The organism is Helicobacter sp. MIT 21-1697, from assembly GCF_026241255.1.
In the GTDB taxonomy this organism is placed as follows: Bacteria; Campylobacterota; Campylobacteria; order Campylobacterales; family Helicobacteraceae; genus Helicobacter_C.
This window is the reverse complement of sequence record NZ_JAPHNC010000002.1, coordinates 56,224-113,894: the sequence shown is the minus strand read 5'-3', so window position 1 is coordinate 113,894 and position 57,671 is coordinate 56,224. Positions and strand designations below refer to the sequence as shown.

Annotated in this window: 51 protein-coding genes (2 of these 51 only partly in view); 23 read left to right on the top strand and 28 right to left on the bottom strand. The window is 37.8% G+C overall.

The features are described 5' to 3' along the window. The 4 genes in view from OQH61_RS02490 to OQH61_RS02475 are tightly spaced (at most 2 nt apart) and all read left to right on the top strand, a layout consistent with a single transcriptional unit that may run on beyond the window. A protein-coding gene (locus OQH61_RS02490) for a glycosyltransferase (RefSeq protein ID WP_266025676.1) crosses the window boundary here: on the top strand, nucleotides 1-670 show its 3' portion. It extends 29 nt beyond the left edge of the window; 670 of the gene's 699 nt are visible here — the last part of the coding sequence; its start codon lies off the left edge, out of view; the stop codon is at nucleotides 668-670. Continuing rightward, nucleotides 667-981, top strand: a complete 315-nt coding sequence (locus OQH61_RS02485) for a hypothetical protein (RefSeq protein WP_266025675.1) — start codon at nucleotides 667-669, stop codon at nucleotides 979-981. The genes OQH61_RS02490 and OQH61_RS02485 overlap by 4 nt, the downstream gene beginning before the upstream one ends. Nucleotide 982: 1 nt before the next feature. Next, nucleotides 983-2,176 (top strand): succinyl-diaminopimelate desuccinylase, encoded by a 1,194-nt coding sequence (dapE, locus tag OQH61_RS02480; protein ID WP_266025674.1) that lies wholly within the window; start codon nucleotides 983-985, stop codon nucleotides 2,174-2,176. Between the two features lie 2 nt (nucleotides 2,177-2,178). After that, entirely contained in the window at nucleotides 2,179-2,787 is a 609-nt protein-coding gene (locus tag OQH61_RS02475) for a YhcH/YjgK/YiaL family protein (RefSeq protein WP_266025673.1), read from the top strand. Here OQH61_RS02475 and ligA read toward each other — a convergent pair. After that, complete coding sequence (gene ligA, locus OQH61_RS02470; protein ID WP_266025895.1) at nucleotides 2,733-4,745, bottom strand: NAD-dependent DNA ligase LigA; 2,013 nt, start codon at nucleotides 4,743-4,745, stop codon at nucleotides 2,733-2,735. The genes OQH61_RS02475 and ligA overlap by 55 nt on opposite strands. A 108-nt stretch (nucleotides 4,746-4,853) precedes the next feature. Between ligA and OQH61_RS02465 the strand changes: the two genes are divergently transcribed. The 3 genes from OQH61_RS02465 to OQH61_RS02455 are packed head-to-tail and all read left to right on the top strand — an operon-like array spanning nucleotide 4,854 to nucleotide 8,231. Then, entirely contained in the window at nucleotides 4,854-5,822 is a 969-nt protein-coding gene (locus tag OQH61_RS02465) for a chemotaxis protein (protein ID WP_266025672.1), read from the top strand. A gap of 44 nt (nucleotides 5,823-5,866) precedes the next feature. Beyond that, the gene (gene aspS, locus OQH61_RS02460) at nucleotides 5,867-7,612 is read left to right on the top strand and encodes an aspartate--tRNA ligase (RefSeq protein WP_266025671.1); all 1,746 of its coding nucleotides are present in this window, start codon (nucleotides 5,867-5,869) and stop codon (nucleotides 7,610-7,612) included. Further along, entirely contained in the window at nucleotides 7,599-8,231 is a 633-nt protein-coding gene (locus OQH61_RS02455) for a hypothetical protein (RefSeq protein WP_266025670.1), read from the top strand. Before aspS ends, OQH61_RS02455 begins: the two co-directional genes overlap by 14 nt. A gap of 118 nt (nucleotides 8,232-8,349) precedes the next feature. On the opposite strand, the gene OQH61_RS02450 is transcribed toward OQH61_RS02455, so the two are convergent. Both OQH61_RS02450 and topA read right to left on the bottom strand, forming a co-directional pair. Next, nucleotides 8,350-8,997: an outer membrane protein gene (locus OQH61_RS02450; RefSeq protein ID WP_266025669.1), complete on the bottom strand. Its 648-nt coding sequence runs from the start codon at nucleotides 8,995-8,997 to the stop codon at nucleotides 8,350-8,352. Between the two features lie 227 nt (nucleotides 8,998-9,224). Continuing rightward, the gene (gene topA / locus OQH61_RS02445; RefSeq protein ID WP_266025668.1) at nucleotides 9,225-11,465 is read right to left on the bottom strand and encodes a type I DNA topoisomerase; all 2,241 of its coding nucleotides are present in this window, start codon (nucleotides 11,463-11,465) and stop codon (nucleotides 9,225-9,227) included. Between the two features lie 162 nt (nucleotides 11,466-11,627). On the opposite strand from topA, the gene OQH61_RS02440 reads away from it, so the two are divergent. Both OQH61_RS02440 and OQH61_RS02435 read left to right on the top strand, forming a co-directional pair. Then, nucleotides 11,628-13,172, top strand: coding sequence for a flagellin B (locus OQH61_RS02440; protein WP_266025667.1), 1,545 nt, complete (start codon nucleotides 11,628-11,630; stop codon nucleotides 13,170-13,172). Nucleotides 13,173-13,201: 29 nt separating this feature from the next. Then, nucleotides 13,202-15,103 carry a motility associated factor glycosyltransferase family protein gene (locus OQH61_RS02435; protein ID WP_266025666.1) on the top strand — a complete coding sequence of 634 codons (1,902 nt, stop codon included), beginning with the start codon at nucleotides 13,202-13,204 and terminating at the stop codon, nucleotides 15,101-15,103. Here OQH61_RS02435 and OQH61_RS02430 read toward each other — a convergent pair whose 3' ends face one another. The 13 genes from OQH61_RS02430 to OQH61_RS02370 all read right to left on the bottom strand — a co-directional run bounded on the left by OQH61_RS02430 (nucleotide 15,104) and on the right by OQH61_RS02370 (nucleotide 27,040). Beyond that, nucleotides 15,104-16,192: a polysaccharide pyruvyl transferase family protein gene (locus OQH61_RS02430; protein WP_266025665.1), complete on the bottom strand. Its 1,089-nt coding sequence runs from the start codon at nucleotides 16,190-16,192 to the stop codon at nucleotides 15,104-15,106. It lies immediately after the preceding gene. Between the two features lie 64 nt (nucleotides 16,193-16,256). Further along, complete coding sequence (locus OQH61_RS02425; protein ID WP_266025664.1) at nucleotides 16,257-16,814, bottom strand: Fe-S-containing hydro-lyase; 558 nt, start codon at nucleotides 16,812-16,814, stop codon at nucleotides 16,257-16,259. A gap of 10 nt (nucleotides 16,815-16,824) precedes the next feature. Next, nucleotides 16,825-17,670 carry a fumarate hydratase gene (locus OQH61_RS02420; RefSeq protein ID WP_266025663.1) on the bottom strand — a complete coding sequence of 282 codons (846 nt, stop codon included), beginning with the start codon at nucleotides 17,668-17,670 and terminating at the stop codon, nucleotides 16,825-16,827. Nucleotides 17,671-17,748: 78 nt separating this feature from the next. Then, nucleotides 17,749-17,937, bottom strand: a complete 189-nt coding sequence (locus OQH61_RS02415; protein WP_266025662.1) for a hypothetical protein — start codon at nucleotides 17,935-17,937, stop codon at nucleotides 17,749-17,751. Between the two features lie 47 nt (nucleotides 17,938-17,984). After that, nucleotides 17,985-18,119, bottom strand: coding sequence for a hypothetical protein (locus tag OQH61_RS02410; protein WP_266025661.1), 135 nt, complete (start codon nucleotides 18,117-18,119; stop codon nucleotides 17,985-17,987). A gap of 39 nt (nucleotides 18,120-18,158) precedes the next feature. Beyond that, nucleotides 18,159-18,857, bottom strand: a complete 699-nt coding sequence (locus OQH61_RS02405; RefSeq protein WP_266025660.1) for a 3-methyladenine DNA glycosylase — start codon at nucleotides 18,855-18,857, stop codon at nucleotides 18,159-18,161. Beyond that, entirely contained in the window at nucleotides 18,854-20,440 is a 1,587-nt protein-coding gene (locus OQH61_RS02400) for an ATP-binding cassette domain-containing protein (protein WP_266025659.1), read from the bottom strand. The genes OQH61_RS02405 and OQH61_RS02400 overlap by 4 nt, the downstream gene beginning before the upstream one ends. Next, nucleotides 20,437-21,495 carry an ABC transporter permease gene (locus OQH61_RS02395; RefSeq protein ID WP_266025658.1) on the bottom strand — a complete coding sequence of 353 codons (1,059 nt, stop codon included), beginning with the start codon at nucleotides 21,493-21,495 and terminating at the stop codon, nucleotides 20,437-20,439. Before OQH61_RS02395 ends, OQH61_RS02400 begins: the two co-directional genes overlap by 4 nt. After that, nucleotides 21,488-22,540: a microcin C ABC transporter permease YejB gene (locus tag OQH61_RS02390; RefSeq protein WP_266025657.1), complete on the bottom strand. Its 1,053-nt coding sequence runs from the start codon at nucleotides 22,538-22,540 to the stop codon at nucleotides 21,488-21,490. The genes OQH61_RS02395 and OQH61_RS02390 overlap by 8 nt, the downstream gene beginning before the upstream one ends. A gap of 79 nt (nucleotides 22,541-22,619) precedes the next feature. Next, entirely contained in the window at nucleotides 22,620-22,856 is a 237-nt protein-coding gene (gene kcuS / locus OQH61_RS02385; protein ID WP_266025656.1) for a KCU-star family selenoprotein, read from the bottom strand. Between the two features lie 55 nt (nucleotides 22,857-22,911). Next, nucleotides 22,912-23,805: a hypothetical protein gene (locus tag OQH61_RS02380; protein WP_266025655.1), complete on the bottom strand. Its 894-nt coding sequence runs from the start codon at nucleotides 23,803-23,805 to the stop codon at nucleotides 22,912-22,914. A gap of 11 nt (nucleotides 23,806-23,816) precedes the next feature. Beyond that, on the bottom strand, nucleotides 23,817-24,656 hold the full coding sequence (locus tag OQH61_RS02375) for a hypothetical protein (protein ID WP_266025654.1): 840 nt from the start codon (nucleotides 24,654-24,656) through the stop codon (nucleotides 23,817-23,819). 215 nt (nucleotides 24,657-24,871) lie between these two features. After that, on the bottom strand, nucleotides 24,872-27,040 hold the full coding sequence (locus tag OQH61_RS02370; protein ID WP_266025653.1) for a carbon starvation CstA family protein: 2,169 nt from the start codon (nucleotides 27,038-27,040) through the stop codon (nucleotides 24,872-24,874). 204 nt (nucleotides 27,041-27,244) lie between these two features. On the opposite strand from OQH61_RS02370, the gene OQH61_RS02365 reads away from it, so the two are divergent. The 3 genes from OQH61_RS02365 to OQH61_RS02355 are packed head-to-tail and all read left to right on the top strand — an operon-like array spanning nucleotide 27,245 to nucleotide 31,917. Next, on the top strand, nucleotides 27,245-29,311 hold the full coding sequence (locus OQH61_RS02365) for a hypothetical protein (protein ID WP_266025652.1): 2,067 nt from the start codon (nucleotides 27,245-27,247) through the stop codon (nucleotides 29,309-29,311). 57 nt (nucleotides 29,312-29,368) lie between these two features. Beyond that, nucleotides 29,369-30,868: a bifunctional indole-3-glycerol phosphate synthase/phosphoribosylanthranilate isomerase gene (locus OQH61_RS02360; protein WP_266025651.1), complete on the top strand. Its 1,500-nt coding sequence runs from the start codon at nucleotides 29,369-29,371 to the stop codon at nucleotides 30,866-30,868. A gap of 2 nt (nucleotides 30,869-30,870) precedes the next feature. Next, nucleotides 30,871-31,917 (top strand): CapA family protein, encoded by a 1,047-nt coding sequence (locus tag OQH61_RS02355; protein WP_266025650.1) that lies wholly within the window; start codon nucleotides 30,871-30,873, stop codon nucleotides 31,915-31,917. 22 nt (nucleotides 31,918-31,939) lie between these two features. Here OQH61_RS02355 and OQH61_RS02350 read toward each other — a convergent pair whose 3' ends face one another. The 6 genes from OQH61_RS02350 to rplU all read right to left on the bottom strand — a co-directional run bounded on the left by OQH61_RS02350 (nucleotide 31,940) and on the right by rplU (nucleotide 35,592). Beyond that, nucleotides 31,940-32,494 (bottom strand): hemerythrin family protein, encoded by a 555-nt coding sequence (locus OQH61_RS02350; RefSeq protein WP_266025649.1) that lies wholly within the window; start codon nucleotides 32,492-32,494, stop codon nucleotides 31,940-31,942. A 28-nt stretch (nucleotides 32,495-32,522) separates the two neighbouring features. Further along, complete coding sequence (locus tag OQH61_RS02345; protein ID WP_266025648.1) at nucleotides 32,523-33,086, bottom strand: hemerythrin family protein; 564 nt, start codon at nucleotides 33,084-33,086, stop codon at nucleotides 32,523-32,525. An 82-nt stretch (nucleotides 33,087-33,168) separates the two neighbouring features. Further along, nucleotides 33,169-33,792: a ribonuclease HII gene (locus OQH61_RS02340; protein ID WP_266025647.1), complete on the bottom strand. Its 624-nt coding sequence runs from the start codon at nucleotides 33,790-33,792 to the stop codon at nucleotides 33,169-33,171. Nucleotides 33,793-33,803: 11 nt separating this feature from the next. Then, a complete protein-coding gene (gene obgE, locus OQH61_RS02335) occupies nucleotides 33,804-34,874 on the bottom strand; it encodes a GTPase ObgE (RefSeq protein ID WP_266025646.1) in 1,071 nt (356 codons plus the stop codon). A gap of 129 nt (nucleotides 34,875-35,003) precedes the next feature. Beyond that, entirely contained in the window at nucleotides 35,004-35,261 is a 258-nt protein-coding gene (rpmA, locus tag OQH61_RS02330) for a 50S ribosomal protein L27 (RefSeq protein WP_266025645.1), read from the bottom strand. A gap of 16 nt (nucleotides 35,262-35,277) precedes the next feature. Continuing rightward, nucleotides 35,278-35,592, bottom strand: a complete 315-nt coding sequence (gene rplU / locus OQH61_RS02325; RefSeq protein ID WP_266025644.1) for a 50S ribosomal protein L21 — start codon at nucleotides 35,590-35,592, stop codon at nucleotides 35,278-35,280. 159 nt (nucleotides 35,593-35,751) lie between these two features. On the opposite strand from rplU, the gene OQH61_RS02320 reads away from it, so the two are divergent. Next, nucleotides 35,752-36,582: a M23 family metallopeptidase gene (locus OQH61_RS02320; RefSeq protein ID WP_266025643.1), complete on the top strand. Its 831-nt coding sequence runs from the start codon at nucleotides 35,752-35,754 to the stop codon at nucleotides 36,580-36,582. On the opposite strand, the gene OQH61_RS02315 is transcribed toward OQH61_RS02320, so the two are convergent. Continuing rightward, nucleotides 36,568-37,251 carry a Crp/Fnr family transcriptional regulator gene (locus tag OQH61_RS02315; RefSeq protein WP_266025642.1) on the bottom strand — a complete coding sequence of 228 codons (684 nt, stop codon included), beginning with the start codon at nucleotides 37,249-37,251 and terminating at the stop codon, nucleotides 36,568-36,570. The genes OQH61_RS02320 and OQH61_RS02315 overlap by 15 nt on opposite strands. Before the next feature lie 122 nt (nucleotides 37,252-37,373). On the opposite strand from OQH61_RS02315, the gene mnmG reads away from it, so the two are divergent. The 3 genes from mnmG to OQH61_RS02300 all read left to right on the top strand — a co-directional run bounded on the left by mnmG (nucleotide 37,374) and on the right by OQH61_RS02300 (nucleotide 41,190). Further along, nucleotides 37,374-39,278: a tRNA uridine-5-carboxymethylaminomethyl(34) synthesis enzyme MnmG gene (gene mnmG / locus OQH61_RS02310; RefSeq protein WP_266025641.1), complete on the top strand. Its 1,905-nt coding sequence runs from the start codon at nucleotides 37,374-37,376 to the stop codon at nucleotides 39,276-39,278. Between the two features lie 25 nt (nucleotides 39,279-39,303). Beyond that, on the top strand, nucleotides 39,304-39,927 hold the full coding sequence (locus OQH61_RS02305; protein ID WP_266025640.1) for a UPF0323 family lipoprotein: 624 nt from the start codon (nucleotides 39,304-39,306) through the stop codon (nucleotides 39,925-39,927). A gap of 90 nt (nucleotides 39,928-40,017) precedes the next feature. Continuing rightward, nucleotides 40,018-41,190 carry a glutathionylspermidine synthase family protein gene (locus OQH61_RS02300; protein WP_266025639.1) on the top strand — a complete coding sequence of 391 codons (1,173 nt, stop codon included), beginning with the start codon at nucleotides 40,018-40,020 and terminating at the stop codon, nucleotides 41,188-41,190. Between the two features lie 28 nt (nucleotides 41,191-41,218). On the opposite strand, the gene nadB is transcribed toward OQH61_RS02300, so the two are convergent. Next, a complete protein-coding gene (gene nadB, locus OQH61_RS02295; RefSeq protein ID WP_266025638.1) occupies nucleotides 41,219-42,661 on the bottom strand; it encodes an L-aspartate oxidase in 1,443 nt (480 codons plus the stop codon). Then, nucleotides 42,661-42,885 carry a hypothetical protein gene (locus OQH61_RS02290; protein ID WP_266025636.1) on the bottom strand — a complete coding sequence of 75 codons (225 nt, stop codon included), beginning with the start codon at nucleotides 42,883-42,885 and terminating at the stop codon, nucleotides 42,661-42,663. Before OQH61_RS02290 ends, nadB begins: the two co-directional genes overlap by 1 nt. On the opposite strand from OQH61_RS02290, the gene OQH61_RS02285 reads away from it, so the two are divergent. The 7 genes from OQH61_RS02285 to murI all read left to right on the top strand — a co-directional run bounded on the left by OQH61_RS02285 (nucleotide 42,868) and on the right by murI (nucleotide 51,030). Beyond that, nucleotides 42,868-43,335, top strand: a complete 468-nt coding sequence (locus OQH61_RS02285) for a hypothetical protein (RefSeq protein WP_266025635.1) — start codon at nucleotides 42,868-42,870, stop codon at nucleotides 43,333-43,335. The two genes, OQH61_RS02290 and OQH61_RS02285, sit on opposite strands and share 18 nt — an antisense overlap. Then, nucleotides 43,325-45,199: an excinuclease ABC subunit UvrC gene (uvrC, locus tag OQH61_RS02280; RefSeq protein ID WP_266025634.1), complete on the top strand. Its 1,875-nt coding sequence runs from the start codon at nucleotides 43,325-43,327 to the stop codon at nucleotides 45,197-45,199. Before OQH61_RS02285 ends, uvrC begins: the two co-directional genes overlap by 11 nt. Before the next feature lie 12 nt (nucleotides 45,200-45,211). Then, nucleotides 45,212-46,684 (top strand): hypothetical protein, encoded by a 1,473-nt coding sequence (locus OQH61_RS02275; protein WP_266025633.1) that lies wholly within the window; start codon nucleotides 45,212-45,214, stop codon nucleotides 46,682-46,684. Further along, complete coding sequence (locus OQH61_RS02270) at nucleotides 46,681-48,156, top strand: sensor histidine kinase (protein ID WP_266025632.1); 1,476 nt, start codon at nucleotides 46,681-46,683, stop codon at nucleotides 48,154-48,156. Before OQH61_RS02275 ends, OQH61_RS02270 begins: the two co-directional genes overlap by 4 nt. Next, nucleotides 48,146-48,820: a response regulator gene (locus tag OQH61_RS02265; RefSeq protein ID WP_266025631.1), complete on the top strand. Its 675-nt coding sequence runs from the start codon at nucleotides 48,146-48,148 to the stop codon at nucleotides 48,818-48,820. The genes OQH61_RS02270 and OQH61_RS02265 overlap by 11 nt, the downstream gene beginning before the upstream one ends. 165 nt (nucleotides 48,821-48,985) lie before the next feature. Further along, nucleotides 48,986-50,278: a transcription termination factor Rho gene (gene rho / locus OQH61_RS02260; RefSeq protein ID WP_266025630.1), complete on the top strand. Its 1,293-nt coding sequence runs from the start codon at nucleotides 48,986-48,988 to the stop codon at nucleotides 50,276-50,278. An 8-nt stretch (nucleotides 50,279-50,286) separates the two neighbouring features. Continuing rightward, nucleotides 50,287-51,030 carry a glutamate racemase gene (gene murI / locus OQH61_RS02255; protein WP_266025629.1) on the top strand — a complete coding sequence of 248 codons (744 nt, stop codon included), beginning with the start codon at nucleotides 50,287-50,289 and terminating at the stop codon, nucleotides 51,028-51,030. 6 nt (nucleotides 51,031-51,036) lie between these two features. Here the strand turns inward: murI and OQH61_RS02250 are convergent, their stop codons facing one another. The 3 genes in view from OQH61_RS02250 to pheT are tightly spaced (at most 34 nt apart) and all read right to left on the bottom strand, a layout consistent with a single transcriptional unit that may run on beyond the window. After that, a complete protein-coding gene (locus OQH61_RS02250; protein ID WP_266025627.1) occupies nucleotides 51,037-53,334 on the bottom strand; it encodes a PD-(D/E)XK nuclease family protein in 2,298 nt (765 codons plus the stop codon). Nucleotides 53,335-53,353: 19 nt separating this feature from the next. Beyond that, nucleotides 53,354-55,312, bottom strand: a complete 1,959-nt coding sequence (gene tkt / locus OQH61_RS02245; RefSeq protein ID WP_266025626.1) for a transketolase — start codon at nucleotides 55,310-55,312, stop codon at nucleotides 53,354-53,356. A gap of 34 nt (nucleotides 55,313-55,346) precedes the next feature. Continuing rightward, a protein-coding gene (gene pheT, locus OQH61_RS02240) for a phenylalanine--tRNA ligase subunit beta (protein ID WP_266025625.1) crosses the window boundary here: on the bottom strand, nucleotides 55,347-57,671 show its 3' portion. Its footprint extends 78 nt past the window's final position; only the last 2,325 of its 2,403 coding nucleotides appear in the window; the start codon falls outside the window, past its right edge — the gene reads right to left on this strand; it ends in the stop codon at nucleotides 55,347-55,349.

Below are 57,671 nucleotides of genomic sequence, written 5' to 3'. Positions count from 1 at the left end.
CGTGCCAATTTTTAATGTGCAATCCTATCTCAAAGAATGTCTAGATTCACTTTTGGGGCAAACTTATGCGCATTTTGAGCTTATACTCATTAATGATGGCAGCACAGATACAAGCGGAGAGATAGCTCAAACCTACACAGATTCTTATCCTTGTATCACTCTTCTTACCCAAGAAAATGCAGGGCAAAGCATAGCGCGAAATAAAGGTTTGGAATCTGCTAGAGGACAATACATTGTTTTTGTGGATTCTGATGATAGATTAGATTCTAAAGCTTTAGAATATTATGCAAAATGTTTTACAAATGATCCTACACTAGATATTATCTACACAGAGTTTAATCTTATTAGTGATGAGGGAGAGGCACTTGGACATCAAAAATTTTGGTTTGATATGGTGGCTTTAGCAGGACAAACAAAAAGCGGCGATGAGCTTCTAGCAACGCTTTATAAACAAAAGGCTGTGCTTTTTACTTATACTTGGCAAGGAGCGATTGCAAGAGAGTTTTTAGAGCAGCATAATATAAGGTTTTGCGAGGGTATTTATTTTGAGGATATTCTTTTTGGATTGGAATGCTTTAGCCACGCCAAAAAGGTATTTTTAAGCCCAAAACGATTCTATGACTACCGACAATCTTTGCTTTCAACTACAAGGGGGGGGGGGATAATATGAAAAAAGCTCTTAAAAGTGCAAAAAGTTATACCATTACTGCTCATCGCATTATTCCCTTGAGTGCAAAACTTAAAAATGATGTAAGTAGCGACACTTATGCCTTTTATTATCGCTGTATTCGCACCTTACTTAAACGCACAATGAGGATTTTAAATACTCTCCCTTGGAGTGAGCAAAAAGCTGTCATTGTGCAAAGCTGCAAGTCGCTTTATCCTTATGCACCCTATCGCACAAAATTTTCAATGAATTTCCCTCATTTGAGTGCTTCTCTTACAAAAGCACTCTCTTATTTTAAACACAAAAAGGAATAATATGCCTCTTTCTTTGCTGCAAGAACTCATCAAGCGCCCAAGTATCACCCCACAAGAATGCGGTATTTATGAGCTTATCCTTGATAAACTCAAACCCATTACCCAAAAAGAGCATATTGATACACTCATCATTGAGCAAGAAAAAGAGGGAGTAAAGAATCTCTTTTATCTCATTGCGCCCAAAAATACAGATAAAGCGACATTGCAGCATTTATGTTTTGCTGGGCATATTGATGTTGTGCCAACCGGTGAAGGTTGGGACTTTGAGCCCTTTTGTGGCACACAAGATGAACATTATATCTATGGACGAGGCACACAAGATATGAAAGGAGGTGTGAGTGCTTTTATATGCGCCATTTGTAATGTTTTTGATTCTATAAACACTGCTGCACTGCCTCTTATGATTTCAATTCTCCTTACAAGTGATGAAGAAGGTGAGGGAACTTATGGCACACAATTTATGCTTGAAGAGCTTAAAAAGCGTGATTTGCTCCCTCATAGCTGCATTGTTGCAGAGCCTACAAGCATACATCGCACAGGTGATATGCTTAAAATTGGCAGACGCGGCTCAATCAACGGCACACTCATTATTGAAGGCAAACAAGGACACGTTGCCTACCCACAAAAATGTATCAATCCCATAGAATTATTAGGAAGTAAGCTTGGCGATTTAGCAGGTATAGAGCTAGATAGTGGAGATTCTCATTTTGCACCAAGCAAACTCGTAATAACTGATATTCGCAGTGGTATGGAAGTAGTCAATGTAACACCACAGAATCTTAAAATAATGTTTAATGTGCGCAACTCTCCCTTAAGCAATGCAGATTCTATCCGCTCCTATATCGCTTCAATTCTTGGCTCACTGCCCTATAAGCTCACGCTTAAAACTAATTCGCTCCCTTTCATCACATCGCAAAAAAGTGAGATTGTCAAATCACTTTGTGTCATAATTGAACGCACTCTTAGTATCACGCCAGAGTTAAGCACAAGTGGAGGGACAAGTGATGCGAGATTCTTTGCACAATATGGCATAGATGTTGTAGAAATAGGTGTGCCTAATGATAGAATCCACGCCATAAATGAACGCGTATCAATAAATGATATTCTTGCACTGCACGATACTTTTGTAGAATTTTTGCAACTCTTTATAAACAATGCTACAATTAAGGAATCTCAAACAAACTTGAAAGGGTAAATATGGCAATTATTGGCAAACTCACACAATTAGATTGGTTTTTTAAAGCCTATCCTGCACTTAAAGACGCACAAGAATATATGCTTAATGCCCTCAATCCCGCACACGATATACATAAAAGAATATCCTCTCTTATGATTCCCACACTTAAAGAGCGTTGTGAGATAAGCTACTCACTTACACAAGGAGTGCGTGCTATTGAGCAAACTTATCATCTTAAATCAGCGCATAATGCGTTTTTTGAAACTCATCGTGCGTTTATTGATTTTCAACTCGTAGTAGAGGGGTATGAATATATGCTCATTGGCGATAAAAGCACATTTGATGTGCAAATACCTTATGATGAAAGCAAGGATTTAATCGTCTATGACAACATCTTAAAAGATTCCCATAGAGAATCTAGCACTTTAAAATATACTTTGCCCATTAATGAATCTCTCAATACACCCTATCGCACGAGTTTGCTTTTAAGTAGCGGGGATTTGGCGATTTTTTTTCCTGATGATACTCACGCCGGAGGCTTAGAACTCACACCTAATGCACCTATTCCCTCTACTCATAGTGTTAAAAAAAGCGTATTAAAAGTGCCTGTGGCATTGCTAGATTTATAGTTTTCGTTGATTTGTGCAAAGAATTCTTCTTCATTTAATGTAGCAACATTTAAAGATTGTGCCTTCTCTAGTTTGCTCCCTGCATTTTCGCCATAAATAACAAAATCTGTTTTTTTGCTCACACTTGAACTTATTTTCGCACCCTTAGATTCTAAAAGTGCAATGATTTTATCTCTTGGTTGGCTTAGAGTGCCTGTAAGCACGATAGTTTTATTAAAAAAAACATTATTACTATCAATTTCCAATAACTCTACTTTAGGTTTAATAATAGAGAGTAGCTCGGCGATAAGCATTTTATTAGCGTGATTAAATTCTACAAGCGAATATGCCATTTCTTCGCCAAATCCATCAATACTCAATATTTCAGAAAGTTCAAGTCTAAACACATCTAATCCAAATTTTTGAGCAAGTTTTTTACTTGCACCCTCGCCAATATGCTCAATACCAAGCGCATTAATAAAGCGCCATAATTCTACACCTATGGTATTTTGTATAGCACAGATAAGATTATTTGCCCTCTTTTCTTGCCACCCCTCAAGTGTGAGCAATTGTTCTGCGCTCAAAGCATAAATATCCTTAATATTCCTTACAAACGCATTTTCATAAAGTTGTATCACTATCTTTTCGCCCAAACCATCAATATTAAGAGCCTTTTTTGAGGCAAAGTGGATAATGGATTCTATCACGCGTGCCTCACAGCTTAGATTCTGACATTTGATAAAAATATCTTCAAGCAAGAGTTCTTCTCCACATACAGGACAATGCGTAGGTTTAGAAATAACTTTTTGTGTGCCATCACGCAAAGCCACAAGTGGTTTGATGATTTTAGGAATCACATCTCCGCTGCGAATAATAATCACTTCATCGCCCAAACGAATGTCTTTACGCTCAATTTCGCTAAAGTTGTGCAAAGTCGCGCGTGAAATCATCGCCCCCTCTATCTCCACAGGCTTAAGCTCTGCCACAGGTGTGATAATACCTGTACGCCCTACTTGTAAGCTCACAGATAGAATCTTAGAACTTTTCTCCACTGCTGGAAACTTATACGCACAAGCAAAACGAGGTGATTTAATCGTCCAGCCAAGCTGCTCTTGGAAAACAATTTTATCAAGCATAATCACCATACCATCAAGCATTATGGGATAATTATTGCGTTGAGAAAAAATTATCCCATAGGCATTTTGTATAGATTCTATATTCTGACAATAGCTTAAAAAAGGCACAGGAGCAAAACCAAGCTGTGTGATTGTCTGAAAAGCCTCATAAAAACTCTCAAACTTACTTAACCCTGCCCCAATGCCCCAAGGCATAAAGCGAAGTTTGCGCTTAGCAGTGATTTTTGCATCAAGCTGTCTCAAACTCCCTGCTGCTGCATTACGAGGATTCGCAAAAAGGCTTAGATTTTCGCTCAAACGCTCTTGATTGATATGTTCAAAATCCTCTTTGGCGATAACTACTTCGCCTCGTATTTCAATTTCCTCTTTATAATCAATTTCAAGAGGAATGCTCTGAATCGTCCTTGCATTATGCGTTACAAGCTCTCCTACAATGCCATCTCCTCGTGTCGTAGCACTTACTAACTTGCCTTGTTGATAAAGGAGATTGAGACTTGCGCCATCAAATTTAGGCGAGCAGGTAAAGGTAGCTTGAGGGTGGCTCTTATAGATTCTTTGCACCCATTCTACTAATTCATCATAATTAAAAACATCTTCTAAGCTCCACATACGCTCCAAATGCGTATTTTTACTAAAAGATTCTAAAGGCACATCACCTACGCGTTGTGTTGGCGAACTTGTATCAATAAGATGAGGATTTGCTTCTTCAAAACGCACTATCTGATGATAAAGAGTATCATACTGCTCATCAGTTGCAATAGGCTCATCAAGCACATAATAGTGATATGCCATCTTTTTAAGAATCTGCACTTGGGTATGATATTCCTGACTTGTCATAGCGATTTACCTTTAAAATTTGAGGTTTGAGTGCTTATATTATGTATTTTATGATAAAATCATACCATTATTTAAACGATATTTCTGTATTTCTTCTTATTTTGGAGGCAGACTTTGACACAAAAACAATCTTTGATTGATAAAACAACTTCTTTACATCTTAACAATGAAGTGCAATTTTTATGCTTTACACTTGAAGAGCAAAGCGATGGTTCAAATCAACTTTATGCAATGAATGTATTTAAAATACGTGAAATTATATACTATAATGATGACCTTACCGAAACTGCAGGGGATAATAGTGGTATTGTATTAGGGTATCTCACAGTGCGCAATGAGACAATTCCTCTCGTAGATATGCGGCGTTGGCTTTATTATAGTAAAGAATATCCTAATCGGGATTTACGCGAATATTCACTCAATACAGATAAGAATCTTGTGATTATATGTAGCTTTTCTAACAACACGGTTGGACTTAAAATTATGGGTGTAAAGCGCATTATCCATAAAAATTGGAATGATGTAAGCGTTGGACCAGAATATGGTGTAGATGGCGAGTCAAAAATTACTGCTACGACAAAATATGATGATGGTTCAGTCATTCAGATTCTTGATGTAGAGCGTATGCTTACAGAGGCTTTTCCTAGTGGAAATGCTGCAAACGAGCTTGAACTCAATGATTTAAAAAATATTCAAAGCGATAAAATTGTGCTTTTGGCTGAAGATTCTAAACCAGCAGCTAAATCATTGCAACAAATCATAGAAAAACTCGGACTAAACTATTTTACTTTTCCTAATGGCAAGGCTTTACTTGATTATCTCCACAATCCGGGTGTAGCTGCAAATATCGGTGTGATTATTACAGATTTAGAAATGCCTATTATTTCAGGCTTTGAAGTGCTTAAGCGCATTAAAGAAACGCCTGCGACTTGTCATATTCCTGTTATTATCAACTCATCAATGAGTAGCGATAGTAATCATCAAATGGCAGAACGACTTAAGGCTGATGGTTTTATTAGCAAATCAAATCCTGTTGAAATTGAACAATCTTTGCGCCAGATTCTTGAAGGAATGAATCTCTAATCCTCTAATGGATATATTTTTTACTTTACTCTAAAAGGTTAGCAATGTTAAGAACTCATTTATGCGCAGAATTAGGAGAGGAACATATTGGCACAGAAGTACAAGTTTGCGGTTGGTGCAATACTTATCGCGACCACGGAGGTGTGGTTTTTATTGATTTACGTGATAAAAGCGGTATTGTACAACTTGTATGCGACCCAAGTACTCAAGCCCATACAATAGCATCAAGTGTACGTGATGAATATGTATTAATTGCGCGTGGAAAAGTACGCGCTCGTGGTGCGGGATTAGAGAATCCAAAACTTAAAACAGGTATGATAGAAATTGTGCTTAGCTCACTTGTCATTGAAAATAAATCGCCCACGCCTCCCATTGCCATTGGCGATGAAAGTGTGAATGAAGAGTTGCGACTTAAATATCGTTATTTGGATTTGCGCTCTCCTAAAGCATATAATATCTTTAAAATCCGCTCTGATGTAGCCATTGCTACGCGCAATAGTTTGCAAAAAATGGGCTTTTTAGAAGTGGAAACGCCAATCCTCACTAAAGCCACGCCAGAGGGAGCAAGAGATTATCTTGTGCCCTCACGCGTTCATCAAGGTGAGTTTTATGCCCTGCCTCAAAGCCCACAGCTTTTTAAACAGCTTCTTATGATAAGTGGATTTGATAAATATTTTCAAATCGCAAAATGCTTTCGTGATGAAGATTTGCGTGCTGATAGGCAGCCAGAATTTACGCAAATTGACATTGAAATGAGCTTTTGTGAGCAAGAGGATATTATTAGTGTGGCGGAGAATTTGCTTAAAGATATTTTTAATGCGTGTGGCACAGAGATTCAAATACCTTTTATGCGTCTGCCTTACGCGGAGGCAATGGAATCTTATGGGAGTGATAAGCCCGATTTACGCTTTGGTATGCCGCTTGTGGAAGTGGGGGATTTGTTTGTGGATTCAAGCAATGAGATTTTTAAAAACATCGCACAAGATTCTAAAAACAATCGTATCAAAGCACTATGTGTCAGAGGTGGTGATACATTTTTTTCACGCAAAAGCTTAGGTGAAGCAGAGGATTTTGTGCGTAAATTTGGTGCAAAAGGACTTGCATACATTCAGGTAAAAGAAAACGAGCTCAAAGGTCCTTTAGTGAAATTCATCTCACAATCTGCACTCAACGAGCTCATATCGCGTGTAAATGCACAAATAGGTGATATTATTTTCTTTGGCGCAGGTGCAAAAAAGATAGTATGGGATTATATGGGGAGATTGCGCCTTAAAGTCGCCGAGGATATGGGACTTATAAATGAAAATGAATACAAATTCCTATGGGTAGTTGATTTTCCTATGTTTGAAAAAGATGAGGGCAAGACAAAGGCTCTACACCATCCTTTCACAATGCCCAATGATTTAGACAAAGAAGATATTGAGGAGATTACCTCTGTGGCGTATGATGTGGTGCTTAATGGCATTGAGCTTGGCGGTGGAAGCATTAGAATCCATAAAGATTCTATTCAAAAGCGCGTATTTGAGCTACTTGGCATTAGCACAGAAGAAGCGGTGGATAAATTTGGCTTTTTGCTTGAGGCATTAAGCTATGGTGCGCCTCCACACGGAGGGATTGCTATTGGATTTGATAGATTGATTATGCTTTTGAGTAAATCTCAAAGTATTCGTGATGTCATCGCCTTTCCCAAAACGCAAAAAGCCACTTGTCCGCTCACTCTTGCTCCAAGTCAAGTGAATGATGAGCAGCTTAAAGAACTTCATATCCGCATAAAAAATGAACCAAAATAAGGGGTTAAGTGAAGCAGAACCAAGCTCCAATGATACAAAGAGCGAGAACATCGGGCGCAAATTCTTCTTTGCTCTTTTTATCTTTATTTTCTATATTGGGGCGTGTATCCTCTTCGTGCTTGTCTATCGCCGCTTTATAGCCCACATACCTATTGACCATCATAGCTTTATTAAGTTAGTAGGCAGAGCGATAGTGCTAAGCAAGTATCTTATAGCTGTCAATCTGCCTGTGCTGTTTCTTTTTATTCCCAAAATGCAAAGAGAGCATATCGTATTTGGAGCGTGTCTTGCTATCGTTATAGCCTTTGTCCTTACAGGATTACCCGCCACACTTGCATTGAGTATGCAGATTGTTATGATTCCGTGGTTTGTAATATGGCAAAGTTTTGCTATTGTTAGTAGCACACTTGCAGAGTTTTTTAAGCACACGCCTCATCTTAAGGCTACACTTGTGTTTTTTACCACAATAAAAATTATCATAGGTTTTTGCCTTGGGACACTCTTTTTTGTCCTATGTATCATCTTGCAAATCTATAATTTTGAAAAATATGATTTTAGCGGAAAAAATTGGAATATTCCTTTTGAAAAAAGAGCTTTATTTTCAGATATTGGCTTTTAGAATCTTTGGTGCAGATTCTAATTTTGATTTTTGTAAATCTTATTCTTTTATTCTTGTTTTTGCAGGCAATGCGCTTTTTAAAAAAGCACAAAGCCTATGCCTCTTTAAAGATTCTATCTTAGAAGTTATAAATATAGCGCGCACCGACATTATATTTATATGCTACTATCAATTGCTCTAGGTAAAAATTATAAATATATTGCTCCTCAAAAGGCACACGAGCAGCGATTTCTACGCCGTGATGTTTAGCAAATACGCCTCTTAACCCCACATTGAGAGCAAAATCAAAACTTGTTTTGGTTGTTTTTATATTATCAGGAATATCATCAAATGCCTTTCCACCCCAAGTATTCGCACCTACCCCTATACCTACAAATATGCCAAGATTCGTAGGCTCACTTGTGATAAGGTTATAGAGTGCATCAAAATTTGCACTATAAGTCATCACATTAGCTTTTGTGCTTATTCCATCGGCTTTATGCTTCGCATCAGTATAGATAAAGCTCCCAAATAAGCGAAAACCTAAACTAGGTGTAAAGAAATGCTTATATCCAGCAATGACTTCATAGGCTATCCCTTTATCTTTAAAATCAATGCTCACATCAGTACCACTACTACCAGAATGAGAATGTATATTAGCCATACCATACCCCGCACCTACACCTGCAAACAACCCACTCTCTTCGGTTAAAGCTGTAGAACTTGTCGCACTTACTAAAGCCACAGCGAGAGCCGAACTTACAATTACTTTTTTGATTATTTTCATTGAAACCACCTTTATTGTATATTTGCGTTAAACGCAATTTCAATTTTAGCCCCCCCCCCCCCCCCGATTTTTGCTTAAAAGCAAAAGATTGGGTTATATTCTTTTTTTGAATGATACAAAAAGCAACATTTTGTGGAATTATATTTTACTAAAATCAAACTCCCCAAAGGGAATCTTAATTTTATAGGGTTATAGAAAGAATAACAAAGTTTCTAAATGTAGTAACCTTACAATTCAATCCTATGCTTACATTTGAGGCATTCGCGCACTTGTTTTTTACGATATTCTCGCTCTACGCTTATCCCTCCACATTGCGGACATTTTTCTTTGATAGGTTGAAACTTTGAGATAAAAGTGCATTTTGGATAATTCTTGCAGCCAAAAAATGCTCCCCTGCGACTAAATCTTTTCACAATCTCTCCTCCGCATTCCGGACAAGCCACACCTTCAACGCTATGAGCCTGCGCTTTATCAGTAAGAGATTTTGTATTTTTGCATTTTGGATAACCACTACACGCGATAAATTCGCCATTGCGACCAATTTTTTTCACCATAGGCTCACCACATTTTTCGCACACGCCATATTCTTGGGGTTGTGATTGCATATCTTGCTGTGTGGGCTTGATATATTTGCATTTTGGATAACCACTACACGCGATAAATTCGCCATATTTGCTCTTGCGTTGCACAAGTTCCTTACCACATTTGGGACACATTTCTCCTGTGGGAATGGTAACCTTTTGTGAGATTATTACTTTTTTGCCAGATTCTATCTTTTGCATAAATGGCTGATAAAACTCCCACAACACAGATTCCCAATTCATTTTTGCTTGCGCAATTTCATCAAGCTTATCCTCTAATCCAGCGCTAAATTGAGAATCTACAATCTCATCAAAATACGATTCCAACATTTCTATGACTTTAAATGCGCTTTCTTGCGGCACAAGCTGCTTTTTTTCTACATTCACATATTCTCGCGCCACAAGCAATGCAATGGTAGGGGCATAAGTAGAGGGACGACCTATACCAAGCGATTCCATACTTTTGATAATACTTGCTTCAGAATAACGCGATGGCGCTTCGGTGGATTTTTGCACAGATTCTATATTATGAAGTAACACATCTTCCCCCTCTTTACATTCGGGCAAAAGCTTATCTTTATCATCATTTCCGATAATTTTATAGAATCCATCATATACAAGTTTGCGCCCACTTGCTCTAAACTCAATCAAATGTGCTTGATTATGAGTTGTAAAAATAATATTTTGTATCTCAAAGAGCGCATCTTGACTTTGCGAAGCCAAAAAACGATAATAAATAAGCGCATAAAGCCTATGTTCTTCAGGTTTAAGATAAGATTTTGCAATTTGAGGTGTAAAATCAAGATTGGTTGGACGTATCGCTTCGTGGGCTTCTTGCGCAGCTTTGGATTTGGTAGCATAGTTTTTAGATTTGGCAGGGACATATTCTTTTCCATAAGTTTTGATAATCATCTCTCGCGCAGCTTTTTGAGCTTCTTTAGCAATATTGAGACTATCTGTCCTCATATAGGTAATCACCCCCATACTCCCAAAATTTGTTTCCACACCCTCATAAAGCCGTTGAGCAATACTCATCGTGCGAGAGGGCGAAAATCCTAGTAAGCTTGAAGCACTTTGTTGTAATGTGGAAGTCATAAATGGTGGAGGCGTTGGTGTTTTTTTACTTTTTGTGATAATTTCTTTAATAAAAAATTGCTGTTTTTGGATATGCTCCACCATTGCTCCTACCGCCTTAGAATCTTGCAAAGAAAGCTTTTCAAGCTTCTTATCATAAGTGATAAGTTCAGCTTCTATACTATTATTTTGTGTTTGTTGCTTATTTTTGGATTTTGTATTAAAAACCGCATTAATCAAAAAATAAATTGTTGGCTTAAAAGCGCGTATCTCTCGCTCCCTATCTACGATAATCTTAAGTGCAGAGCTTTGCACACGCCCTGCTGATAATCCACGTTGAATCTTAGAGGAAATAAGTTCAGAGAGCTTAAAACCAACAATCCTATCAAGCAATCGCCGCGCTTGTTGAGCATTTACCTTTGCCATATCAATTTGACGCGGATTCTGCAATGAATGTGTAATGGCATTTTTTGTAATCTCGTGAAATACTATACGCGGGATTTTTTCATAAGGCAGATTCAAGGCTTGGGTAATATGAAAGCCAATAGCCTCTCCTTCCCTATCTTCATCGGTTGCGATATAGGTTATCTTTGCTTTTTGGCTTGCAGCTTTGATTTTCTCAACAATCTCTGTATGATCCTTGCTGATAGTGTATTGCGGGTGAAATGATTTATCCTTTATCTCAATGCCAAAAGTATATTTTGGCAAGTCTCGGATATGACCTTTAGAGGCTATAACCTCATATTTACTCCCTAAAAAATTTTTAATCGTCCTTGCTTTAGCGGGCGATTCCACAATAATTAAATCTTTCATAACTTTAAATTCCCTAATGCCTAATTTCTATGAAAAATAGAAATGGATTTTAGCATAGATTCTGATTGGAATCTCACATTATTATTTTATTTGGCACAAAAAATATGGAACATCTTTTGCTTAATCGGCACAAACGAAAAAAAGTTTAGCAAAGGATGCAAAATGAGTTTTAGGATAAACACAAACATCTCCGCCCTTACTGCTCACACTATTGGTGTGCAAAATAATAGAAGTCTGCATAACTCACTTGAAAAGTTAAGCTCTGGTTTGCGCTTAAATAAAGCAGCTGATGATGCTTCAGGTATGGCGATTGCCGATAGCTTAAGAAGTCAAAGTGAAAGCTTAGGGCAGGCAGTCCGAAATGCAAATGATGCTATTGGTATGATACAAGTTGCAGATAAAGCAATGGACGAGCAGCTTAAAATCTTAGATACAATTAAAACCAAAGCCATTCAAGCGGCACAAGATGGACAAAGTAATGAGACAAGAAAGGCACTTCAAAGCGATATTATTCGTCTCTTAGAGGAGTTAGATAATATTGCTAACACTACAAGTTATAATGGGCAACAAATGCTCTCTGGTGCATTTTCAAACAAAGAGTTTCAAATTGGTGCATATTCAAATACAACGGTGAAAGCCTCTATTGGTCCTACAAGCTCGGATAAAATTGGACACGTGCGCTTAGAAAGTGGTTCATTTGGAGGAATTGGTATGCTTGCTTCTGGCGCAGCATCAAATCTCACCGAAGTAATGCTAAAATTTCGCCAAGTTGATGGAAAGCACGATTTTGAAACTGAAACCGTTAAAATTTCTACATCTGCAGGAACAGGTATAGGGGTTTTGACTGAAGTTATCAACAAATACTCTGATACACTAGGTGTGCGTGCTGCGTGGAATGTAATGGCAACAGGCGATGTGCCTGTCCTCTCTGGCACTATTCGTGAGTTAGTCATTAATGGCGTAACAATCGGAAATATTCACGATATTCGCAAAAATGATTCTGATGGACGTTTGCTTAACGCGATTAACTCTATCAAAGAACGCACAGGCTGCGAAGCTTTTACTGATATTACAGGGCGTATGAATGTACGTAGTCTTGATGGGAGAGCAATTTGTATCCGCACTCAAGGCGATAGTGGAAAAATCTTTGGTGGAGGAAATTTCGCTGGTATCTCTGGGACAGACCACGCTATTGTGGGGCGCTTAACGCTCATTAGAACAGATGCAAGAGATATTATTGTGAGTGGAATAAATTATAGCCATATAGGATTCCATTCTGCCCAAGGTATTGCTGAATTTACTGCGAATCTCCGCTATATAAGGGGAGAAATGGATGCGAATGTCGCTTCGGCGTGTGGGGCAAATGCAAATGTCGCTCAAGCAAATCTGCATTTTGATGGCATTGGAGCTGGGGTTACAAGCCTTAAAGGTGCAATGGTAGTTATGGATATGGCAGAATCTGCACGCGCACAACTTGATAAACTCCGAGCAGATATTGGTTCGGCGCAAATTCAGCTTGTTTCAACCATTAACAATGTCTCTGTTACACAAGTGAATGTAAAAGCTGCAGAATCAAATATCAGAGATGTGGATTTCGCATCAGAATCTGCAACATTCTCTAAACATAATGTTTTGGCTCAAAGCGGTAACTTTGCAATGGCACAAGCTAATGCTGTGCAGCAAAATGTGCTTAGGCTTCTTCAATAATCAAGTAGCATAGCTCTTTAAGCACTTGTATGCAGGATTTTTTTAGCCTCAATCTCTCTGCGTTGGCAATTCGCTCTCCTGCCCTTGCATTGAGATTGAATGAGTTTAAGCCCAATCAAGATTTTGAAGTATATCAAGGAAGCGATCCTCTTAATATTAATATCATTGATAAACGCACAAATACTGCACTTTTTCAGGGCAATCCACTTGAAGAAACAAATGCTAAAATTGAGGCATTTGCACAATATTCACATTATCCTTATTTGTATTTTTTTGGCGTAGGCAATGGAGTGTTTTACAAAGTCCTTTTACAAAATGATTTTCTAAAACGTATCATTGTGCTTGAGCCCGAAATAGAATTACTTTTTATCGTGCTGCATTTTATGGATTTTTCTAAAGAAATCTTAGAAAAACATCTTATTTTTATTGACGCTAAAAATTGTGATTCTACAAGCATTGATATACTCTTTGCAAGTGAGCGCGATGCAAAAATTTATTCAAAAGTCTATGATTTGCATCTTTTTAATCCCTATTATGAGCTTTATTCAGAGCTTTATATCAAAATCAATCAATTTTTTATCCGCTCTATTGAACATAGTGTCATTAGCGTGGGAAATGATAGCCGAGATTCTATTATTGGTATTTCACATCACATACAAAATCTTCCAGATGTGATTAAATCACCCACTTTACTTAATTTATTAGAGCAAATCAAAGGAAGAGATACAGCTATCATTGTTGCCACAGGTCCAAGTTTGAGCAAGCAGATTCCACACTTAAAACAAATCCAAGACTATGCTACAATCTTTTGCATTGACGCTTCTTTTCCGATTCTTGCAAAAGAAGGTATCAAACCCGATATTGTCTTTTCGCTTGAACGCGTGGAACTCACTGCAAAATTCTATGAAGATACACCCAAACCAGCCCATAAAGGCGTTATATTTGCAATTACTTCTATTGTGCATAATCGTCTTAAAAATGCACTTAAGGGCGATTTAGTGCAATATTCTTTGCGCCCTTTTGGATATACAAATTACTTTGAGATTCCAGAATATGGCTATTTGGGGATTGGTATGAGTGCTGCAAATATGGCTTATGAACTCATAGTGCATTCGCGCTTTAAACGTTGTATTATCATTGGACAAGATTTAGCCTTTGGTGAAGATGGCACATCTCACGCCAAAAATGCCGTCTATGGAGCAAATGAAATCAATCCCGAAGAAATGGAACAAAAGGGACAAAAAATTATGGTAGAAAAATATGGCGGTGGCGGTATGATAGAATCTACAAAGGTTTGGAAATTATTTTTAACATTTTATGAGCGCGATATTGCCAACACTCCTTATCCTATTGAAGTCATCAATGCCACAGAGGGAGGTGCTCGCATACACGGGACAAAGGAAATACCCTTCCCTGAAGCTATCAAACTCATTGACACTTCGCATAAAAAATCCCCTATCACACTCTCTTTGCCCTCATCTGAATCTTATGAAGCAAATCTTGCTAAAATCAAACAAAAAACGCGTGATTGGATTGAGTTAGGGCTCAAAGACAAAGCATTTGTTGAAGAAGTATTTTTAGAAGTAGCAGCACTTACTGAACGTTTTGAACTCCTCAATAAAGAGCAACGTTTAGAAGAACTCAAAAGTGAAGAATTACAAAAATGCATAGATAGAATCCAAGAAGTAAAAGAGCTTTTTGATAACAAGCGATTTCGTGAATGCTTTATGGACGCGCTACAATCCTATATCTTTCATCAAGAAATGGACATTGCGCGCATACTTGTAATGCCAGCTAACAATGAAGAAGCAAAACTTGTCAAACAAGCTGAACTCATCTATGCGCATAAATATTGGCTTTTTTCCCTTGCGGGTGGTATGGATAGTGTCATTGAAGTTGTCAAAAAAGCTTTTGCAACTTGGGAAGTGTGATTAAACAAAAGGCACTTTAAAATCTGTAATTGCTTGTCGTATTTGTTTCAATCGCACTTCATCTATTGCCTTACCCATTGCTTTTTGAATGCTTAAATACAAATTTTCTAACATATCTTTTTTTAAGGATTCTATTTCTAAAACATTTGGATTGAAATCCACTTCTGCGCTTTTTAGTTCTTTGATTGTCCAAATCCTCAAAATCCCGTTCACAGCAGAAAAACGATTGAGATTTTCTTCATTTAAAGCAATCAAAACCACAGGAATCCCCATAGCCACACAAGGAGCAGCACAATGCAGGGCGCAAGTGATAACTAATTTGGCTTGATTTTTGTAAGTCTCAAGCAAGGATTCTGCCCTAGAATAGCTACTTTGCCAATCTAATCTCTCTTCAGGCATAACCCATTGTTGATTTACTTCCACCGCATTTTGATGCAAAGGAGTTGGGATATATTGATGAATCTCTTTATCAATACCCACCAAAAAAACCTTATTTTGCTCCACACTTACCTTGCGTTTGGGAAGCGTGAGGGTTAAACAACGTGAAAAATAAGATTTTATCCCTAAGCTTTGACAAAACTCTAATGTATATAAATCTCTACAACCAATCTCTTTATGTTCAAAATACCAAGGATAGTAACTGATAAAATATTGCAAAGTTTTGTGAAATGAAGTGGCAAAATGTGTTCCGACAAAAATAGGTAAAGTCTCATTGTTTGGCATACAATGAATTGAATATGCAAACCAACCTTGCATAACAACGAGTGTAACCCCCCCCCCCCCCGAAGAATAACCCACGAGTGAATCCCTATCTATAAAGGAATATCGCGCGTTTGGAAAATGATGAGCAATAGCTTTTTTTGTCGCAATAGTTTGAATGTAATCCCCCAAATTATTCGCACCAAATTGCGGTAAATGCTTTGCAAAACTAAAAAGTAAAAAATGATTCTTTTGCACTTGTGCATTAGAATTTGGCATAATGGAATGCTTTAAGCTTAGGATTTGCATTTGTAAAAGCTGTGTTTGGATTGCATCAAAATGAGCAAATGCTTGTCTCAATTTTGTTTTTATTTTATCTATAAAAATCATTCCCCCTCCTTTTATCTGCCCAAATAAACCAAAGATTCTCTTAAAATAGAGAATCTAAGGGTAATTATATTTTCTTATAAGGAGCTTGTCCAACTTCGTAGTAGTTATTACCCTGTGCGTCAATAGCGACAATCGCAGGGAAATTTTCTATTGTAAGTCTAGCGACTGCTTCAGGTCCAAGTTCTGGGTAAGCTAACACTTCGTATTTGGTGATACATTTTGAAATCAGTGCTGCTGCACCGCCCACAGCCACCATATACACGACTCCGTGCTTCACCATAGAATCTATCACTTCCTTGCTGCGATAACCCTTGCCAATCATTCCGTGAATGCCTTGCTCAATGATTGTGGGCGTATATTTGTCCATTCTCCCGCTTGTAGTAGGTCCAGCACTTCCTATCGCATTGCCCGGCTTTGCAGGTGTGGGTCCCAGATAATAAATCGTCTCGCCACTCAAATCCACAGGGAGCTTTTCTCCACGCGCTAATGCTTCAGTTAAAGCTTTATGTGCTGCATCACGCGCACATAGAATCGTCCCGCTAATCAAAACGCTCTCCCCTGCTTTAAGACTAATTGCGACTTCTTTACTTATCGGTGCAGTGATTTTTTTTGGCTCTCCCATTTTTTCCTCCTTAAAGCTCAATATCAGCGTGTCGTGCAGCGTGGCAGTTGATATTTACTGCCACAGGAAGCCCTGCAATATGTGTAGGATACCATTCCACATTGACTTTAAACGCAGTCGTAGTGCCGCCTAGCCCTTGTGGTCCTACGCCTGTTTGATTTGCGATTTCAAGCAATTCCTCTTCAAGCTTTGCATAGCGCGGGTCTTTGTTTTTAGAATCTATCTCACGCACCGCTGCTTGTTTAGCCAAAATCGCTGCTTTTTCCATTGTCCCGCCAATGCCTACGCCAATTACCATAGGAGGACAAGCGTTTGGTCCTGCAAGTTTGACTGCTTCGGTAAAGACTTTTTTCACACCCTCAATACCATCAGCTGGGACAAGCATTTTTAAGATACTTTTATTCTCACTCCCAAAGCCTTTGGGGCAGACTTTTAAATGCAGCTTATCGCCCCGAATTATGCGTGTGTGAATGACTGCTGGAGAGTTATTTGTCGTATTTTTACGCTCATAGAGTGGCTCTTCTACGACAGATTTGCGCAAATAGCCATTCGTGTAGCCCTCTTTGATACCCTCATTAATCGCATCTTCAAGGTAACCCCCTGTGATATGCACATCTTGCCCGATTTCTACAAATACCACGCTCATACCTGTGTCTTGGCAGATAGGCATCATATTGCTCTCTGCAATCTTGCCATTTTCAATGAGCGTATCTAGGATATTTTGCCCTAATGCAGACTTCTCACTTCCCTTTGCCGCACTAAAGGCGCGTTTAATATCCGGCGTTTGGATACAACACGCATTAATGGCAAGTTTAGCAACAGCAGATTTAATATCTTCATATCGCACTTCTCTCATTATCGCCTCCTTGTAGTTTGAATAAAACAGCTCAATTTTACTCTACTCTATGTAAAAAATGCTTTAAATTATAGCCATTTATTGAATCTCTAGCCAAAAATAAGTGGTATTAACATATCCACTAAAAGTGCTAAAAGTATCTTTATTGTAAGCTATGACATTGCTTTGTGCATTTTTCGTCTGTGCATTATGAATCCCTGCCAATGCACCAAGCCCGACTTTATAATCTATGTATTTAAATTCATCACAACTATACTCTGCCCACACAAAAGAAAGTGTAAAGCAAAAAAATTTTTATTGTCGCTTCTTTCCCATCAAGGCATAACCACACAAGTAGTATGCGTGGTTGTGTGAGTTTGTTCATCATAGGTAATCAAATGACTATCCTCACCGCCATCAAAGCCCAAACAAATAAAAATTTGATTGCTTGAGGGCTGCTCTATAATCACTTCAACTGCGTGTTCTTTGTTGTAAAATTGAGTTTTATTTTAACTCTCTCCAAAAATTATCTTATCTTTAAGTGTCTTTATATCGCATTTAAGCTTACTAAACTCTACAATCTTGCCGTGGAATCGCGCAAAAATCTGCGCTAAGCTCATATCTTGCAAATGCTTATCCTGTGCATAAAGCGCATATACGCTACTCAGATTCTCTCTCACTCCGCTCTCACAAAATGCCCTCAATTCCTCATAATCCTCTATCTCCCAGCCCAAAGCACACAAAAGCTTATGCGTATATCTATCCACGACCATTACTTCACGCTCACAGGCATAATTTAAAATCGCATACGCACTTTCCCTCCCTATGCCCTTTTGTGTAATAAGCCATTCAAAATCTACATTATTTTTAAAAGATTCAAAATCTCCAAAATCCGCCATAATCGCGTGTGAGAGTTGTATTATATAGCTAGATTTTTGCCTTTGTAATCCAATAATATGAGATTGCAAAATCATAGAATCCACCCGCACCATAGATTCTAAATCTTTTTGGCAATCCCCGCTCAAAATCCCCACCTTTGACATAGAATCAAGCATTGTCTCTACCTTACTCCATTGCGTATTCTGCACCAAAATTGCTCCAAGCACCACTTCAAAGCTCCCTGCCCCTGCCCACCACCAGCTTGGCTTGCCCTCTAAAAGCCCATAAGACCTTAAAGCTTTGAGCAGCGCAAAACTAGATTCTATCATTGCATACTTCCTTTGAAAAACTCCTCAACAAGACTTTTTGCATACGCATTTTGCGGATTACTAAAGACTTCTTTACTCACTCCTTGCTCTACCACACGCCCTTTATGCAAAATAAGAATCTCATCGCTCAAATGTTGCAAAATCTCCAAATCGTGCGTGATAAATATATAACTCATCTCTAGCTGTCTTTGGAGAGTAAGCAAAAGAGTAAGAATAAGCTTTTGGGAGCTTTTATCAAGTGCGGAGGTAGGCTCATCAAGAAGCAAAATATGCGGCTTTCTCACAATGGCACGCGCAATCGCCACGCGCTGCTTTTGCCCTCCGCTAAGCTCAAAGGGATAGCTGTGTGCGAAATGTGTATCTAAGCCCACAGATTCTAATGCCCATTCTACTTGTTTTGTAAAAGAAGTAAATCTCCCGCCTAATGCCTCTGCAATAATATCCCCTATGGTAAATCTCGGCGAAAGCGAGGAAAAAGGGTCTTGAAATACAATGCTGATATGTTTTCTTAATGTCTGTATATGCTTTGGACTTGCAAAATTGCGTCCTTTAAAATATATCGCCCCCTCTATCTCAAGTAAGCGCAATAATCCTAACGCAAGGCTTGACTTCCCACTACCTGAAGCCCCAGCAATGCCTAGAATCTGCCCCTTTTGTAAAGTGAAATGCACATCAGTTACAAGCGTTTTAAAATGTGTTTTAAAAAAATTGCGCGTTTTCACGCCCACACTTAGATTCTCTACTTTTAAAAGTGCGCAATCTGCAGAATCTAAAGGCTTTTGCGTTTGTGGAGTTTTGGTAGGCAAACTCAAAGATTCTATCAAAAAACGCGTATAAGAATGCGTAGGGCGTGCAAAAATATTGCTTGTTGTGTTCTCCTCTATGACTTTTCCCTCTTTGAGCACCACAACTTTATCGCAAAAGCCTTTCACCACGCCTAAATCGTGGCTGATAAATAAAATCGCACTTTTGGTGCTAAGATGAGAGAGCAACTCCATAATCTGTCGCTGCACGAGCACATCAAGCGCAGTTGTAGGCTCATCGCAAATAAGAAGTGCGGGATTATTAATAATGCTCATTGCAATCGCCACGCGCTGCTTTTGCCCTCCGCTAAGCTCAAAGGGATAGCAATGAGCCAAACTCGTGCTTAAATTTACAGAATCTAACACTTCTTCTAGCCTTTCTTGTGCTTTTGTATGCAATGCTTTCCCACGCAAATGTGGATAAAGCTCATTTGCGTGGATATAAAAACTCTCTACAATCTGTTTTCCGACTTTATGGAGTGGATTAAGGCTTGAAAGTGGCTCTTGCGGGATATAAGCAATGTCCTTTCCTCGCAAAGAGCGCATTTGAGCCTCATTAAAAGCAAGGAGATTCTTGCCATTAAAACATATCTCTCCGTTTTGGACAATAACATTATCTTGGAGACGCAAAATCATTTGGGCAAGCATACTTTTGCCCGAGCCAGATTCTCCTACAAGTGCGACTTTTTCAGCCGCTGCAATACAAAAAGACACATCATTTAAAGCAAAGTGCGTAGAATGGGCAAAGTGCGCACATAAATGCTGTATGTGCAAAATCATTTGTGCTCCTTAGATTCTGTATTGCAATGGGATTGTAAGCGTGGCTTTATATGCGGGTCAAGCGCATCGCGCAAGCCCTCACCGATAAAAACAAGGATTGAAAGCAACACACAAAGTGCCACAAAAGCACTTATGCCCAAATGTGGAGCGGAGAGATTATTTTTGCCTTGTGCGAGAATCTCACCTAAACTTGCACTCCCCACAGGCATACCAAAGCCCAAAAAATCAAGGCTACTCAATGTTACAATACTTCCAGCCATAATAAAAGGCGTGAAAGTCAATGTCGCACTCATCGCATTGGGCAAAATATGCACAAACATAATTTTTATATCGCTCACACCCATAGCTTTTGCAGCCCTCACATACTCAAGATTCCGCGCTTTTAAAAATTCTGCACGTACAAGATTGACAAGTATCATCCACGAAAAAGCCAACACCACGCACAAAATCCATATAAAACTTGGTTCAAATACGCTTGAAATGATGATAATCACAAATAAAATAGGCACAGCGTTTAGAATCTCAATGAGGCGCTGCCCAATTAAATCAATTTTCCCGCCATAATATCCTTGCAGAGCCCCTACACTCACACCAATAATCACGCTACACACACTTAAGATAAGGGCAAAAATAATGGAGATTCTATATCCATAAATAAGCCTTGCAGTTACATCTCGTGCCTTATCATCTGTGCCAAGATAATGCTTAGAATCTGGCTTCGTTGGAGCTTGGGTGGGTAAATCCATAACAATACTATCATAGCTATAAGGTATCGGCGCATAAATCACAAAGGCATCTTTAAGTAACTCATCTCTGACATAACTATCTAAATAATCACACCAAGTCTCAAAATCCCCGCCAAATGCGGTTTCGGTATAATCCACAAACACAGGAAAATACATTTTAGAATCTTTATAAATAAAAAGAGGCTTATCATTAGCGATAAATTCGGCGGAGGCACTTATCACAAAAAGCAACACAAAGCATATCAGGGAATAAAAGGCGCGTTTATTTTGCCTAAAGACACACCAGCGGGTTTTGAGCATACTAGACATTTTTGCTCCCAAAATGAATACGCGGGTCAATGAAATAATACATCACATCGCTGATAATGCCTATCACAAGGGCGATAAAAGTAAAAATATAGAGTGTGCCAAAAATCACAGGATAATCACGATTAATTACGCTCTCATAGCCCAAAAGTCCCAAACCATCAAGGCTGAAAATAATCTCAATCAGCAAACTCCCGCTAAAAAATGCACCCACAAACACAGCAGGGAATCCACTGATAATTAACAGCATTGCGTTGCGAAAAATATGTTTATAGAGTATGTGAGATTCACTTCCGCCCTTTGCTTTAGCGCTTATCACATAGCTTTTGTGAATCTCCTCTAAAAAGCAATTTTTGCTTAACATACTCAAAGTTGCAAAACCACCTATGGAAATGCACAGCACAGGTAAAAACAAATGCCATAAATAATCTTTAACCTTGCCCCACGCGCTCAAAGTATCAAAATGCTCACTCACTAGCCCTCGCAGAGGAAAAATATCAAAATAACTTCCTCCACAAAAAAGCACGATAAGCACCACGCCAAACATAAAAGCTGGAATCGCATTAAGCACAACAATAATCACACTACTTATAACATCAAAGCGCGAACCATTGCGCACGGCTTTGGCAATGCCTAGTGGAATGCTGATAAGATAAATGATAAGTGTGCTAAATACCCCAAGTGAGATGGATACAGGCAATTTTTGGGCAATAATTGAAAGCACACTTGATTGGCTATAAAAACTCTCGCCAAAATCAAAACACGCAAAATGCCACAGCATTTGAAAATATCGCTCACTCAAAGATTTATCAAAGCCATAGAGCTTTTTTATTTCTTCTATAAGTTCAGGTTCTAAGCCAATAGAGCCTTTATAGAGAGTATTTTGTCCTAGTGCTGCCTCGCTTAAATGATTAAGATTCTCTATTTTGGCGATTGTCTGCTCCACAGGACCACCGGGGGCAAGCTGCATAAGTAAAAAATTAATGCTCATCACGCCTATAAGCGTAGGGATAACGAGCAAAAGTCGCTTTACAATATAGCCTAACATCGCACACTCTTAGAGCAAATGCGCATAAGAAAAAAATGCTTCAAAGTTTGTTTTCGCAATCCTTGCGAGAGATTCTCTATCAGCATTTTGCACTCCCTGCACCATATTTTGCCTCTAGGGCTTCGGCAAAAAACTCTTTTTGCGTTTTGGGAATTGTATCGGGGTGGTGGATTCTCATATGTTCTACATATTTATCATAGCTTGGCATACCCACCAGCAAGTGAAAGAATCTATCACTACGCCGATAGAGTGCTTTTAACTTATCCCACCAAATCTTATACAAATGCCCTTTACGCGTTTTGTCGCTTTTTTCCATTGACTACCACGCTTTTATAGAATCTAAAATATAATAATAATGTATTTAGTTTAACTTAAAACCCAAAGCTGTATTGAATAAAGACACGATGTGTGCTATTTTTAGGTTCATAAAAATAGTGTGTAACATTAGTATAAACACTTGTCACTGGTCTGCGCTCAGAATCTCCAATTTTCCAATATTCATACACGAGCCGCAAGGAGCGCAATTCTTGTGTCTTTGTAAAAAAATTTGCTCCAATAAAGGCGGAAAGCCCAAAACCCTCTTTTTGCGTAACTCTTAGATTCCCTCTTTCAGTCGTAGCATTTTCAGTAAAATGATTACCAAAGATAAAATAGCGATAGCCACCACCATAGGTAAGTGCTATCCTTGAAGTTAAAAGAGTCTCTCCCTCAAGCTCTAAAGGCACATAGAAATAGCCTTGTATGCGTTTCATTGTTATAAGTTCGTTACGATTAAGATAATAGCCAAGCCCGGTTTGAAAATAAAGTGTCGCATTTAAGGAGCGCAAGAGATTATATCCGCCCTTTAGCTCTATATCTGCAATACTCGCTCCATCAATGCTGGTGGCAGATTGACCATTGCGGTCGGGATTATCTGCATCTAAAATGCCACCTGTATATTTTCCAAGTGCATAATTTAACCTCAAAGTCCCTTCTAGCTTCACCCCTCGCTGTGAAACAAACCCCATTTGCCCCATAAGCCCAAGCATAAGCAAATCCATACGCATAACTCTCTCATTGTTTCTTCTCGTATCAACTTCACCATAATGATAATAGCCGCTATAAAAGCCAAGTGAGCGATAAAAGCCCTGCTTGATAAGGCTTTTTTGCCATTTTGATTGAGAATCTGCTGCAAAAATAGTATCATCGCCCACGCTTACATTACAAAGCAAGACACAAAGGCTAGAGATTGTCATAAAAGTTTTGTATATATTCATTGTTTTCATTGTGCCCCCCTTTAAAATCCAATACCAAGCTGTAAGCCTACATAGCTTATGCTTGAGCGAGGGTAAGAGACGACTGCATCCTTACCTGTTATATAGCCGGGCATAGTTGCTGTGCCTTTATCTGAAACGCTAATACTCGCACTCTCTGATGCGCCAAAGCTATGATATGAAGCTAAGAGACTTGCATAAAAGAAAGTTGCTTTACTCACATAATACCTCCCACCAAGACTTAAGCGCAATCCATAGCCGCTTTTAGCCGAGAGATTTTTATCGTAGTCGCCCTCATCATATAGGAGATTCAATGATTGAGATAAGCCTATATCATAGGCTAAGAGATATTCAAAAGCAACACGGGAACTTACTCTTATATCTCCTCGTAATGCAATGGGCAAATATGAAGCGAGAATGAATCCGGTAGCAGGTGTATTGGTGGAGACAACAAAATGTGAATTGGTCCTCAATCCTATGCCAATATATAAAGGATTATCATATGTGCGTCTTAGGAGATAATACCCCACAGAATATCCAAAATTAAACAAATAAATCATAGATTCCGCAGGTATAGTTGAAGTTAGTTGTTGCGCACCTTCCAAGGCATAATGTTTATTAGTATTGCCTACACTTGCCCCAAATGTTAAATCTGCACCTAAGGCAAAAGCATTGCTAAAAATATGTTGATAATCAACAGATACTGCCATATGCACACTATCGGTGCGACTCTTCCCTGCATTATGTGTCAAATAGGCATAATTAAGCCCTATTTTGAATAAACCCTCACTTTTAAGCTCATCTGCCTTGCCCTGTGTGCCTAAAAGCAATACTACAAACATTATATGCCAAATATGTTTCATAACCCCCACCTTTATTGTCTCTTTAGTTAAAATAAATTATACAAAAAAAAAAAAAATGCAAACCAATAACGTTTTGATAGCCTTTGAGATAGAAAAAAATAAAAATGTAACAATTTTATACATTTGTTTGAGTATGGATAAGAAGTTTTTAAGAAGCCCAAACAAGAGATTCTTAAAAAGAATAAGCTTTATAAGCCCCCAAGCGGGAGCTTTATTTAGTGCATACTTGCTATGCGCCCATCAAACTCACTCGCTTTGCGATAAGGAGTTTCAGCCAAAGGTAGCTTTTCGCCTTTTACACAACGAAGGCAGATTCTCACGCATTGAATCAAAACAAGACAAGTAACAAACATAAACAATGCACAAAGAATCGCATTTATAAGGTTATTATTCGCAATCGTAGCAAATTTTGTCGCTTCAGCAGTGAGATTTGCAATCGTATCAGCATCTAATCCTGAAGCTTGTGCCTCTGCAACTTCTGATAATTTTGCAGCAGCCTTTTGTCCATTGATTTGCCAAAGTGCAATATGACTTACCGCATCATGCACCCTCTCACCATTTGCAGGAAGCAGTTTGCATACCCCAGCATACATTGTGCTAAAAAGCACCCACGCCGCAGGAAGTATAGCAACCCACGCTTGTTTTGCCTTGCCCATTTTGAAAAGCACCACAATAACGGTGAGCAACGCCATACCTGCAAGCATTTGATTTGATACGCCAAAGAGTGTCCAAAGCGATTTTACGCCACCTTGTGGGTCTGTAATGCCCTGATAGAGGATATATCCCCACCCAGCTACACAAATAAGTGTTGCCACAACGCCCCAAAATAGCGAGTGAATATTGCCAATAGGTTTATACACATTGCCCAAAACATCTTGCACCATAAAGCGTCCTGCACGAGTTCCTGCATCAACAGCAGTTAAGATAAAAAGAGCTTCAAACAAAATCGCAAAGTGATACCAAAATGCCATAGAACCTTGATTAAAAAGTGGCACTTGAGAAATGATAGTGGCAAGCCCAATCGCAAATGTCGGCGCACCACCGGTTTTACTCAAGATACTATTTTCGCCAATTTCGTGTGCTGTATGCAAAATCTGTTCGGGAGTGATAGTAAAGCCCCAATTACTAATAGTCTGTGCTGCAATAGCTGCAGCTTCTGCTACATCTTTCACGCCTGCAGTGCCAAGTGCAGCAGGAGCGACATTAATAGAAAAATACAAGCCCGGAGTGAGAATCACTGCAGCAATCAAAGCCATAACTGCCACAGCAGATTCCATAACCATTGAGCCATAGCCCACCATTCGCGCGTGAGATTCTTTTTCTAGCATTTTAGGTGTTGTCCCGCTAGAAATGAGTGCGTGGAATCCACTAATCGCCCCACAAGCAATGGTAATAAACAAAAATGGAAAAAGCTCCCCACTAAACACAGGTCCTGTGCCATCAACAAATTTTGTAACACTCTCAAAGCGCACATCAGGCATAACAATGAGAATCCCCCCCGCCATAAGCACGATTACACCGATTTTCAAAAATGTGCTTAAATAATCGCGAGGTGCGAGCAAAAACCATACAGGCAAAATCGCTGCAATAAATCCATACACAATCATCACATAGGTCAGCTGAATGGGTGTGAGTGTAAATACAGAAGCCCAAAACTCATTATTCGCAACATCACGTCCATAAAAAAGAGCAAGAAGCAACAAAACAAAGCCGATGATACTTGCCTCGCCGATTTTACCCGGACGGATATAGCGCATATGAAGTCCCATATAAATAGCAATTGGAATCGTCATAGCAATCGTAAATAATCCCCAAGGAGATTCTGCAAGTGCATTGACTACAACAAGTGCCAAAATCGCAATGATAAGCATCATAATGCCCAAAATCCCAATCATTGCAATAGTTCCAACAGGTTTGCCAAGCTCTAATTTAATGATTTCGCCTAAAGATTTACCATTTCTGCGCATAGAGACAAAAAGCACTGTGAAATCGTGAACCGCTCCAGCAAGCACCACACCCACTACTACCCAAATCATACCGGGCAAATATCCCATTTGTGCAGCAAGAATTGGACCTACAAGAGGACCAGCACCAGCAATCGCAGCAAAATGATGTCCAAAAAGCACGATTTTGTTTGTCGGGCAAAAATCGCGTCCATCATTATTCACAACTGCAGGAGTAGCACGATTATCATCTAACCCCAAAACTTTTTCTGCAATATATTTTGAATAGAATCTGTAACCAATCATATAAATACATACTGCTGCTACAACAATCCACACCGCAGAAATCTGCTCACCTTGATGCAATGCCAATACACCAAAGCACCACGCGCCCAAAAGCGATATAAGCGCCCATATCCCTATACTTAGAATCTTGTTCATAACTCTCCTTTGCAGATTTTTAGATTCCCTTTAAGTTTAAATATTTCAAACTTAAAGCCTATCTAATATTTAAATAAGAATTTAACTTTTTGCTTACTTAAGAGTAAATTAGTAACATCAAATTTGTCTTGCCCATATTACGATTTAAGTTTCTTAGCATTATTTTTAAGATAACATAATTTCATACATTAAGGAGGGGCGAAGTTGATACAATTTAAATACATTTTATTTATGTTTTTGCTCATTTTGCCTTTTTCTCCGCTACTATGCTCAAATCACACAAATGCTGTATTTTACATAGAAAAACTTAGCGTAGGGAGCAATTCAAACTTAAGTATGAATAATTTGCACACACTTGCTCTTCAAGGTGGCTTGATACTAGAAGATAGCGCCACACTTGAAGTTATCTTGCAAAAAGGACAAAAGATTCCTACGAGTGAATTTGCCCCCTCATCAAAAGTGCATTTTTCACGCAATGCAAATTTTTATCTTGGTAATGGCTCTACACTTCACATAAGCAATACTGATTTTGTTGTGATAAATTCTCAAGGCACGATTCACAATAATGCACAAATGATTATAGATGCTGGCACGATAAGATTCCAAAATACTCTCCATAATAGTGGCACGATAGAACTTATAGGTGATGTATATAACATAGGGCAAAGTGCGCACCTCTCAAGTCTTGGCATTTCACATTTTGTGAATTATGGCAACATCAAAGTAAATGGGAATTTTTACAATGGCGGCACTCCACGCGCTGATTTAGTGCAAGGAAGCTTGTGGCAAAATGACGCACCAAGTCAGGGTGGAGGACATCTCATAAACTATGGCGGGAGGATTCATATTACAGGCAGCCTTATTAATGCACAAGGAATAGAACTTGGAAAAACACAAAATTCAAGTGTGCAAGTTTATGGCGGAATCATCAAAGTTGATGGAGATATAACCAATGAAGCTAATAACACACTTATTCTAGGTTGGCATAATGGGGCAATGGGACAGCTTGATGGAAGGATAACTAATCGTGGCATAGCAAAAGTTCATATTAGAGGAGCAACACTCAATGTAGATCATAAAATTGCAGGCTATTGGGGAACTGGTAGGCTTGATAAAGATAGAGATGTTTTACTCAATGGAAGTAAAAGTGAATTTTTAGACACGAGAATTAGCCATTACCTAGATAAGACGATAATTGCACTTACTAAAAATAATCAAGCCATTGACGCCTTTAGAGATTCTTTGCCAATACAATCAAAAAATATTCTTACTGCACTTGAAGAAAGTCTTTATAACCCTCATACAACAGCTCAAGAAAGCATTTATGCTTATGGCAATAGGGATTATCTCTCACATCTTAGCGACAATATCAACGATAGTATTGAATCTATGCTTGTTTATGCCTCTCCTTTGCATATTTGGAGTATGTTGCAGCATAACATTGCCTCTTTTCAAGCTTCTCAGGCAATGCCCCCCCCCCGAAAAGTAAATATTGCTCCTTTTGTTTCCTATGGCTCACGCAGTTGGCTTAAATCTCCTCTTTATGGTGCGAATCTTAACGCGCAGATACCTTATGGGGCGCATTATCTTAATGTTTTTACTACCTATGCAGCTGCGAATGCCACTCATTCATTTGGAGATTCTCAAACTCACTTTAATACACGCTCTCTCCTTGTCGGTATAAATGATAAAATCTCCTTAAAACAAATAGAAATCTTGCTCCTTGCGTATTTTGGCACGACTTTTAATAAAAGCAAACGTTATCTCTTAATGAACAATAGCTCATTTCAAGCGCGTTATTCTTATTATGAGCTTGGCTTATGGGCTCACCTTGGAGTGCCTCATATTGTAAATGAAAAATTGCACATAAAGTCATTTATGGGATTTGATTATGCCCTTGGTATGCAAAGCAGCTTGAGAGAATCTAGTATTTCAAATGCTACTTCTGCTAAACTTTCAGCTCCTATGTGGTTTTCTCATTTACCACAGCTCGTATTTGGCACACAGGGGCAATATAATATAAAAAAGCAGCACTCTCTCTTTGGTGGAGTGCAGATTCAATATGTGCTCACAAATCCCTCTTTTTATGCATATTTTGGCTCTTCACACCTTAGCTTTAGCCCAAAAAATTCACTTGGATTCACCTTTCATTTAGGTGGCTCTATGCCATTAACTCAAGAGATTTTTCTTGGTGCTTTTGTGTTTCATTCGCGCTCACACATCGCATTTCAAACCTATTCGGGCACACTTAATCTCTCATATTATTTCTAAGTGATTACCTCAAATATGCTACAATCGCTTCTTTAAATATTATAAGGAACAATATTTATGGTAGAAGTTTTAGCCAAAATCACAACGCAACGCTCACAAGACATTGCCCTTAAAGGCTTTGATTTTGGCTATGAGATACCAAAACAAAGAATCCACCCTTTAATCAAGCCTCGTTTAGATTCTATCTTTTTTATTGCCGAAATCAAACGTTCCTCGCCTTCAGCTGGAGCTATTGGCACGATAGAATCACCTCAAAAGCTTGCTGGAGATTATCTTAATGGCGGTGCTGGAGCAATTTCAGTGCTCTGTGAAGAGCGACATTTTGGGGGTAGTTTGTGTGATTTAATGGCTGTAAAATCTGCCTATCCCAATGCCTGTATTTTACGCAAAGACTTTATTCAATATGTAGAGGAAATTGATATAAGCTATCGTGCAGGTGCAGATATGGTGCTACTCATTGTGGCAATGTTTATTGATGAAAATGAGGGATTCTCGCATTTTAAGGCAATTTATGAGGAGTGTTTAAAAGTTGGGATTACACCGCTTATTGAAGTGCATACTCAAGCCGAAATTGACTTTATTGCTCCACTTCAAGCACCACTTGTAGGGATTAATTCGCGCAGTCTTCACACCTTTGAAATTAATATTCCCGCAGCCTGTGCGCTTAAAAATGCACTTCCCCATAGCAAAGTTATCTTTGAATCTGGTATAGATTCTCCTCACTGCGCTTTTGTGGTAGGTTCTTTAGGTTTTAATGGACTACTTTGTGGCAGCTATCTTGTTGCACATAAAAATCCAACTGCCGCTTTGCAGTCTCTCAAACACGCCTTTACACTTGGTAACACACAAAAGCCTCGCTTTTATCGCCAAGTATTTGAATCCCTAAGTATGCGCACCCTACAATCTCAACCTCTACTTAAAATATGTGGCATTACAAACCTTGATGATGCGCTTATGGTAGCGCAAGAAAAAATAGATATGCTCGGTTTTATCCTTGTTAAGCAAAGCCCACGATATATAGAATCTAAACGGATTAAAGATATTGCTAAAGCCTTGCACAAGCTCTATCCGCATATTTTGCGCATAGCAGTAGTCAATGATGACAAACAATCACTCAATGAAGCAAAAACCCTCTATGAGCAAGGTTATATTGATGCAATTCAACTTCACGGATTAAGTCCTCTCGCTCCTGATATATTTGCTAAAAGCGCACTGAAAGACGCGCTTTTTTGTTTCTATCCTGTGCAAAATATCACTCACAAAGAGGATTTTACACAAGATTATGAGGGAGTTTTTTGCCTTGTAGATTCTAAAAGTGCGCAAGGGGGCGGCTCGGGACAAAGTATCAACAAAGATGTTTTACGCGCACTGCAAGAGCAATATTTATGTGTTGCGGGAGGCATTAATCCGCAAAATATTGCAGATTTCTTGACTCTTAAGCCTACTTTGCTTGATATTAATTCTGGCATAGAGAGGGAGGCAGGAAAAAAAGACATTCACAAACTCCGCACCTTACTTGAAAATCTAAAAAATGCGATAGAATCTACAAAGGAGTAAAAATGAAAAAATTAGGCGCAATATTACTTTTATGCTTGTGGAGTAGCTTGCTCTTGGGGGCTACCAAAGAACTTAGTCTTATTATGGGAGGCGATGCATTGTTACACTCCTCTGTGTATAAAGACGCTAAACAAGAAGATGGAAGCTATGATTTTAGTTCAATGCTTAGCACACTTAAACCTGTAATGGAAAAATATGACTTAAGATTCTATAATCAAGAGACAATACTCGGAGGTGTAAAGCTTGGTTTAAGCACTTATCCAAACTTTAATTCACCCCAAGAATTTGGCGATAATATGCTCTCGTTGGGTTTTAATCTCATCTCTCTTGCCAATAATCACACACTTGATAGAGGAGAGAAAGCTGTGCGTTCTTCTTTGGCTTATTGGGAGGGAAAACCTGCTCTCACTGCAGGAAGTTATAGCTCATTTTTAGAACGTAATAGCCCAAAGATTGAGGAAAAAAATGGCATTAAATATGCACTTTTAGCCTATACCTATGGCACAAATGGTATTCCACTGCCAAAAGGCAAAGAATATCTTGTAAATATCTATACAAAGGCAATGCTTGAAAAAGATATAAAAGCCATTCGCAATAAAGTAGATTTTCTTATAGTATCAATGCACTGGGGGATTGAATATGAGTTTGAACCAAGCATTGAGCAAAGAAAATATGCGAAGCTTTTAGCAGATTTGGGCGTGGATTTGATTATCGGTACGCACCCACACGTAGTGCAGCCTGCGGAATGGATAGGCGATACTTTGGTATATTATTCACTTGGTAATCTCATCTCTGGGCAAAGAGGCACAAATAAACGCATTGGTATGTTAGGAAGTGTGCATATCACAAAGATTCAAGATGGCAAAGTTAAGCTTTCAAATCCACGCGCAGAGCTTATTTACACTTATTACGATACACACTTTAAAAATTTCAAATTGATGTGGTTTGATGAACTCAATAATACCATTTTGCCCAATTATAAAGAAATCTATAAACAATATGCCAATATCATCACACAAGGCAAACGAGATATTCAACTTGGCTTATAAAGGTAAGAGTAATTTATAGAATCTAATGTTGGTCTTTAAACTTAATGGGTTGATGACATTCCTGACAATTTGTAGGGTGAGAGGAATTTTTAATAAAAAGATGCATAGATTCAGTGAGTTTATGCTCTTTGCCCGGACACCCACAAGTGTAATAACAATATTTCACTTCGCAAGTTACATTCTGCTGCTCTTCGCGATATTTTTCATAACACATATCTTCTTGCAAAATATGTGTTAAAAGCCAATCTTTTGCGATTGTAGCAATCATTTCTTTAAGCACATCTACTGAATGCACATTTTTTACCATACCTGCCATATCATTAACGATTTGACGATGTATCTTTTTGTGTTCATCTAATTGAGGAAAACCAATGGCTTGCATATATTGTTCTTCGTCTTTAAAATGCGTTTTCATATAATCAAAAAACTCTAGCAGAATAGATTTTACATCATTTGCCGAACTTTTATTATTGTTTGCAATACTATATGCTCTATGAGCAAGAGTAAAAAGCTTTTGGTGCTGTTCATCAATAATCTGATGATGAACGCTAAAATCATCACTCCATTCTGGCAACATAAATCCCCCTCCCATTTTTTAATTTATTCTACTCCAACATACGCTGAAATACAATCGTGCAATGACACTCCTTGCAATGGATACCTGATTTGCTATTTTTGACAAAAGTATGTATCGCTTCCGTGAGTTTATGCTCTTTGCCCGGACACTCACAAGTGTAAATATAGAATCTTTGAAGTTGAGTAATCGGATTGTTTTGTTGCGCTTTTCTACGATATTTTTCAATCTGCATATCTTCTTGCAAAATATGTGTTAAAAGCCAATCTTTTGCGATTGTAGCAATCATTTCTTTAATCACATCTACTGAATGCACATTTTTTACCATACCTGCCATATCATTAACGATTTGACGATGTATCTTTTTATGCTCCTCTAATTGAGGGAAACCAATGGCTTGCATATATTCCTCTTCGTCTTTAAAATGCGTTTTCATATAATCAAAAAACTCAATAAGAATAGTTTTTACATCATTGACTGCAACGTGGCTATTAGCAACTTTATATGCTCTATGAGCAAGAGTAAAAAGCTTTTGGTGCTGTTCATCAATAATCTGATGATGAACGCTAAAATCATCACTCCAACGTGGTAACATTATACTTCCTAAATATTTGTCTTAATTACAAAATTTTGTATTTTATCTCTTTTAAGTTTAATTAATATTAAAACTCTTATGCTCAAAGCGAAATTTTAAAACTTTTACGATGGTGCGGACAATATCCATATTCCATAATCTGCTTTTTATGTTCTAAAGTTGCATATCCTTTATTTTTGGCAAGAAAATATTGCGGATAAAGACTATCAAGTGTGCGCATTTGGTTATCTTTGCTCACTTTTGCTAGAATAGATGCACACGAAATAATAGGCATTAATTCATCACCTTTGATGAGAGTCCTCAAACGCACATCTTTATAGGCTAAAAATGTAGGCATACTCGCTCCAAAAGTCGTATTGCCATCTATAACAATATCCAATGGCTGATTTTGCATCAATATACCCTGTTCTAATATATATGTGCCAAGATAAGACAAAACTTCCTCTATACCACTTCTCATAGCCCAACTTAAACCATATTTGTCAATATCCCAAGCATCAATTTGTGCGATATAAAATCCTATTTTACCTCTCTTTTGAGCATCTAAAAGTGCGTTATAAACACACTCACGCTGTTTTGATGACATTTTCTTGCTATCTTTTGCTCCAAATTGTGTGATTGATTGCTCATCAGCAATGATTCCAGCGATAAACAAACCTCCACAAACACAACCTCGCCCTGCTTCATCAATCCCTGCTATCCACATATTCTTTCCTTTCAAACCACAAGAGATTGAGCAAGTAGCGCTTTAAGTGGAGCAATGTGAGTATTGCTTACGCTTGAAATAGGGATAATGAAGCAAGGTGCATTTTCTTGTGTCAAATCCGAACTTACCAAAGCTTTAGAATTCTTATCTTTTTTTAAGCTTATAGATTCCATATTCACAAACTGCTGCTTAAGTTTCAGCAGCAAATTATCTATCATATCCGTATTTTGTGTATCACTTTTGCTTAATACTATCCCAAAAGGACGCTTTTTAAGCATTATAGAGAATTTTTCAAGTTCTATACAGAGATTTTTAAATTGCGAAAAAATATCTTGTTCGCGTGAGAGGTCAAGCACAAAAAGAAGCATTTTAGTGCGCTCAATATGTTTTAAAAATTCTAGCCCTAAACCCTTTCCCTCACTTGCTCCATCAATGATTCCGGGAATATCTGCCATTACTATGGATTTATAATTATCCATATCTATTACGCCAAGATGAGGCACAAGTGTGGTAAATTCATAATTAGCAATTTGAGGCTTGGCATTTGAAAGCACAGAAATAAGGGTGGATTTGCCCACATTTGGATAGCCTACAAGCCCTACATCAGCGATAAGTTTAAGCTCAAGAGCAATATGTCGCTCTTGCCCACTTAAACCACTTTGTGCATAAGTAGGAGCTTGATTGGCAGCATTTTTGAAATGCACATTTCCTAAACCACCCTTACCACCTTTAAGCAAACATACACGCATAGGATAAGTATCCATATCAACGATAATATCCCTACTTTCAAAGTCCAGAATCTGTGTGCCAAGAGGCACTTTAATAATGACATCATCACCTCTTTTCCCACTACAACGTCTTGAACTACCGGGTTGTCCATTTTTCGCTTTATAATGTCGCGCGCCACGAAATTTAGAAAGCGTGTCAGTATTATTATCTACTTCTACATATACATCGCCACCATCGCCACCATCGCCACCATCTGGACCTCCTTGAATCACAAATTTTTCTCTCCGAAAGCTCACAGCACCAGCTCCACCCTTACCAGAAGCAATAAAAATATCTACGCTATCAACAAACATTTTAAATCCTTGTATTGAGCTTGGGTGAGCAACTTGAATCCTATTATATTATTGTTTATTTATGGAGACTAGAGATTTAAGATTCTATAAACTTGTAAAATGTATAGAATCTCAATTAAGATGAGTATCTTAAGAGGCTGGAATTACAGAAACTTTTTTACGATTTTTATCTTTTTGTTGGAATCTTACTACGCCATCAATAAGTGCATAAATCGTATGATCTTTGCCCAAGCCTACATTATCGCCCGGATGCACTTTTGTGCCTCTTTGGCGGATAATAATATTACCTGCACGAACAAATTGCGAACCAAATTTCTTTACGCCTAAACGGCGTCCGGCAGAATCGCGATTATTTTGGGTGCTACCCTGACCTTTTTTATGTGCCATATGTGCTCCTTAAAGATTATTTTGCCACAATTTTGAGGATTCTCACACGAGTAAAATCGCGTCTAAAACCACGTTTTGTTTTGCTATCTTTTCTTCTGCGTTTTTTGAATGTAACGACTTTTTTGTCTCTGCCTTCATTAATGACTTCTGCCTCAATCTTTGCACCTTTTATAAAAGGTGTGCCAATATTGGCTTTGTCCCCATTAACAACAGCTAAAACTTCGTTTAATTCAACCTTTGACTTTGGCTCAAGATTCATCTTATCAAGAAGAACAATGCTTCCTTCAACGACCTTGTATTGCTTGCCTCCATTCTTAAATATTGCATACATTAGTGTATCCTTGTGAATCAGAAGTATTCTTTTTGTATTAACAAAAGCGGGATTTTATCCTAAAATTCTTTAATCTAAGCTTTGAATTGCTATAATTCATTTTAGAATCTAGTTTCCTAAATGGAGGAAAGGGAATAGCAACAATCTTAGGAGTCGTCTATGTTTTTATTCACAAGAATCTTTGTATCCATATTTATTGTGGCATTTTGTTGTTTCAACACGCTTTATGCCCTTGAGCCAAATACTGCCTATAATGGCACAGCTTTTATTTATCATAGTGATAAACCCTTATCTTTGAGTTATGATAAAAAAGCGCTACATTTTATCTCTCACCCCACTCAAAAAGATGTATTTATTGCCTTTGTTCCTATTGGATATTATGATAAAAAGGTAAAAATACTAAAAGATGGCAATAAAACTGCACTTTCAATTACAATTTTGCAAAAAGACTACAAAAAAGAACAAATTGTCGTCTCACAAGATAAAATCAGCTATCCTAATAATATCGCAAAAAGAATTGAAAAAGAAAGAAATGATATGCTCAAAGTGTATCGCACCATCACAAAAGGACGCTTATGGGAAAAGCCTTTTATAAAACCTTTAGATTCTGTCATTACGAGCCCTTATGGCACTGCACGCGTTTTTAATGGCACGCTCAAAAGTTATCACGGCGGCACAGACTTTCGTGCAACCATAGGCACAGATGTAAAAGCTAGTAATGATGGCAAAGTTGCCCTTGTCCAAGACCGCTATCTCTCTGGCAAAACAATCGTCATTGACCACGGAGAAGGACTTTATAGTGTATATTTTCATTTAAGTGATTTTGAAGTGAAGCAGGGGGATACTATCAAAAGAGGACAAATAATTGCCAAAAGTGGGGATACAGGACGAGTCAGTGGTGCGCATCTGCATTTTGGCATTATCATAAACGGCACAAATGTAGATGCAATGGACTTCATAGAGCAAGTAAATACATTATTTAATATGTGAAATTTTGGCATCTCCATAGAACTTTATGAAAGCGTCTTTATCTTTGATATAGACATCATTCTGTTCATTTTTAGCAATCAAACCTTGCTGGAACATTTTTTGTAAAATCCTGCTTAAAGTCTCAAGCTTGATATTTAATTCACGTGCTATAACTTGTCTTTGTTTCTGGTTAAAATACTCTATTTGATTATAGAGTATATATGCCACGCGTGAAGTGCTGTCATAAGTTTCCTTAAAGTTAATAAAATTTTTAAATACTATAGCTTTGTCCATAAACTCCGATAAAAGCGCATTGCTTATCTCAATATTAGATGCAACAAGTTGAGCAAGCCTTGTTAAATCAAGTAATACAATTTCGCTTGGCTCTACTCCACGCACATTTGCCGAAGCGATATAAGGCTCAAAAGAACCAAAAGCATTGATAAGCCTTGCTCCCTTAGATTTATTATTTACATAGCACAAAAACATTTCATTATCATTCTTATCCATTCTGTAAAGTTCTACACAGCCGCGTGCAATTAGGCTTGCTGATTGCAATAATTCTCCTTCATAATGCAAAATTGCATTTCTTTCAATATATTGCAGTTTTGTAATACTCTCAAGCTCATTGAGACTTTCTTCACTTAAATTTGAAAAAACTCCGATGGAACGTAATGCTTTCTTTTTCATTTTCTATAACCTTAAAATTTTTAATTAGCCATTATATCTAATTTCCGCTTTATATAAGCGTGATGGTAGCAAAAATAACCAAATAAGAGTAAAATGCCATAAAAATTCTTAAGGACAATTTTATGGAATATGATATTTTGGTTGTTGGAGGAGGACACGCAGGCGTTGAAGCAAGCATTGCAAGCGCAAGAATGGGTGCAAAAACACATCTTATCACACTTCTAATCCAAAATATTGCCTTAGCGAGTTGTAATCCAGCCATAGGAGGACTAGGAAAAGGGCATCTTGTTAAAGAAATTGACGCACTTGGCGGTGTTATGGGTGAAATCACTGATAAATGCGGCATACAATTTAGAATCTTAAATGCTTCCAAAGGACCGGCTGTGCGTGGCACAAGAGCACAGATAGATATGGATAGATATAGCATTTTCGCAAAACAAATACTCCTCAACACGCCTAATCTCACGCTCTCTCAAGAAAGTGTAGAATCTTTACTTTATGAGCAAGATTCTCAAGGACGTTACATCGCAAAAGGTGTAACAACCAATATAGGAAAAACTTATTTCGCAAAAAAAATCATTCTCACCACAGGCACTTTTTTACGCGGACTTGTGCATATCGGAGAGACAAAACTCCAAAATGGGAGATTTGGCGAAATGAGCCCACAGCATCTTAGCGCTTCACTTAAAGATATGGGCTTAGCTCTTGGACGATTAAAAACAGGAACTTGTGCGCGAGTTGATGGGCGAAGTATTGATTTTTCTACCCTTGAGATACATAATGGAGATGAGAATCCGCCTCATTTTAGCTACAAAACAACAGATTTTTCGCCCACACAACTTCCTTGTTTTGTAACTTATACTAATGAAAATACTCATAAAATTATCCGCAATAACTTTCATCGCGCACCGCTTTTTACAGGACAAATTGAGGGTGTTGGACCTCGTTATTGCCCAAGTATTGAGGATAAGGTAAATCGTTTTGCCGATAAGAGTCGTCATCAGCTCTTTTTAGAACCGCAAACCAAAGAGGCAGTAGAATACTATATCAATGGACTTTCTACTTCGTTGCCTATTGATGTGCAAGAAGCACTCATTCATAGTATTAAAGGGCTAGAAAATGCGCATATTACGCGTTATGGCTATGCGATTGAATATGATTATGTTGAACCCACCGAGCTCTATCATACGCTTGAGACAAAAAAATGTGCTAATCTCTTCCTCGCAGGACAAATTAATGGCACTACTGGCTATGAAGAAGCTGCAGCACAGGGTATTATGGCAGGGATTAATGCCACACTTTCTTTGCAAAATAAGTCTTTTACCCTTGCAAGAAATGAGGCTTATATCGGTGTAATGATTGATGATTTGGTTACTAAAGGCACAAAAGAACCTTATCGTGTCTTTACCTCACGCGCCGAATATCGTCTCTTGCTTAGAGAAGACAATGCATATTTGCGTCTTGGAACTTATGCGTATGAATTTGGCTTAATAGATAAGGCGCGTTATGCACAAATAGCATCAGATAAAACACATATTGAACAGACAATACATTATTTGCAAAATCATCATCTCACACCCTCATCAAGCAATCTTGCTATGCTTACCTCATTAGGATTTGCGCCTATTAGCGATAAAACGCTCCTTGTTCATATTATTGGACGTGAAGAATTAGATTCTACTCATATTCGCGCCCTTTTGACACATTTAGGGATAGCAAATACAGAATCTATGAGCGATTCAGCCATTGAACAAATTTTTATAGAATCTAAATATTTTGACTATATCCAAAAACAAAAGCAACAAATAGGACAAATGAAGCAAATGCTACAAGTTGAGATTCCACGAGATTTTGTCTTTGACAACATTCCCGGACTAAGCCTTGAAGTGATTGAAAAGCTTAAAATTTTCACTCCCAAAAGCTTGTTTGAAGCAAATGAAATTAGCGGAATCACGCCTGCAAGCATTGATGTGCTCCATTTATACATTCATTTGCACCATAAAAAAAAGTCTCAAATTTTGGTATAATATCCCAATTTCACAAGGAGTATTAATGAAACATATTCATAGAATTAAAAATTACGCTATGGTTGGAGGTTTGGGCGTTATGGCTGTTTTTGCGCTCAATGCGTGTGAGCAAAATTCAGGACAAAATAATGCGCTCAATAGCACCTTGCAAAATAGCCAAAAAAATGGTGCATTTGTTATCGTTGAAGAACAAAACGATGGAACATATAAGGTGCTTGAAGAATATCCAAGCGAGCAAACGCGCGTTATGCTTAAGGACAAAAATGGGCAAGAGCGACTCCTCTCACAAAGTGAAATTGATGAGTTACTCAAAGCCGAAGAGAGTAAAATCAATAATGGAACAAGCGAACTCACTAATCCAAATGGTGGTGGATTGGGTTTAGGTGGAGCGATTTTGGCAAGTGCAGCAGGGGCAATTTTGGGTAGCTATATTGGCAATAAACTCTTTAATAATCCTAATTATCAAGCTAACTCACAGCGCAACTACAAATCACCTCAAGCCTATGAACGAAGTAAAAATAGCTTTACTAACAAATCCACGCCAAATGCAGCTGGAGCTAAAAGCACAGGTGGCAAAAGTGGGTTTTTTGGTAATAGCTCAAGTAATACAAGCAGCGCAAACAAAGGCTCACAAAGTTTTGGTGGATAATCACAAGAAGAGTTTGCAGTTTATGCAAAAATCGCAAAATTTTTAGATTCTTAAAATCTATGAGAATCTTACATATTTGAAGGAGGCACTATGGATATTACCACTCTCTCACTCCCTGATAAAACAACTTTAGAATCTATGGGCTTAATGTGGCATACTGATGTAGATAATAGCGCATATATAAGCGATGAGCTAATAACAATCAGCGAGAGCGAGGCAGAGGCATTTTATGAGGCAGGAAATGAACTCTATGATATGTTTGTAGAGGCTGGAGAATATGTGATAAACAATGATTTATTTTTTGAGCTTGATATTCCGCCAAGCCTTGTCGGTGCAATTAAACAAAGTTGGGAGGAAGACATACATTGGCATTTATATGGACGCTTTGATTTGGCAGGTGGGCTTGATGGTGTGCCTATTAAACTCCTTGAATTTAATGCAGATACACCAACTATGCTCTATGAAAGCTCACTTTTACAATGGGCAATGCTTAAATACAATAATCTTGATGAGGACAGACAATTTAATAATATTTATGAATCTTTGAGTGAAAATTTTAAACGCTTAATTACTCTTGAAGAAGATACTTCACGCTTTAATGAACTCTATGAGGGTTGGAAAATCCTCTTTTGTAGCCTTGCAGATTCTAGCGAAGATGTTACGACTACGCGCTTTTTAGAATATATCGCCAAAGAATCTGGCTTTGTATGCGATTTTGCGCCTATTGATGTAATTCATTTCTCTGCCACAGAGGGTGTAAATCATAATGGTGTGAATTATGAATTTCTTTTTAAACTCATTCCGTGGGAAAATATTGCCATTGATGAGCCTGAACTCGCGCTTTTACTGAGCGAAATGATGCAAAACCATAATACAATTTTTCTCAATCCCGCCTATACATTACTCTTTCAAAGCAAAAGAATGCTAAAGATTCTATGGGAGCTTTTTCCTAATCACCCATTGCTTCTCCCTGCGGATTTTGCTCCTTTACCAAATACCAAACAAGTGTGCAAGAGGGCATTTGGGCGCGAGGGAGCTAATGTGGAGATTCTCAACGCGCAAGGGCAAAATATAGAATCTAAAAGCGGTATTTATGGTAATCACAAGCCCGTATATCAAGCCTTTTATGAGCTCAATAGCCATAATGGCGCATTCTATCAGCCAAATGTCTTTTTTGCTTATGAATCTTGTGGGCTTGGATTCCGCAAAGGTGGCTTGATTATTGATAATTACTCAAAATTTGTAAGCCACTGCATTAAGTAAATAAGTCTCATAATGAACATACTAAATATCAATCCACTCTAAAATGCGCTCCTATGCTTTGTTTGCGCTTTAGAGCAGATTGGACAATCTTTTTTGCTACAAGCAATCGCAACCGCAACATACGCCCGATATGAGATTCTAACATCACTTCAATCCCACCAAGCGCAGAATCTAACCCACTTTGAGAGCGGATAATCCCCACTTTATCCCACATAATCTCACGCAATATATTTTTAAGCTTACTATCGCCTTGTTTTTCTAGCACCTCATCACATACAGGAAAGTGACGAATAGGCGTTTGTGTGTAATTCTCTACAATATGTTGAGCCACATTTTTACCAAAGACAAGCCCCTCAAGGAGCGAATTTGACGCAAGGCGATTTGCTCCGTGTAGCCCATTACACGCACATTCTCCGATTGCATATAAATTACTCATACCCTGCACCAAAGAATCTGTATTGGTCAAAATACCTCCCATTGAATAATGAAATGCCGGTGAAATAGGTATTTTATCTGTGGGGATATTCAACTTGCAAGTGTTCAAATCACGATAAATATTAGGAAAACGCGCTTTAAACCCCTCATAGGTAAATGCACTTAAATCTAAAAATGCCTCTTGGTTATGTTTTAAGCAATAATCCATAATTCCTCTCGCCACAATATCACGCGGAGCAAGTTCTCCTCGTTCATCATAATCAAATAAAAACCTCTTGCCCTCTCTATCAACGATAATGCCACCCTCACCTCGCACCGCTTCAGAGATGAGATATTTTCGCGCTTGAGGATTATTGATATAGGTTGTAGGGTGAAATTGTAACATTTCCATATCTTGCAAGGCAAGATTATGCTCTAAAATAATGCCGTGTATGTCGCTACTGATTGTATAGGCGTTTGTATGATATTTAAATAATCCTCCAACGCCGCCACTTGCGATAACTATATGATGTGCATAGAGATTATGAAGTCCTGATTTTGTCTGCACACACACACCATAACATTTATCTTCTTCAATGAGTAAATCTACTACTTCGGCATTTTTCCACAATGTCGTGCGAAGTTTATCAATAAGGTGCGTGTGAAGACTGCGCCCTGTGGCATCTCCTCCTGAATGAACAATTCTCGCGTGAGAATGCCCTCCTTCTTTGGCATAGAGCAGTGCGCCGCTTTCATCTCTATCAAATGCTAAACCACTTGCAATAAGCTCATTTAGAATCTCATTGCTTCCTTTTACAAGTTTATTCACACATTCTAAAGTATTGAGCTTTGCACCTGCAAGAAGCGTGTCTTGTATGTGCAATGGAACATCACTTTCGTCTTTAGCGATACTTATGCCACCTTGTGCATAGAATGTATTGCATTCCCAAGGTTGAGATTTACACAAAATAAGCACTTTTAAATCAGGAGGCAAATGTCTCGCACAATATAGCCCCGCCACTCCTGCGCCAATAATAATCACATCATATTGTCCCATTACCAATCCTGCTCTTCACTTGGTGGAGGTGTAGAATCTATGCCATAAAAAAGCACTTTTTTGTTGTGTATTTGGGGATTTTGGGATTGCATTTTTTGCTCCTGCTTTGTTGGCTCTTTGTAAAATGGGTCTGCCTTATATCCGCAACCTATAACAAAAATAAACACTAAATATGCTAGAATCACACAATGAAAATAACAGATAATATGAAAAATATGTGTCATATACGCTCCTATCTTAAGCGAGAATATCCTGTTCTAGCACCTAGACTCAATCAACAAGATGAGATTACACGCTTTAAAAATACTTTTCTCACACCTTTGGAAAGAGAGCAGATTCTATTTATAGTCCCTAAAAATAATCAATTACTTTTTGCTTTTAAACACAAGGCTTTATGTGTAGAATTTAACCATTATAAACATAAACACATAATAAAGACTTTAAAGGAACATAAAGAATCTTTCCCAACACTAAGTTGTGTTGAAAAAGTATATGCGTATGTTCCTAGTCATATTCTTGCCCCACCGCCTTTATCTCTCCCAAGTGTGCAGACTTTTTATGAACATTCTGATGGAAACTTTGAAAATCGTGCAACAGATAGTAAAATTTATGAAAAAATTGAAGCTTTACGCTTAGGTATTAAACGCCAATGGGACGCACAAAATGAGCAATAAAGAATCTCAAAACTATAATCTCCTCGCACATTTAGCAGATTTACCCACACAATCTGGCATTTATCAATTTTTTGATGATGAGGATAATCTACTCTATGTAGGCAAAGCAAAGAATCTCAAAAACCGCATTAAAAGCTATTTTAGCATTGAATCTGGACATATTGCACCCAAAAATAATCTTAGCCCAAGAATCGCTCTTATGGTATCTCAAATCGCGCGGATTCATACATTTTTGACAAATAATGAGCAAGATGCACTTATCCTTGAAAACTCACTTATTAAAAGCCTCAAGCCAAGATACAATATCCTTTTGCGCGATGATAAAACTTATCCTTATATTTATATTGATAAATCCCTCCCCTACCCTCGCTTTGAACTCACGCGCCAAGTGCTCAAATCAAATCAGATTCAATATTTTGGACCTTTTGTAAGCGGGGCAAGAGAGTTACTTGATAGTCTCTATGATAATCTGCCACTTGTGCAGAAAAAATCCTGTGTCAAAGGTAAAAAAGCCTGTATATTTCATCAGATTCGCAAATGTCCTGCGCCCTGCGAAAATAAAATCTCCACACAAACTTATGCACACACCATTGCGCAAGGTATTGCACTCATTGAGGATAAAAAGACATTATTGACAATACTAGAATCTAAAATGCACTCTCTCTCTGCCAATCTGCAATTTGAGGAAGCCGCCATAATGCGTGATAGAATCCAAAAGATTACACAAATGAAAAACCAATCTATCATTGATATGAGGAGTGGGGATTATGATGTATTCGTGCTGCAAAAGCAAGATTGCTTGAGAAACTCACAAGATTCCCATAATGCTCACAAAAAATCTCATACACCGCCACATACGCATATTTTAATGATGCTTTTTATCCGCAATGGGCGCATTATCTCAAGTGATTTTATATTGTTGCACGAAGATATACAATCTCACAATCTTCCCCAACTTTACACTCAAGCTTTGCTCAATCATTACAAAACTCAAATGCCACTTGTGCCCCAAGAGATTCTTATTCCTCCATTTGATTTTCCCGACTTGCCACATTTGCAACAACTCTTAAGAGAACAAACGCGTAGCTTTCTTAAAATTGTCCAACCACAAAGAGGCACAAAAAAAGACTTGCTGCAGCTTGCGCATAAAAATGCCCTTGAAATAGGACGATTACATACCCAACAAAATGATACGCTCTCCACGCTTGTAGGGATTAAAGAGCTGTGCGGATTGCGTGAAATACCTTACTCCATTGAAGTTTTTGATACCTCTCATCATAGCGGCACACATAATGTGGGCGGTATGATAGTATATGAAAATAGTGATTTTATTCGCTCTAAATATCGGCGGTATCAGCTTAGCGCAAGTGATGAATACAACCAAATGCACGAAATGCTTATGCGCCGAGCTCAAAGCTTTGATTCTAATCCCCCGCCTGCTTTATGGTTGCTTGATGGAGGCAGAGCACAAATTAATCTTGCGCTTGATATTTTAAAAAGTGCGGGAGCAAATGTTGAAGTCTTAGCGATTGCCAAAATGAAGCATAATGCCAAAGCATATCGTGCAAAAGGTAATGCTTTTGATATTTTGCGAAGCAAAAATGCAGAGTTTAAACTAAAACCAAATGATAAAAGACTACAATTCTTTCAAAAACTCCGTGATGAAGTGCATCGCTATGCTATCACTTATCACCGCTATAAGAAACAAAAAGATATACAAAGGGCACAAATGATGGGAAAACACTATACTCAAGCACAGATTAAAAAACTTTTAGATTACTTTGGCAGCTTTGAATCTCTTAAAAGTGCTTCACAAGAGCAAATTAATAGTGTGCTTTCGCGCAAAAATCGTGTAAATGCTTAAAAAGAGAAAAGTATGAATAATACTCATCCTTTAAGCGCAGTATATGATGAGGCTCTAGGCATTTTACAAAAGAGCTTTAATGATTGTGAGCGCATTGTAGATTCTAAAGCACAGAGTCAAGAGCAGCTTTTTGCTCTAATACAGGCAAATCCAATGATGGAGAGTGAAATTCGTATGGCAATTTTACATTTTTACAATCAATGTGGTTTGGGCGCTTTTGTGCATTATGACAAAAAACAACTTCAAGTGATAACACATATCAAAAACCGCACACACAATCTTTATGTGCAGCGCATTTGTGAATTTTTAAAAAAGCATAAATTCACACTTTATAAACAAGAACCCTCTAAGGAAGATTTTGAGGAACTCTTAGATTTTGTGGATACAACACTTGATTTAAATGCCCAAAGCACTAAGCGCGAAATGATAAAAATTGCTTTGCGCAATGTATTTGGCATACAGGCGCGTGATGCCTTATTTTTTAAAGATGGCAACATTAAGTTTTTTAAATTTGATTATGAAAGCGTAAAAATCAATAATGAAATCCGCCAAATCAATTGCAATTCCCATATAAATGTCTTAAGCAATGAAGATAGAATCGTGCTTGATAATGCACTCTCTATGACAAATGTCCAATCTCTTATTGTCCAAAATACACTTCTTATTCTCCAAAAAGATATTGACTTAAAACGTATTGACAATTTAGGTTTTAATAAAAACTTTAAGTTTTTTGCTATCCAAAAATTACGCATATATATTGAAAGCTTACACATACATCATATAGATTCTTTAGCAAAGAGTATTTATTGTATGTATATAACTCAAAAATACGCGTGGGTTATGTTTGAAGTTGTAGCAAAGGAACTCTTAGAGCTATGTGCAAAAGATAATGTAAATGCCATTGCCTTTGTTGAGTTTTATAATGGAGGCTCTATTGAATTAAGGGGCAAGATTCTCAAAAAGCCTCTTATCACCGATAATAATGGCAATCCTTGGACTATACCACTGATTAAAGAATGTTTGAAAAATAAAAAAGCCGTAGAATTTGATATAGCCCAAATGCAAAAACGTTCAGATAATTTTGAAGAGCAAATTCATACCCTCAACAACCAAATACAACAAAATGATATTGAAGAAAAAGATACGCTTACAAAAGAATCGTCTTACCAAGAACTTTTAGAATCTAAAAACAAAGAATTGCGTCTGCTTGTAGATAAAAGAGCTTCAAAGGCACGCATAGAAGCTGTTACAAATGAAATTAATACCCTCATACTTCATAAGTCCCATATGCTTGCACATATAGAAAATACCCAAAAAAATCTTGCTGCTTTAGGCAAGGAGCAAATAAAGCTCCTTGAAATGCAAGAGAGGCTAAGAGAACAAATCAACTATGCGCTCAAAAAAAACCAAACATACTTTGTTCAATATGACTTACTCTCACGCGCCCTTGCCGATGCCATAGCAAATGCAAAAGAGCTTATATGAAAAATACCATTACTCACTTTATTGATAAAATTTCTTTTCAAACACAAACAACTATTTTGGTATGGATTATCATCATTGGATTCACACTTATAGCAAGTGTGGGCTTACTTGCTCTTATAGGGATAAAAAATGAGTTTGATATTAACTCATCGCAAAGTCAAAATATGTATACACTTACCTTATTAAATAAAGCATATGAGACACACAAAAACGACCAGATTCTCCCACAACTCCTTGAAATATGGGAACAATACAAAGCTTATAATCTCGCAAAAGACAAAGATTCTGCTATTAGCCATTTGCGTGAGTGGTATGCTAAGACTTTTAAAATGCACTATTATCAGCAGATTCAAAGGCTGCTCTCTGAGGAAAATGCGCTTATAGAATCTATTGATAAAGCCTTTATTGATGATGGAGAGGATATTTCCTCGCTGCTTGAAGCGCAATTTCTTATTTCTTTTGATATTGATTTTTATGGCAAAAAAATCACAGATTCACTTTATACCAATACTTTTGTTATCCTTGCAGTCTTTATGCTTATCATCATTACAACAATCATCATTCTTGCCTTTTCTATCCGACAATCTATTAATACCAATCACTTACTTTTAGAGCAACTTGTGCAATCAAAAACCAAAGAACTCCAATCGCTTAATGCAAATCTCCAAAAATCAATAGAGTATGAAGTTGAGCAAAACCGCAAAAAAGATTTGATTATGTATCAACAAGCTAGGCTTGCCTCTATGGGGGAAATGATACAAAATATCGCCCATCAATGGCGACAACCGCTTAATTCACTAATGATACTTATCCAAAGTTTCAAGAGTAGAGCAATGCAAAAAAAACTTGACAACGAATTTATAACCCAACAAACACAATATGGTATGAAAATCGCCACAGAAATGTCAAATACGATTGAAAATTTCCGTAATTTTTTTCACCCAGAAACAAATAAGGAACTTTTTGAGCTCTCCCAAAGCATTTGGGATTCTATTGAACTCCTTAAGGCTCAACTCAAAGAGAATCTTATTCATATTGAGGTAGATGTAAGCCCTAATGCACAAAATGCAAGTATGCTTGGTTACCAAAATTCCTTTACTCAAATAATTTTAATTCTTGTCAATAATGCCATTGATGCGCTTAAACTCAAAAATCAAAATGATAAATCCTTTGAGAATCCACTCATAGAAATTTCATTAGATAAGCTAGGATATAATATTATTCTTTGTGTGAGAGATAATGCGGGAGGCATTGATTTGGAAGATAAATCAAAAGTTTTTGAACCATATTTTACCACCAAACATAAGTCAGTTGGAACAGGTGTAGGACTTTATATGGCAAAACAAATCATTGAGCGCCAACTCAATGGCACAATAAGCGTATCTAATACACAATGGGGTAAGGGCAACCAATATTTTGGAGCAGAATTTACCATTCACATACCAATACAAAAGGATAATTATGAATCTTGATGCACTAAGCAAACTCACCATTTTGTATGCCGAAGATGATACAGACACAGCCAATCTTACAAATATGGTGCTTGGAGATTATGTAGGACGCTTACTTATAGCCAAAAATGGACAAGAAGCTCTCAATCTTTTTAAACTTCATAAAGTTGATTTGGTTGTAACAGATATTCTTATGCCAAAAATGAATGGTATTGAACTTATTAATGCTATTCGCAACTCATATACACACCCAGATGTGCCCGTAGTGATAACTACTGCGCATACAGAGACAAAATATCTTCTTGATGCTATTCGCTTACGTGTAGATGGATATATTCTTAAACCAATTAATATTGAAGAACTCCTCCACGCGCTTAATAAAGCTATTTTACCATTTTTGCAAGCTGATGAAATTGCTTCTAAAAATCTTCTTATCAATGCCATTTCTACCTTTGTAGGTGGCAAGAAAATCGCCATTATTCAATTTCTTTTAGCAAATTGTGATGAAGATAATATATTCTATGGCTCTTATGAAGATATTATTGCACATTTGCACGTGAGCAAACCAACCATTGTAAAGACTTTTAAACAACTTATTGATACAGGAATTCTCATCAAGATTAAAAACAAAGTTTATAAAATTCACCCTGATTTAGACCAAAATATTAAAAATAGTATGAACTAAAATGAGGGCTAACTCTTGACTTCCAAGGAAGTTTTGATTAGAATCTGCATTTCAATCTTTTACAACAAGAACTTCTTTAGAGTAAGCTTTAGAATCAAGTTAAGCTATTTTAGATTCTAAGACTTCTTGAACTTCTTAACATCTTCTCTTTGGCTAAGGAATTTTATGGCAGACAATAAACGAACTCATACACCTGTGGAAGGCTATCAGCTTGAAGATTTGCGTATAAAAAGCATTAAGCAGCTTATCAATATTGCTGAAGAAGTTGGAGTAGAAAATCCAAGCGACTATCGCCGACAAGATTTGATTTTTGAGATTCTCAAAGCTCAAGTGAATCAAGGTGGATATATTCTTTTTTCAGGTATTTTAGATATTACAAATGAAGGCTATGGCTTTTTGCGCGCATTAACCGAAAGCCTTGCGGATTCTCAAAATGATACTTATGTATCACAATCACAAATCCGCCGTTTTGCTTTGCGTAATGGTGATATTGTAACAGGACAAGTGCGCGCACCAAAAGACCAAGAGCGATATTACGCGCTCCTTAAAATTGAAGCGATTAACTATATGTCGCTTGAAGAAAACAAAAATCGCCCACTTTTTGATAATCTTACTCCTTTGTTTCCACAAGAACAACTCAAGCTTGAATATGAATCAAGCAAGGTTACAGGGCGTATGCTTGACCTTTTTAGCCCCATTGGCAAAGGGCAACGCGCACTCATAGTCGCTCCTCCACGCACAGGAAAAACAGAGCTGATGAAAGAACTAGCTCACGGCATTGCAAAAAATCACCCCGATGTTGAACTAATGGTTTTACTTGTAGATGAGCGCCCAGAAGAAGTTACTGATATGGAACGAAGTGTGAAGGGACAAGTTTTTAGTTCTACTTTTGATATGCCAGCGACAAATCATATTCGCGTGGCAGATTTGGTTATTGAAAGTGCTAAACGAAAAGTTGAAATGGGCAAAGATGTGGTAATCCTGCTTGATTCTATCACGCGTCTTGCCCGAGCATACAATGCTGCTACTCCCTCAAGCGGTAAAGTCTTAAGTGGTGGTGTTGATGCAAATGCCCTGCATAAACCTAAACGATTTTTTGGTGCAGCACGCAATATTGAACAAGGCGGTAGTCTTACTATCATTGCTACTGCACTTATTGAAACAGGCTCAAGAATGGACGAAGTTATCTTTGAAGAATTTAAGGGCACAGGCAATAGTGAAATTGTCCTTGCGCGTTCTATTGCTGATCGCAGAATCTACCCAGCCTTTGATGTGCTCAAAAGTGGGACGCGTAAAGATGATTTACTGCTTGGCAAAGATAATCTTACAAAAGTATGGATGCTACGCAATGTAATGCACACAATGGACGATATTGAAGCACTCACTTTCATTTACTCAAAAATGAAACAAACACAGAATAATGAAGAGTTTTTAAATATGATGAATAGCCAAGAATAAGGAGATATATGCGAGCAGGCGTGTTTGATAGTGGTGTGGGTGGTTTAAGTGTGCTTAAAAGCCTTATTAATGCAAAACTCTTTGAGGACATCATTTATTATGGCGATACTGCGCGTGTGCCTTATGGTGTCAAAGACAAACAAACAATTATCAAATTCTCACTTCAAGCACTTGAGTTTTTTGCGCCTCATAATATTGATATTCTCATCGTTGCTTGTAACACCGTGAGTGCCTACGCTCTACAAGAGATGCAAAAACAGAGTAAGATTCCTATCGTAGGTGTGATTGAGCCGGGTGTATTGGCAGTGCAAAATAATCTTAAAGATACAGATTCTGAAATTCTCATCATTGCCACACGCGCAACAATTAATTCCGGCGAATATGAAACAAAGCTACGCAATATAGGTTTTTGGAATCTTAAAAGTCTTGCCACAGGGCTTTTTGTGCCCATCGTTGAAGAAGGATTGCTTGAAGGGGCAGTGCTTGAGAGCATATTTCATCATTATTTTGCCTCAATCACAACTCCTCCTCAAGCCATAATATTAGGCTGCACACATTTTCCACTTATTGCACCAGCACTTGATTGTTATTTTAATCATCAAAGTATGCTTATCCATTCGGGTGAAGCCATTGTAGAATATTTAAAAACGCACTTGCACCTTACCTCACATTATGCATTGAAATCACTACAATTTTTTGCAAGCGATAACACTGCTGCACTAACAAAAATTGCTCATAAATGGTTAAGCTGATTTATTCTAGTCTCTATCGCACAACTCCACAAACTCACAATATCGGCAGTTTGAGCGCTGCTCACTCTTAGCAAATACAACCTTATCTTTCATACAAGATAGCTTTTGAAGAAGAATATCACTCTTTTGATTATTTTCCTCCTTTTTCTCACCTCTTCTAATATCCCAATACCACGCACTTATTGGCAAATGAGCATATTGAGGATAATGAGCTTTAAATGCCTGCATATACACAATAAGTGCAAAATCTGTGCTCTTTTGCACACTTTGCACCTTAAAGGATTGACGATATTTATAATCTATGATTTCTATATACTCGCCAACTTTTTGGATTCTATCAGGTCGTCCATAAAAGATAAAATCACCATATAAAGCCTTCATATTTTCTCCCTCAAGCTGCAAGATTTCTACTTCGCGCCCATTCTCAAAAGTAAAAAATCGTTTTAATTCACATTTGAGCCACTCAATATGTGCGCTTTGCAATGCACTTTTTGGATTTTTTGCATTTTCATTCTCTAACCATTGTTCTAGCCATACTTGCGCACTCTGATAAAGTGCTTTTTCATCTAAGATTACCTTTTTTCCTATATATGGCTTATAGATAGATTCTAAACATTGGTGGATAAGATTTCCCATAAAAGCACTCTCTTGCAAAGAAGGAAGTTCGCTAAGACGCTCTTCATAAAGATAATAATACCTCCTTGGACATTCTAAAAACACTTTTAATTTGCTGGGTGTTAGAGTGCGTGGCAGATACCCGCTTATTTCATCTTCATAATATTCTAGTTTTCTTCCTTGCGGAAGCAATGTAAAGAAATGATCTCCATTTTTATATTCCACTACACTCTTTTGTGCTAATTCCTCAAGCATAAAGCTTGGGTGATTATTTTCATTTGACACATACGCTACTGCTATCTCATCAGCAGTGCCAAAAATGCCATAATAATAATGTTTTTGGAGGCACTCTTTATCCCTCATAGTTGGCATTTTAAGCCTCTGGCGTAAAGCAGAATTTAAAAATAAATCACTCTCTTGTTTGCTGGGTATTACACCTTCATTAAAATCTACAATCACAGCCTTTTTAAATGCAAAACCTCTTGATTCTAAAACACCCATTACTCGGACTTTCCCGCCCATTACATCATCAATGCTATATCGCTTCAGCTCTTCTAACAATAACTCAATAATCTCTGTATGTGTGCATTCTTTTAGTCCTAGATTCTCCCACATAAAGAGTATCTCACTTACATACTCGCGCACTCTTTTGCTTTGCCTATCTTCTAAGTGTGTGAGCAAAGATACTATATCCTCACATACTTGGGCATAAGGGCACGGAATATGTGCTGTATTTTTTGATTGAGCAATATAATCTTGGAGATACTTGTAAGCTTTAGTGCGTGATATATCCTCACCCATTGCGAAATTTAAATTATGCGCCCTATCAAGCAAAAAAAGATATTGAGCAAAATTCTCATTTGGCACAATAATCACAATATCCTGCTCTTGCACACCATTTTTTATCCATTCATCAATCTTGGCAAACACTAATGCCACTTGCGATATGCCCAAAGCAAAACTAAAAGCTTCAATCTTCCCCAAAGGTGGAATAGGCGTAAATTGCAGAATCTTTCCTGTGTCTAATTCTGCGCTATATCTAAAAAACGGCTTACATTGCATTAAAATATATGAGGGCAAAAAAGGCAAAGAAATATTATATTCATCAACCCAAAAATGCACTTTTATAGGCGTTATTTTTGCCGCATTTACAAGCATTGCCTGATGAACAGGGCTTATAATCCCCTCTACAAAAATTTCAATACATTCAAAATGTCGCACAAATGCTTCATTAAAGCGGGGCTGGGCTTGCGGTGGGAGAATATGTCCATCATAACACTTCAATTCAAAAAGTCGTTCTTTATAGCGATTTTCCAACCATTCCAACACATACAAATGGTCTGCATAATCGCTATAAATATCACACGATGGAATATCTTTAATCTGTATTTGTGATTGAGCGATTTCATCAAAAAAATCAAATAAAAAGTTAGAGGTTTCCAAAAATCCTAAAAAACTCTTTTCAAAAATAAATTTTGCTCTCTCAAGCTCAAAGGCACATTCTTTTAATACACTCATAACAAGAGGTAAGCGCATACTGCGTGGCAATGCTCTATACCCATCAATAATACTAAGCTGTGTAAAAAAATCTCCCATCATCATACTCGGGACTAAAATTTCTCCTTCGTTGCTATCTTGCATTAAAGAACGATGAGAACTATATACATAAAGGGTAGATTCTCTGCCCATATTGTGCCTTTTGTAATCTTTAAGATTGAATCAGCTTTTGTGCTGTTGCTATAATATGTTCTTTATTAAAATTGAAATGATGAAAGAGGGCTTCGCCTTTCCCTGAAGCTCCAAAACTCTGCATACCAATCACTTCATCAGCCACCGCATACCACTCCAAGCCCCTTGCAGCCTCAATAGCAAGAATCTTACTCTTACCACACATCTCCAAAATATAACTTTTACCTTGTTGTAAAAGCAAATCAAGACAAGGCACACTTACCACCTGTGCTTTGATTCCCAAATCTTCTAGTGTTTCACACGCTTTAAGTGCGAGACTTACTTCACTTCCACTCGCCATAAGAGTAATAGCTGCATTCTCACGCGAACGCAATACATAGCCGCCTTTTTGCACCTGATTTTTTAACGCAGGGGTAGATTCCATAATAACAGTGAGATTCTGACGACTAAGCACAAAAGCACAAGGTAGCCTAGAATCCAAACCAACCTGCCAACAAGCAACATTCTCATTTGCATCAGCAGGACGAAAAACAAGGAGATTTGGCATTGCCCTAAAATGACTTAATTGTTCAATGGGCTGATGTGTCGCACCATCTTCACCCACACCGATACTATCGTGTGTCCAAATATAATACACTTTTGCTTTCATAAGGCTTGCTATGCGCACACTTGGGCTCATATAATCACTAAAAACAAAAAATGTCGCGCAAAAAGGCAAAAATAAACCATAATTTGCGACACCATTGCAAATTGCACCCATTGCGTGTTCTCGGATACCAAAATGCCAATTTTTACCTTGTGGGAAATCACCCTCATCTTGAAGTTGTGTATTATTTGATGGAGCTAAATCTGCACTTCCACCAATAAATCCCTCTAGTGCTTGAGAAATGCTATTTAAAATCTTTCCATTGCTCACGCGTGTAGCCATACTTTCACCAAGCGTAAATTGTGGATAAACAATCTGTGAAACATCGGGCTCTCTCATTTTATCAAGCCGCTCTTTTGCAATTTGAGGGAGATTCTCATAATTTTTCTGCCATTGTGCAAAGTTTAGCTCACCGCGTTCTTTCATCGTGCCAAAAGCAAGTGCCACATCATCAGGAATATAAAAAGATTGTGTAGGAAATGAGAGCTTTTGCTTTGCTGCGGTGATAATTTCCTCGCCTAAAGGTGCGCCGTGTGCTTTATGGCTACCCTCAAGGCTAAGGGCATTCTTGGCAATAATAGTACGAGCAACAATAAGCGTTGGCTTTGAAGAAGTTTTAGCAGTACTAAGCACATTATGAATCTCCATATAATCGTGTCCATCACAGCTTAAAACTTCCCAACCCTGCGCTTCAAAACGTTTAGCAATATCCTCGCTCATCGCAAGTTTCGTATCACCTTCTATTGTGATATGATTGCTATCATAAATAAGAATCAAATTTGAAAGAGCGTGATGTCCAGCCAAAGAAGCTGCTTCATAACTAATCCCCTCTTGCAAATCTCCATCACCGCACAAACAATATATATTATGCGAAATGATTTCTCGTCCAAAGAGATTTTGTGCATATTTACTTGCCATTGCCATACCCACTGCATTTGCTATACCTTGTCCAAGGGGACCTGTGGTAATCTCAATACCTTGAGTATGACCAAATTCAGGGTGTCCGGGCGTTTTAGAATCTAACTGCCTAAAAGAGCGTAAATCCGCCATACTTACCTCAAACCCCCATAAATGAAGGAGCGAATACACAAGCGCACTTGCGTGTCCTCCACTAAAGATGATTCTATCTCTATTTAACCATTGAGCTTGTGTGGGCGCAAGATTAATATGAAAATGTAGCACACTTGCAATATCTGCAAGTCCCATAGGTGCTCCGGGGTGTCCGCTATTTGCCTTTTGCACCATATCTGCGCACAAAAACCCTAGTGTGTGCGACATTTTTTGCAATAAAGGTATATCTTCAGTTGTAATATGAGGTAATTTTTTTTGCATTGACTATCCTTTGTTTAAATTATCATAAATACAGCTAAGTGCGTAATGACGCGTCAAATTCGCGCACCAAAATACCAAGCACAGATTCTACTGCTTGCACTAATTGCATTTCTTGCAATGTGCCCTCATCAGATTGAATCACCACGCGTATGCTTAATGCCATTTTTTCTCCCAAACTCTTATCATAATACACATCAATAGGATAAATATTTTTCACATAAGTGATTTGAGCTTCCATAAGAATCTCACGCACACGATAAAAAGGAATATCTTTATCAATCAAAATTGTCAAATCACGCGTAGATTTTTGATATTTTGAAAATTCATAGGCTTGAGACAAAGAAAAATCACTCATATCAAGCTCAATTTCACATATAAATGTTTCACCTAAATCCATATTAATAGCAACTTGTGGGTGCAATTTGGCAATCACGCCTATGGGCTTGTCTTTTTGATAAACAAATGCGCTTTGATAGGGGTGAAGCAATCTCTCATCGGCAAAACAAAAACGATTTAAAAGTTCCTTTGCATTCACTTCATCACGGATATTTCTAAAGCTCAAATCTCCTACACAACTCTGACATATAGCTCCAAAAGCAAAAAGATTCCATTTAGCAGCTTTGGTATGGGGATAACACTCATCTTGCATACAGCCACTCGCGACAAGTGCAAGCTTACTTTTTTCCTCTCGTTTTGCATTATACACACTTCCAATCTCAAAAAGTGTAATATTTTTAAAGCCAAGATTTTCATTGCGTTTTAACGAATCAAGCATAGCTGGAAGCAAGCTTGTCCGAAGTGTATCAAGCTCGTTTGTGATAGGATTGAGCAATTCCAAATCCTCATCAAGTCGCATAAAACCTAATTTCTCCAAATTTTGCGAAGAAGCAAACACATAATGAATACACTCTACAAATCCGTAGGCAATCAATCCGTAGGCAAGTTTGCGCGTGTTTTTGTAAGTAAAATATGTGTTATTGATATTATGAGATTGGGAGCAAAGCAGAGGCACAGAAGAAACATTATCAATGCCATAGATTCTAAGCACCTCTTCAGCCACATCTTGAATGCTTTGAATATCGTGCCGATAATTTGGCACAGTAACCATAAAAAAATTCTCATCACAAGTCGCATCAAGCTTAAAATTCAATCGTTTTAAAATAGTAGCTATCTCTTCCTTATCAAGTTCTATACCTATAATTTGATTAATAGCTTTAAATGTCGTCTTAATCGTAATTTCATCAATATTTTGAATAACATTGTGTGAGCCAGAATACACAAGCGCATCAGAAACGAGCACCATTTTTCTACATAAAAAGTCAATGCCTTGCTCTAAATTTGGATTACTCCCCCTTGTGCTACGATAAGTCAGCTGTGCATCGCCTTTTATTCCGTGTTCATAAAGACCTTTGGCAATCAGAGTAGGATTCACATAACTTGCTTCAATAATATAAATTTCAGAACGTGTCCCAAAATGTCGCTCACCATAAGATACGCCAATTACAGAAAGTTTTTGGCGAGCAAAGACTGCTCCTAAGCCATTCTCATCTTTTTTGATTCTAAGTTGTGCGACTAAACCATTATCAAGAATAATATCTTTATTCTCGCAATCATAGAGTTTATAGGCATTGAGGATAACGCCTGTCATATAAGTGCCATATTCTAAAAAATTACACATAATATCATCAACTAAACTCCCATTGCGCGCAAGACAAAGTGCAATATCAAGAGGAAGATAAGCCTGTTTGACTTCAATCACACGATAGAGTAAATGGGCTTCAATTTTTTCATCAGAAAGAATCTGCAATACCCTGCCCAAACCAAGCGTAATCACATTATCCATATCTACTTCGTGTTTCAGACGCAAATCATAGCTTGTAGCAAGTTCGCGCGCGATACCTAGCACACTCAAACAATCACCGCGATTAGGAGTAATTCCTACTTCAATCACATAATCATTAAAAAGAGAGAGATTGCTTAATTCAGTGCCAAGTTCTAATTTTCCAGCTGTGCTATCAAGCACCATAATTCCATCATTGATTTTTGGCAAACCTAACTCTGTGCTAGAACACAACATTCCACAACTCTCTACGCCGCGCAGATTTGTTTGTTTAATCACCATCTCACCATTTTTAGTATGAGGTATTACTGCCCCCTCAAGTGCCACAGCAACATATTGATGAGCTTTTACATTGCTTGCTCCACATACAATTTGTAACTCTTGTGAGCCAATACTCACTTTGCATACATTGAGTTTGTCTGCATCGGGGTGAGGCGTGAGTGAAAGCACCTTGCCTACAACAACCTTTTGGGGTATCTCCACTGGATATGCAGATTCTACCTCAAGTCCCATACTGCT

Excerpts from the sequence above, each read along its gene's own strand:
- OQH61_RS02485 (WP_266025675.1), top strand. The coding sequence starts at position 667 with ATGAAAAAAGCTCTTAAAAGTGCAAAAAGTTATACCATTACTGCTCAT.
- dapE (WP_266025674.1), top strand. The coding sequence starts at position 983 with ATGCCTCTTTCTTTGCTGCAAGAACTCATCAAGCGCCCAAGTATCACC.
- OQH61_RS02475 (WP_266025673.1), top strand. The coding sequence starts at position 2,179 with ATGGCAATTATTGGCAAACTCACACAATTAGATTGGTTTTTTAAAGCC.
- aspS (WP_266025671.1), top strand. The coding sequence starts at position 5,867 with ATGTTAAGAACTCATTTATGCGCAGAATTAGGAGAGGAACATATTGGC.
- OQH61_RS02455 (WP_266025670.1), top strand. The coding sequence starts at position 7,599 with ATGAACCAAAATAAGGGGTTAAGTGAAGCAGAACCAAGCTCCAATGAT.
- OQH61_RS02450 (WP_266025669.1), bottom strand. The coding sequence starts at position 8,997 with ATGAAAATAATCAAAAAAGTAATTGTAAGTTCGGCTCTCGCTGTGGCT.
- topA (WP_266025668.1), bottom strand. The coding sequence starts at position 11,465 with ATGAAAGATTTAATTATTGTGGAATCGCCCGCTAAAGCAAGGACGATT.
- OQH61_RS02440 (WP_266025667.1), top strand. The coding sequence starts at position 11,628 with ATGAGTTTTAGGATAAACACAAACATCTCCGCCCTTACTGCTCACACT.
- OQH61_RS02435 (WP_266025666.1), top strand. The coding sequence starts at position 13,202 with ATGCAGGATTTTTTTAGCCTCAATCTCTCTGCGTTGGCAATTCGCTCT.
- OQH61_RS02430 (WP_266025665.1), bottom strand. The coding sequence starts at position 16,192 with ATGATTTTTATAGATAAAATAAAAACAAAATTGAGACAAGCATTTGCT.
- OQH61_RS02425 (WP_266025664.1), bottom strand. The coding sequence starts at position 16,814 with ATGGGAGAGCCAAAAAAAATCACTGCACCGATAAGTAAAGAAGTCGCA.
- OQH61_RS02420 (WP_266025663.1), bottom strand. The coding sequence starts at position 17,670 with ATGAGAGAAGTGCGATATGAAGATATTAAATCTGCTGTTGCTAAACTT.
- OQH61_RS02405 (WP_266025660.1), bottom strand. The coding sequence starts at position 18,857 with ATGATAGAATCTAGTTTTGCGCTGCTCAAAGCTTTAAGGTCTTATGGG.
- OQH61_RS02400 (WP_266025659.1), bottom strand. The coding sequence starts at position 20,440 with ATGATTTTGCACATACAGCATTTATGTGCGCACTTTGCCCATTCTACG.
- OQH61_RS02395 (WP_266025658.1), bottom strand. The coding sequence starts at position 21,495 with ATGTCTAGTATGCTCAAAACCCGCTGGTGTGTCTTTAGGCAAAATAAA.
- OQH61_RS02390 (WP_266025657.1), bottom strand. The coding sequence starts at position 22,540 with ATGTTAGGCTATATTGTAAAGCGACTTTTGCTCGTTATCCCTACGCTT.
- kcuS (WP_266025656.1), bottom strand. The coding sequence starts at position 22,856 with ATGGAAAAAAGCGACAAAACGCGTAAAGGGCATTTGTATAAGATTTGG.
- OQH61_RS02380 (WP_266025655.1), bottom strand. The coding sequence starts at position 23,805 with ATGAAAACAATGAATATATACAAAACTTTTATGACAATCTCTAGCCTT.
- OQH61_RS02375 (WP_266025654.1), bottom strand. The coding sequence starts at position 24,656 with ATGAAACATATTTGGCATATAATGTTTGTAGTATTGCTTTTAGGCACA.
- OQH61_RS02370 (WP_266025653.1), bottom strand. The coding sequence starts at position 27,040 with ATGAACAAGATTCTAAGTATAGGGATATGGGCGCTTATATCGCTTTTG.
- OQH61_RS02360 (WP_266025651.1), top strand. The coding sequence starts at position 29,369 with ATGGTAGAAGTTTTAGCCAAAATCACAACGCAACGCTCACAAGACATT.
- OQH61_RS02355 (WP_266025650.1), top strand. The coding sequence starts at position 30,871 with ATGAAAAAATTAGGCGCAATATTACTTTTATGCTTGTGGAGTAGCTTG.
- OQH61_RS02350 (WP_266025649.1), bottom strand. The coding sequence starts at position 32,494 with ATGTTGCCAGAATGGAGTGATGATTTTAGCGTTCATCATCAGATTATT.
- OQH61_RS02345 (WP_266025648.1), bottom strand. The coding sequence starts at position 33,086 with ATGTTACCACGTTGGAGTGATGATTTTAGCGTTCATCATCAGATTATT.
- OQH61_RS02340 (WP_266025647.1), bottom strand. The coding sequence starts at position 33,792 with ATGTGGATAGCAGGGATTGATGAAGCAGGGCGAGGTTGTGTTTGTGGA.
- obgE (WP_266025646.1), bottom strand. The coding sequence starts at position 34,874 with ATGTTTGTTGATAGCGTAGATATTTTTATTGCTTCTGGTAAGGGTGGA.
- rpmA (WP_266025645.1), bottom strand. The coding sequence starts at position 35,261 with ATGGCACATAAAAAAGGTCAGGGTAGCACCCAAAATAATCGCGATTCT.
- rplU (WP_266025644.1), bottom strand. The coding sequence starts at position 35,592 with ATGTATGCAATATTTAAGAATGGAGGCAAGCAATACAAGGTCGTTGAA.
- OQH61_RS02320 (WP_266025643.1), top strand. The coding sequence starts at position 35,752 with ATGTTTTTATTCACAAGAATCTTTGTATCCATATTTATTGTGGCATTT.
- OQH61_RS02315 (WP_266025642.1), bottom strand. The coding sequence starts at position 37,251 with ATGAAAAAGAAAGCATTACGTTCCATCGGAGTTTTTTCAAATTTAAGT.
- mnmG (WP_266025641.1), top strand. The coding sequence starts at position 37,374 with ATGGAATATGATATTTTGGTTGTTGGAGGAGGACACGCAGGCGTTGAA.
- OQH61_RS02305 (WP_266025640.1), top strand. The coding sequence starts at position 39,304 with ATGAAACATATTCATAGAATTAAAAATTACGCTATGGTTGGAGGTTTG.
- OQH61_RS02300 (WP_266025639.1), top strand. The coding sequence starts at position 40,018 with ATGGATATTACCACTCTCTCACTCCCTGATAAAACAACTTTAGAATCT.
- nadB (WP_266025638.1), bottom strand. The coding sequence starts at position 42,661 with ATGGGACAATATGATGTGATTATTATTGGCGCAGGAGTGGCGGGGCTA.
- OQH61_RS02285 (WP_266025635.1), top strand. The coding sequence starts at position 42,868 with ATGAAAAATATGTGTCATATACGCTCCTATCTTAAGCGAGAATATCCT.
- OQH61_RS02290 (WP_266025636.1), bottom strand. The coding sequence starts at position 42,885 with ATGACACATATTTTTCATATTATCTGTTATTTTCATTGTGTGATTCTA.
- uvrC (WP_266025634.1), top strand. The coding sequence starts at position 43,325 with ATGAGCAATAAAGAATCTCAAAACTATAATCTCCTCGCACATTTAGCA.
- OQH61_RS02275 (WP_266025633.1), top strand. The coding sequence starts at position 45,212 with ATGAATAATACTCATCCTTTAAGCGCAGTATATGATGAGGCTCTAGGC.
- OQH61_RS02270 (WP_266025632.1), top strand. The coding sequence starts at position 46,681 with ATGAAAAATACCATTACTCACTTTATTGATAAAATTTCTTTTCAAACA.
- OQH61_RS02265 (WP_266025631.1), top strand. The coding sequence starts at position 48,146 with ATGAATCTTGATGCACTAAGCAAACTCACCATTTTGTATGCCGAAGAT.
- rho (WP_266025630.1), top strand. The coding sequence starts at position 48,986 with ATGGCAGACAATAAACGAACTCATACACCTGTGGAAGGCTATCAGCTT.
- murI (WP_266025629.1), top strand. The coding sequence starts at position 50,287 with ATGCGAGCAGGCGTGTTTGATAGTGGTGTGGGTGGTTTAAGTGTGCTT.
- OQH61_RS02250 (WP_266025627.1), bottom strand. The coding sequence starts at position 53,334 with ATGGGCAGAGAATCTACCCTTTATGTATATAGTTCTCATCGTTCTTTA.
- tkt (WP_266025626.1), bottom strand. The coding sequence starts at position 55,312 with ATGCAAAAAAAATTACCTCATATTACAACTGAAGATATACCTTTATTG.